Source organism: Intestinimonas sp. HCP28S3_D6 (assembly GCF_052065695.1).
Lineage (GTDB): Bacteria > Bacillota > Clostridia > Oscillospirales > Oscillospiraceae > Intestinimonas.
In genome coordinates this window covers 1-43,908 of sequence record NZ_JBQHTM010000030.1, presented here as the reverse complement: position 1 = coordinate 43,908, position 43,908 = coordinate 1, and the positions used below count along the sequence as shown (strand labels likewise).

The 43,908-nt window shown below is 61.7% G+C and carries 38 protein-coding genes, 1 riboswitch and 1 other annotated feature; of the genes, 6 read left to right on the top strand and 32 right to left on the bottom strand.

Annotated features, from left to right (window positions below):
• Positions 1-94: 94 nt before the first annotated feature.
• The 5 genes from ACTNBK_RS10940 to ACTNBK_RS10920 form a co-directional block, all read right to left on the bottom strand.
• A complete protein-coding gene (locus tag ACTNBK_RS10940) occupies positions 95-637 on the bottom strand; it encodes a hypothetical protein (RefSeq protein ID WP_441146047.1) in 543 nt (180 codons plus the stop codon).
• Positions 630-1,121, bottom strand: coding sequence for a sigma-70 family RNA polymerase sigma factor (locus ACTNBK_RS10935; RefSeq protein ID WP_441146045.1), 492 nt, complete (start codon positions 1,119-1,121; stop codon positions 630-632). The genes ACTNBK_RS10940 and ACTNBK_RS10935 overlap by 8 nt, the downstream gene beginning before the upstream one ends.
• 107 nt (positions 1,122-1,228) lie before the next feature.
• Positions 1,229-2,527 (bottom strand): nickel-dependent lactate racemase, encoded by a 1,299-nt coding sequence (gene larA, locus ACTNBK_RS10930; RefSeq protein WP_441146043.1) that lies wholly within the window; start codon positions 2,525-2,527, stop codon positions 1,229-1,231.
• Between the two features lie 82 nt (positions 2,528-2,609).
• Complete coding sequence (locus ACTNBK_RS10925; protein WP_441146041.1) at positions 2,610-3,023, bottom strand: GtrA family protein; 414 nt, start codon at positions 3,021-3,023, stop codon at positions 2,610-2,612.
• Complete coding sequence (locus tag ACTNBK_RS10920) at positions 3,007-3,972, bottom strand: glycosyltransferase family 2 protein (RefSeq protein WP_441146039.1); 966 nt, start codon at positions 3,970-3,972, stop codon at positions 3,007-3,009. Before ACTNBK_RS10920 ends, ACTNBK_RS10925 begins: the two co-directional genes overlap by 17 nt.
• 163 nt (positions 3,973-4,135) lie before the next feature.
• Between ACTNBK_RS10920 and ACTNBK_RS10915 the strand changes: the two genes are divergently transcribed.
• The gene (locus ACTNBK_RS10915; protein ID WP_441146037.1) at positions 4,136-4,408 is read left to right on the top strand and encodes a hypothetical protein; all 273 of its coding nucleotides are present in this window, start codon (positions 4,136-4,138) and stop codon (positions 4,406-4,408) included.
• Between the two features lie 487 nt (positions 4,409-4,895).
• On the opposite strand, the gene ACTNBK_RS10910 is transcribed toward ACTNBK_RS10915, so the two are convergent.
• From ACTNBK_RS10910 to gcvT, 14 genes are all read right to left on the bottom strand, one after another.
• The gene (locus tag ACTNBK_RS10910) at positions 4,896-5,606 is read right to left on the bottom strand and encodes a sigma-70 family RNA polymerase sigma factor (protein ID WP_294513645.1); all 711 of its coding nucleotides are present in this window, start codon (positions 5,604-5,606) and stop codon (positions 4,896-4,898) included.
• Entirely contained in the window at positions 5,603-6,043 is a 441-nt protein-coding gene (spoIIAB, locus tag ACTNBK_RS10905; protein WP_441146034.1) for an anti-sigma F factor, read from the bottom strand. The genes ACTNBK_RS10910 and spoIIAB overlap by 4 nt, the downstream gene beginning before the upstream one ends.
• Positions 6,044-6,088: 45 nt before the next feature.
• Complete coding sequence (locus ACTNBK_RS10900; RefSeq protein WP_441146032.1) at positions 6,089-6,394, bottom strand: anti-sigma factor antagonist; 306 nt, start codon at positions 6,392-6,394, stop codon at positions 6,089-6,091.
• 128 nt (positions 6,395-6,522) lie between these two features.
• On the bottom strand, positions 6,523-7,479 hold the full coding sequence (locus ACTNBK_RS10895) for a diguanylate cyclase (RefSeq protein WP_441146030.1): 957 nt from the start codon (positions 7,477-7,479) through the stop codon (positions 6,523-6,525).
• 38 nt (positions 7,480-7,517) lie between these two features.
• Entirely contained in the window at positions 7,518-10,163 is a 2,646-nt protein-coding gene (locus ACTNBK_RS10890) for a valine--tRNA ligase (protein ID WP_441146028.1), read from the bottom strand.
• A gap of 62 nt (positions 10,164-10,225) precedes the next feature.
• Complete coding sequence (locus ACTNBK_RS10885) at positions 10,226-10,834, bottom strand: hypothetical protein (protein WP_441146026.1); 609 nt, start codon at positions 10,832-10,834, stop codon at positions 10,226-10,228.
• A gap of 55 nt (positions 10,835-10,889) precedes the next feature.
• Positions 10,890-11,115, bottom strand: a binding site (T-box leader).
• A gap of 240 nt (positions 11,116-11,355) precedes the next feature.
• The gene (locus ACTNBK_RS10880; protein WP_441146024.1) at positions 11,356-13,017 is read right to left on the bottom strand and encodes a Na+/H+ antiporter NhaC family protein; all 1,662 of its coding nucleotides are present in this window, start codon (positions 13,015-13,017) and stop codon (positions 11,356-11,358) included.
• A 309-nt stretch (positions 13,018-13,326) separates the two neighbouring features.
• Positions 13,327-14,982: a Na+/H+ antiporter NhaC family protein gene (locus tag ACTNBK_RS10875; protein WP_441146022.1), complete on the bottom strand. Its 1,656-nt coding sequence runs from the start codon at positions 14,980-14,982 to the stop codon at positions 13,327-13,329.
• Between the two features lie 227 nt (positions 14,983-15,209).
• Positions 15,210-16,130: a tRNA glutamyl-Q(34) synthetase GluQRS gene (gene gluQRS / locus ACTNBK_RS10870; RefSeq protein WP_441146020.1), complete on the bottom strand. Its 921-nt coding sequence runs from the start codon at positions 16,128-16,130 to the stop codon at positions 15,210-15,212.
• Between the two features lie 213 nt (positions 16,131-16,343).
• The gene (lpdA, locus tag ACTNBK_RS10865; protein ID WP_441146019.1) at positions 16,344-17,726 is read right to left on the bottom strand and encodes a dihydrolipoyl dehydrogenase; all 1,383 of its coding nucleotides are present in this window, start codon (positions 17,724-17,726) and stop codon (positions 16,344-16,346) included.
• A complete protein-coding gene (gene gcvPB, locus ACTNBK_RS10860) occupies positions 17,723-19,165 on the bottom strand; it encodes an aminomethyl-transferring glycine dehydrogenase subunit GcvPB (protein ID WP_441146017.1) in 1,443 nt (480 codons plus the stop codon). Before gcvPB ends, lpdA begins: the two co-directional genes overlap by 4 nt.
• Positions 19,166-20,479, bottom strand: coding sequence for an aminomethyl-transferring glycine dehydrogenase subunit GcvPA (gcvPA, locus tag ACTNBK_RS10855; protein WP_441146015.1), 1,314 nt, complete (start codon positions 20,477-20,479; stop codon positions 19,166-19,168). It abuts the gene before it with no gap.
• A gap of 39 nt (positions 20,480-20,518) precedes the next feature.
• Complete coding sequence (gene gcvH / locus ACTNBK_RS10850) at positions 20,519-20,899, bottom strand: glycine cleavage system protein GcvH (protein WP_441146013.1); 381 nt, start codon at positions 20,897-20,899, stop codon at positions 20,519-20,521.
• A 43-nt stretch (positions 20,900-20,942) separates the two neighbouring features.
• Positions 20,943-22,025: a glycine cleavage system aminomethyltransferase GcvT gene (gene gcvT / locus ACTNBK_RS10845; protein ID WP_441146011.1), complete on the bottom strand. Its 1,083-nt coding sequence runs from the start codon at positions 22,023-22,025 to the stop codon at positions 20,943-20,945.
• A gap of 165 nt (positions 22,026-22,190) precedes the next feature.
• Positions 22,191-22,274: riboswitch (glycine riboswitch) on the bottom strand.
• A 363-nt stretch (positions 22,275-22,637) separates the two neighbouring features.
• Between gcvT and ACTNBK_RS10840 the strand changes: the two genes are divergently transcribed.
• The 3 genes from ACTNBK_RS10840 to ACTNBK_RS10830 all read left to right on the top strand — a co-directional run bounded on the left by ACTNBK_RS10840 (position 22,638) and on the right by ACTNBK_RS10830 (position 25,715).
• Positions 22,638-24,122 (top strand): aldehyde dehydrogenase family protein, encoded by a 1,485-nt coding sequence (locus tag ACTNBK_RS10840; RefSeq protein WP_441146009.1) that lies wholly within the window; start codon positions 22,638-22,640, stop codon positions 24,120-24,122.
• 116 nt (positions 24,123-24,238) lie between these two features.
• Positions 24,239-24,721 (top strand): RNA polymerase sigma factor, encoded by a 483-nt coding sequence (locus ACTNBK_RS10835; RefSeq protein WP_441146007.1) that lies wholly within the window; start codon positions 24,239-24,241, stop codon positions 24,719-24,721.
• Positions 24,714-25,715, top strand: coding sequence for a hypothetical protein (locus ACTNBK_RS10830; RefSeq protein WP_441146005.1), 1,002 nt, complete (start codon positions 24,714-24,716; stop codon positions 25,713-25,715). The genes ACTNBK_RS10835 and ACTNBK_RS10830 overlap by 8 nt, the downstream gene beginning before the upstream one ends.
• Before the next feature lie 54 nt (positions 25,716-25,769).
• On the opposite strand, the gene ACTNBK_RS10825 is transcribed toward ACTNBK_RS10830, so the two are convergent.
• Positions 25,770-26,390: a thiamine diphosphokinase gene (locus tag ACTNBK_RS10825; protein WP_441146003.1), complete on the bottom strand. Its 621-nt coding sequence runs from the start codon at positions 26,388-26,390 to the stop codon at positions 25,770-25,772.
• A gap of 157 nt (positions 26,391-26,547) precedes the next feature.
• On the opposite strand from ACTNBK_RS10825, the gene ACTNBK_RS10820 reads away from it, so the two are divergent.
• Entirely contained in the window at positions 26,548-27,048 is a 501-nt protein-coding gene (locus ACTNBK_RS10820) for a pyridoxamine 5'-phosphate oxidase family protein (RefSeq protein WP_441146001.1), read from the top strand.
• 47 nt (positions 27,049-27,095) lie between these two features.
• On the opposite strand, the gene ACTNBK_RS10815 is transcribed toward ACTNBK_RS10820, so the two are convergent.
• Together ACTNBK_RS10815 and feoB are read right to left on the bottom strand one after the other, a co-directional pair.
• The gene (locus tag ACTNBK_RS10815; protein WP_441145999.1) at positions 27,096-27,260 is read right to left on the bottom strand and encodes a hypothetical protein; all 165 of its coding nucleotides are present in this window, start codon (positions 27,258-27,260) and stop codon (positions 27,096-27,098) included.
• Between the two features lie 11 nt (positions 27,261-27,271).
• Positions 27,272-29,722, bottom strand: coding sequence for a ferrous iron transport protein B (feoB, locus tag ACTNBK_RS10810; protein ID WP_441145997.1), 2,451 nt, complete (start codon positions 29,720-29,722; stop codon positions 27,272-27,274).
• A 263-nt stretch (positions 29,723-29,985) separates the two neighbouring features.
• Here feoB and ACTNBK_RS10805 point away from each other — a divergent pair, with 263 nt between their 5' ends.
• A complete protein-coding gene (locus ACTNBK_RS10805; protein WP_441145996.1) occupies positions 29,986-31,512 on the top strand; it encodes an N-acetylmuramoyl-L-alanine amidase in 1,527 nt (508 codons plus the stop codon).
• A 62-nt stretch (positions 31,513-31,574) separates the two neighbouring features.
• Here the strand turns inward: ACTNBK_RS10805 and ACTNBK_RS10800 are convergent, their stop codons facing one another.
• The 10 genes from ACTNBK_RS10800 to ACTNBK_RS10755 form a co-directional block, all read right to left on the bottom strand.
• Positions 31,575-32,675, bottom strand: coding sequence for an SLC13 family permease (locus ACTNBK_RS10800; protein ID WP_441145994.1), 1,101 nt, complete (start codon positions 32,673-32,675; stop codon positions 31,575-31,577).
• A 15-nt stretch (positions 32,676-32,690) separates the two neighbouring features.
• Positions 32,691-34,358 carry a formate--tetrahydrofolate ligase gene (locus ACTNBK_RS10795; protein ID WP_441145992.1) on the bottom strand — a complete coding sequence of 556 codons (1,668 nt, stop codon included), beginning with the start codon at positions 34,356-34,358 and terminating at the stop codon, positions 32,691-32,693.
• A gap of 30 nt (positions 34,359-34,388) precedes the next feature.
• Positions 34,389-35,693 carry a hexokinase family protein gene (locus tag ACTNBK_RS10790; protein WP_441145990.1) on the bottom strand — a complete coding sequence of 435 codons (1,305 nt, stop codon included), beginning with the start codon at positions 35,691-35,693 and terminating at the stop codon, positions 34,389-34,391.
• Between the two features lie 137 nt (positions 35,694-35,830).
• The gene (locus ACTNBK_RS10785) at positions 35,831-36,880 is read right to left on the bottom strand and encodes a galactose/methyl galactoside ABC transporter permease MglC (RefSeq protein WP_294512638.1); all 1,050 of its coding nucleotides are present in this window, start codon (positions 36,878-36,880) and stop codon (positions 35,831-35,833) included.
• 17 nt (positions 36,881-36,897) lie between these two features.
• Complete coding sequence (locus ACTNBK_RS10780) at positions 36,898-38,397, bottom strand: sugar ABC transporter ATP-binding protein (RefSeq protein WP_294512640.1); 1,500 nt, start codon at positions 38,395-38,397, stop codon at positions 36,898-36,900.
• 200 nt (positions 38,398-38,597) lie between these two features.
• Positions 38,598-39,755, bottom strand: a complete 1,158-nt coding sequence (locus tag ACTNBK_RS10775) for a galactose ABC transporter substrate-binding protein (RefSeq protein WP_441145987.1) — start codon at positions 39,753-39,755, stop codon at positions 38,598-38,600.
• Between the two features lie 191 nt (positions 39,756-39,946).
• On the bottom strand, positions 39,947-40,939 hold the full coding sequence (locus ACTNBK_RS10770) for a galactose ABC transporter substrate-binding protein (RefSeq protein WP_441145985.1): 993 nt from the start codon (positions 40,937-40,939) through the stop codon (positions 39,947-39,949).
• Positions 40,940-40,958: 19 nt separating this feature from the next.
• The gene (locus ACTNBK_RS10765; RefSeq protein WP_441145983.1) at positions 40,959-41,864 is read right to left on the bottom strand and encodes a sugar ABC transporter substrate-binding protein; all 906 of its coding nucleotides are present in this window, start codon (positions 41,862-41,864) and stop codon (positions 40,959-40,961) included.
• A complete protein-coding gene (locus ACTNBK_RS10760; RefSeq protein WP_441146051.1) occupies positions 41,864-43,654 on the bottom strand; it encodes a sensor histidine kinase in 1,791 nt (596 codons plus the stop codon). The genes ACTNBK_RS10765 and ACTNBK_RS10760 overlap by 1 nt, the downstream gene beginning before the upstream one ends.
• 116 nt (positions 43,655-43,770) lie before the next feature.
• Positions 43,771-43,887 carry an AraC family transcriptional regulator gene (locus ACTNBK_RS10755; protein WP_441146049.1) on the bottom strand — a complete coding sequence of 39 codons (117 nt, stop codon included), beginning with the start codon at positions 43,885-43,887 and terminating at the stop codon, positions 43,771-43,773.
• Between the last annotated feature and the right edge of the window lie 21 nt (positions 43,888-43,908).

Below are 43,908 nucleotides of genomic sequence, written 5' to 3'. Positions count from 1 at the left end.
TAAATGTTTCCTGTTTCTTCATCCCCATACACCACCATTGCGTTGATAGTGTTATTATCCCACATCCGGAGCCTTTATGGTAGTGCGGATTAAATCAGAGATTCCCTAGGGTGCCGCCAGTGGAGGGGGCGCCATCGGTATGGAAGTCGAACTGCGCCAGGCCGGTCCCGGTCTCGGAGTCATAAGTGACCGGGAGGATGCCGCTCATGGTACTGGTCTGATAGTCGCTCCCTGGACGCTCTGCCATGATCATCCTCAGCTGTGTGCCTGCTCCCAGCCGGTCCCCGGTCTGGTCCCGGACCTCCAGATACACCCGGACGGTGTTGCCGTCCGAGAGGGCGGAAACCGCCCGGATCTCGATGCCCTCCTCCGTAGCGGACACTCCCTCCACCTCCTGGGCGTAGGGGGCGAAGCTGCCCAGAGCGTTCAGCAGGGCCGCCCGCAGGCCGGGGGAGGCCGCCATGGCAGTGACCAGCAGGACGGCACACACCGCCGCCGCCACCGCCAGCCGTGCAACGATCCGTCCGGGCCTCCGGACCGGCCGGCGCTCCTGTTCTTCCAGGGCCGCCAGGGTGCGGGCGGTCCAGTCCTCCGTGGCCTTTACCTTGTCCATTGCGTCAAAATATCCCTCAGCCATGGCACATTCCCTCCTCCAGCAATAACCTGAGCTTCTTTCTGGCCCGGCCCAGACGGGCGCTCACCGTATTGGGGTTCTCCCCCAGCAGCTCCGCCATCTCGGCGATGGTGTAGCCTTCATAGTAGTGGAGATAGATCACATCCCGGTCCCTGGGCTTCAGGGACCACAGCTCCTCCAGGCAGGCCGTCTCTTCCGGGGTAAAGGCAGCCCAGGCCGTCCGCTCCTCCAGCGGGACCGTCCGCCGCCGCCAGGCGGACCGGCGCAGGTCCTCGCACCTGTGGAGGGTCACCCGGACCAGCCACCGCTTCAGATGGTCCTCATCCTGAAAGACACGCTCCCTCAGCAGGGCGAGAAAGACCTCCTGGCCTACATCCTCGGCATCGGCCTGGCTTTTGAGCCGCTGGAAGGCCAGCCGCAGCACCATGGAGCCGTACTGCTCCACCGCCCGGGCCACCAGGGTCCGGCCCACGGTCAGTTGTTCCACCGCTCCACCTCCTTTCTACTGATATAACGACGGAGCAGGGGGGGGTTCGTGCGTTGGGCAAAAAAAAATGGCCGCGGACCGCGGCCATTTTTTCTGTGTTCAACTCATTACGCCTGGGGCAGGGGGACGGTACTGCCGCCGTGAGGCATGAGGGTGGTCTCCACCCCTGCCAGACTGCCGCCGTTGCACCGGGCGGCCAGCTCCAGGGCTTTATCCAGGGTCCGGGCCACCTGGATCTTGGTGCGCCCGAATCGCTCGGCTGGGAGATCGGTGACCAGGATCAGGTGGTAGTGCTCCGCCGTCTCGGCGAAGAGGAAGCCAATGAAGCCGCCGATGGAGAAGTCGGCCCGGAGGGCCTTTTCCCGCTCCTCCATAGTGTCATAGTTGCAGATCTGGGCCTCACAGTCCGGGTCGCCGAAGCCCTCCCGGCACTGGGAGAGCAGGATCATGGTGCCGCCCGGGGCGGCGGCGGCCAGGGCGTTGGCCAGAGTCTTGGAGGTCTGGTAGAGGTTGATGTCCTTGGGATAGCCCCCCGCGCTGGAGATGACCAGAGGAGTGCGGTGGGGGATGGACACGCCGTCCAGCTGTTCCACCACCTTGGCCGCCTCCCTGTGGGCCTCCCGCCAGTCACCGGCGAAGGCACCCACGATCTGGTAATCGTCATCCACGATGACGTTGAGCAGGTAGGCGGGCTTGGCAAAAGCGGCACACTCCATGAGGTCGGTGTGGAAGGGGTTGTCCTCCCCCATGTTGCCGTTGCAGACCCGGGGGTTAGAGCCACTGCCCAGGCCGGGATTCAGGGCGTTGTTGTGGTTGGTGTTGATGGTCTCCCGGCCGGCGATGCCGGGGACGATGGATTTCCGGCCGCCGCCGAAGCCGGCCAGGAAGTGATAGACCACGCCGCCGGTGAGGATGAGCTTGTCGCAGGCCATGGCATAGCTGTCCAGCCACACCGGCGTACCCCGGCTGGTGGTGCCCATATAGGTAAGGTGCTCCTTGTCGTCGCACTGGTGGTCGATGAACCGAATGCGGCGGTAGAGGTCCTCCCCCGCCAGGGAGATGTGCTCCTCCTCGGTCTGCCGCCGGTGGGTACCGGTGGCGCAGAGGATGAGGATGTCCTTGTCGGGAATGCCGGCCCGGTTGAGCCGTTCCACCAGGATGGGTAGGTAGGTGCTGGGCTGCTGCCAGCGCCGGGTCACGTCGGAGATGATGATGCACACCTTGTCCCCGGCCTGCACAGCCTCCTCGATGGGGCCGGCGCCGATGGGGTGGTCCAGGGCGTACTCGATGTGCTCCCGCACCGTCCGCTTGGGGAGATCCACCGCGTTGGCATGGAGCTCCGCCACCACCTGGCCGGGGTCCAGATGTATGGGAAACGCGGTGTCGCTATATTTCATGGTTTCCATATCTTTTTCGCCTTCTGTCTCTGTGATTCGCGTCAAAAGACGCCAACATCTTTTACGATGGTAGCACTTTACCCAGGGAAAGTCAAGTGGTACTACCTCTTCGGCGGAAGGCGAAAAAGCGCTGTCCAAAGTAGTTGAAGACGGTGTAGAGCCCCATGCCCACCAGCTTGGAGAGCCGCTCCCACCACACCTCCGGCAGAGGGCTGAAGGGGGCCAGGGCGTCCATGATGAGCCAGGCCAGGCCATAGCCTACCACATAGCACACCGCCACGTTGACGGCGAATTTCACCGCCGCTCTCCACAGCACCTCGTCACTGTGGAAGGTGAAGTGCTTGTTGAGGAAAAAGCTCATGACCGCCCCTGCCACATAGGCGATAGCGGTGGAGGGCCAGAAGCCCAGGTCCTCCAGGGCGAACATGAGTACCGTGGAGAGGAGGGTGTTCCCCACCCCCACCAGGAGGAATTTGAGCATGCTCACATCAAAGAGCTTCTTCATCCCGCTCCTCCAATACTTCCCGGATCAGGAACCGGGGCCGGGCCTTGGTCTCCAGGTAGATTTTGCCGATATACTCGCCGATGACCCCCAAAGACAGCAGGATGAGCCCACCGATGGCCCACACCGAGCAGATGACGCTGGCCCAGCCAATCACGGTGGCGCCGTTGGCCCAGCGGACGATGGAATAGATGAGCATGGCGATGCTCACCAGAAAGACCAGAAAGCCCAGCAGGGTGATGTACCGGATGGGCTTGGTGGAGAGGCTGGTGATTCCTTCCAGGGCAAAGGAGAGCATTTTTTTGAGGGGATACTTGCTCTCCCCGGCGAAGCGCTCCCCCCGCTCATAGGAGACATAGCCGGTGGTATAGCCGATCATGGGCACGATACCCCGCAGGAAGAGATTGACCTCCTTGAACTGCGCCAGGCCCTCCAGGGCACGGCGGGACATGAGGCGGTAGTCGGCGTGGTTGAACACCGTCTCCGCCCCCAGGAAGCTCATGAACCGGTAAAAGCCCTCGGCGGTGACGCGCTTGAAGAAGGTGTCCTTCTCCCGGGCGGAGCGCACTCCGTAGACGATGTCGCAGCCCTCATAATACTTGTCCACCATGGCGTCCACGGCGTCGATGTCGTCCTGGAGGTCGGCGTCCATGGAGATGACCATGTCTGCCCGGTCCTTGGCCGTCATGAGCCCCGCCAGCAGGGCGTTCTGATGGCCCCGGTTCCGGCTCAGGTCCACCCCGGAGAACCGTGGATCGCTTTGGTGCAGGCCGGTGATAATGGACCAGGTGCCGTCCTTGGAACCGTCGTTCACAAAGAGGACCCGGCTCTCCGCCGAGATCTTTCCCGACGCCGTCAGGCTTGTCAGCTTCTCCCCCAGCCGCTTGGCGGTCTCCGGCAGCACGGCCTCCTCATTATAACAGGGGACGACAATATAGAGGGTATCACTCATGATAACTGCCCTCCCAGAAAATTTTCTGCAAATGGTGTCATGCAGTTAAATTATTATAGCGCAAGGCCATATAAGTTACAATTGTGCACTTTGACATATTGCTAAAAGCTATCATTGACAAGTGGTATATTTTTTGTTTATTGTAGAAACAGAGGTGATGATAATGGACCATGCCCTGCGTTTTTTGACCGATACCTCCCTGAGTCATATGCGGGAGGGGCTTTCCGCCGACCCAGACTACCGCCAGTGCCAGGCGGAGGGGGAGACCCTCTGGGCACAGCTCCGGCGGCGTTACCGGGGTGAGCTGGGACATGCCCTGCTGGCCGCCGCGGACGCGGAAAACGCGCTTTCCGGCTTTGAGACGGAGCGAGCCTTTCTCATCGGCCTCCAGCTGGGCATCTCCATGGGCCGGCTGGACCTGCTGCCCGAGAAATGAAAAGCCTTCCCCTGTGAGGGGAAGGTCTTATGAAGGATGCTTTACCTTCCCCCTTGAAGGGGGTCTGACTGTCCGGTGGACAGTCAGAAGAAATGACTTCTTCCTTAACCCGTGGTGGCGGCGTAGCCGCCGGATGAGGGTAGGTTTCATAGGGGGGTAGTGCGTCTGGGAAGCCACGCTCCACAATAGAAGGAATACCAGTCAGCGGTGCCACGCCCCGACGCCCACCCACGCAGGCGGCGAAAAAATGTTGGATAGGACCACGGCTTGTCCCTGTTCCGCCGGCGGAGTCCCCTGTGGACGGTGCTGGTGCACAATGGGGGCGTAAAGACGGGCCGCCGGATTCCTATTTGGGACCACTCAACCCTTTTGGGAGCCCCTTTTTCTTTGGATTCCAAAAACCGTTCTTTTTCCAGCAGGGAAAAAGAACGGGGTTTTGAGCCGTCTCTCCCGTCCCCAGATGCTCCCTTATATCAAAAGTGCGCCGCTACTCCAGCTCCTTGCGCAGGTGCTCCATGGCCTTGCGCTCGATGCGGGAGATCTGCACCTGGCTCACCCCCAGAACCTTGGCGGTCTTATCCTGAGTCAGGTTCTTGTAATACCGCAGGAAGATCACCTGCCGCTCCCGCTCGGGCAGGGCGTCGATGGCCCCTCGGAGGGCCAGCCGCTCCACCACCCCCTCCTCCATGCCGTCGGTTCCCAGCATGCTCTCCAGGGTGAAGCCGTCCTCCCCCGCCTCCATCTGCAAGGAGGCCACCGGCAGGTTGGCCTCCTCGGCGGCGGCGATGTCCTCCGGCTCCAGCCCCGTTTCCGCCGACAGCTCCGACAGAGTGGGCTCCCGGCCCAGGGTATGGCTCAGCCGGTCCCGGGCCTGACGGATGGCGCCCGCCCGCTCCTTCACCCCCCGGCTCACCTTCACCGCCCCGTCGTCCCGGAGATACCGCCGGATCTCTCCGGCGATCTTAGGCACGGCGTAGGTGGAAAACTGACAGCCGAAGGCGGGGTCAAAGCCCCGGACCGCCTTCAGAAAGCCCAGACAGCCCAGCTGATAGAGGTCCTCCGGGTCGGTGCCCCGGCCGTAATACCGCCGCACCACACTCCAGATAAGGCCCGCGTTTTCCTCCATCATCTGCTCACAGGCATCGTTGTCGCCCCCCCGGGCGGCCTCCAGCAGGGCGTCGGCCTCGGCCGCCTTCATCGGCTCCCCAGCCGACGGGCCAACCGCCGGCTCATGACCACCGTGGTTCCCTTCCCCGGCCTGGAGCGGACCTTCAACGTGTCCATGAAGCTCTCCATAATGGTAAAGCCCATACCGGACCGCTCCTCGTTTCCGGTGGTGAAGAGAGGTGTTCGGGCCTGCTCCACGTCGGCGATGCCCACTCCCCAGTCCTGGACGGCGATCTCCAGCCGCCCATCCTCAAAGAGCTTCAGCCGCAGCCGCACCTTTCCCAGCTCCTCCGGGTAGGCATGGACGATGGCGTTGGTCACCGCCTCGCTGACGGCGGTCTTGATGTCGTTGATCTCATCCAGAGTGGGGTCCAGCTGGGCGGCAAAACAGGCCGTCACCGTCCGGGCAAAGCCCTCGTTGGACGAACGGCTCAAAAACTCGATGGTTGCGGTATTGACAGGTTTCATCCTATGTATCCCTCCCCGGCCGGGCGACATCGCCCGGCCTTTCCTTTATTCAAAACGCAGGAGCCGCTCCAAACCAGCGGCCCGGAGCACCTTGACCGCCTGCTCCGGCACATTCCGCACCACTACTGTGCCTCCCAGCTCCGCCGTCCGCTTGTAGGCCCGCAGCAGCACCGCGATGCCAGAGCTATCCATGAAGGTTACGTCCCCCAGGTCCAGGACCAGATGTCTGGGCAGGCGAGTCCCCACCTCCCGGTCGATGCTCTCCATCAGTTCCCGGGCCCGGTGGTGATCCACCTCTCCTGCCAGGGAAATGCACAGCTCCCGGTCCTCCCCCGTGCAGCTCAGTTCCACAGCTTGTCCCCCCTCCCGGCATAAAAAATCGCAGTATACCAAATTTTGGTATACTGCGATTATAACCCTGTTTCTGTGATGAACCCGTCGAAAGTCAGGGGCTGGGATAAAGATCTCGTAGTTTTTGGTCAATCCACCCGTTCGATGGAGAATCCGTTTTTGTCGTTCTGCTTCACCTGATAGAGCGCCTTGTCAGCACGGTGGAAGGTATCTCGTAAATCCTCAGCGTCATAGACACGGGCGATGCCGATGGACAGGCCCGGACATATGAAATCGAAATTCGTTTCCTTGGCCACCATGGACAAAATTCTGCGGGCCACCGCGGCAATTTCATCTTCCCCTCGGGGGCCAGAGCACAGGATGGCAAACTCGTCTCCGCCTACGCGCCCCACCAGGTCCTGACCACGGACACTGGAGCGCAGAACCGTCGCTACCCTTCTGAGCACCTCATCTCCCGCCAGGTGACCGTGGTTATCGTTCACCTGCTTGAAATCGTCCAGATCCAACACAAAGCACCAGAAGGTTCCACCCTGCTTCACATATCGCGCTCCCTCTTCAAAGAAGGCCCGGTGGTTTAGTAGTCCGGTGAGAGAATCCTCCCGCGCCAGGCGGCGCATATGCTCCGCCAGACTCTGGGCCTCCCGGAGCTGCTTGGTAATGGTCTTGGGATAGTACTCCCCATCCTGCTGCTCCAAGTTAGGCATGGACTGGTGGAGGTGAACCACCCGCCAGTCCTCCCCAAATTTCTGATAGACCATACTGAACCGGGTGTCCATATCAGCACAGATTTCCCCGGTCTGGACAACACTCAGGTGCAGCCCACCGTATACCAGGCAGACCTCAGACCCCAGCTCCCGCTGCGCGTACCACTCGTCCACAATCTCCGGGTGAGCCACCTTCCGCTCCATGATTTCTTTTCCCAGAGCCTCAATGAGCTGCTGGCGGGTGGTGTAGTATTCATGCCGACCGGTGCCGATCACCACACAGTCTGGATCAATCCACTCCAGTACCTGGGATAGGGCTTCTGTCTCTTCCGCTATCAGATAGGCATGCCATAACTGCTGTGTGCGCTTGCATAGTTCCATCGTGTCTTCCTCCTGTGTGAAGGGGCCATTGTCCTGATTCACATGCCAGCCAGCTGCTCTTCCAGTTTCGCGATCACAGCAGTCAGCTTCTCCGCCCGCTCCCGCTCGGCTTCCACCACGTTGGCGGGGGCTTTGTTCACAAAGCCGGGGTTGTTCAGCTTGGTGCTGAGCTTGTCCAGCTCTGCCTTGTCCTTGCCCAGCTGCTTCTCCAGCCGTGCCTTCTCCTTTTCCATATCCACCAGCTCTGCCATGGGCATGGAGATGCGGGCGGCATGGGTGATAACGGTGACCATGCCCTTTGCGTTCTCCTCGCCGTCAGAACCCGCTCCGGACATGCCGGTGATGGTGACATCGCTGGCATAAGCCAAGCGCTTGAGGAAGGGAATGCCTGCCTCAAAGATCTCCCGCTCCAGGGTCGCCACAGTGAGGTGGGCCTTCTTGCTGGGGGGCACGTTCATCTCGGAGCGGCGGGTGCGCACGGCTCCGATGGCGTCCATAATCAGCTCCATCGCCTTCTCCTCCTGGGGGAAGTCCAGCTCCACATGGTGCTCAGGCCACTTCTGGAGCATGAGGAAGTCGCCCTCATGGGGCAGCGCCTGCCAGATCTCCTCGGTGAGGAAGGGCATGAAGGGGTGGAGAAGCTTAAGGATATCGGTGAGGACATAGCACAGCACCTTCTGGGCGTTCTCCTTGGCCTGCTGGTCCTCGCCCTGGAGCCGGGACTTGGTGAGCTCGATATACCAGTCGCAGTAGTCGTCCCAGATGAAGTCGTACACCTTCTGTGCCGCCACGCCCAGTTCGTACTTGTCCATGTTTTCGGTGACCTCGGGGATGACACGATTGAGCTTGGAGAGGATCCACTTGTCCTCCATCTCCAGGTGCTCGGGCAGCTCACACTTCTCGATGGTCAGGTTCATCATCAGGAAGCGGCTGGCGTTCCAGATCTTGTTGGCAAAGTTGCGCATAGCCTCACACCGCTCGGTGTAGAAGCGCATGTCGTTTCCGGGGGAGTTGCCGGTGACCAGGTTGAAGCGCAGGGCGTCGGCGCCGTACTGGTTGGCGATCTCCAGGGGATCGATGCCGTTGCCCAGGCTCTTGGACATCTTCCGTCCCTTGTCATCCCGGACCAGGCCGTGGATGAACACGGTGTGGAAGGGGGGCTTTCCGGTGTGCTCACAGCCGGAGAAGATCATCCGGGCCACCCAGAAGAAGATGATGTCGTAGCCGGTGACCAGCACGTCGGTGGGGTAGAAATACTTGAAGTCCTCGGTCTCCTCGGGCCAGCCCAGGGTGGAGAAGGGCCACAGGGCGGAGGAGAACCAGGTGTCCAGCACGTCCTCCTCCTGGACGATGTTCTTGGAGTGACAGCGCTCACACTCGGTGGGGTCCTCCTCGGACACGGTGATGTGGCCGCAGTCCTGGCAGGTCCAGGCGGGGATCTGATGGCCCCACCAGAGCTGACGGGAGATGCACCAGTCGTGGACGTTCTCCATCCAGTTGGTGTAGGTCTTGGAGAAGCGGTCGGGGACAAACTTGACCTCGCCGTCGTTGACCACCCGCAGGGCCTCCTTGGCCAGAGGCTCCATCTTCACGAACCACTGGGCGGAGATGAGTGGCTCCACGTCGCTGTGGCAGCGGTAGCAGGTGCCCACGTTGTGCTGGTGGGGCTCCACCTTCACCAGGTAGCCCTGCTCCTCCAGGTCGGCCACGATGGCCTTCCGGGCCTCGTAGCGGTCCATGCCGGAGTACTTGCCATAGCCCTCCACGATTTTTCCGTTGTCGTCAAGCACCCGAATGGTCTCCAGGTTCTGGCGCAGGCCCACCTCGTAGTCGTTGGGGTCGTGGGCGGGGGTCATCTTCACGCAGCCGGTACCGAACTCCATATCCACATACTCGTCGGCCACGATGGGCATCTCCCGGCCCACCAGGGGCAGGATGCACTTCTTGCCCACGATGTCCTTATACCGCTCATCGTCGGGGTGGACGGCCACACCGGTATCGCCCAGCATAGTCTCGGGCCGGGTGGTGGCCACGATCACATAGCGGCCCTCCTCGCCCTGGATGGGGTAACGGATGTGCCAGAAGTTGCCGGGCTTGTCCTGGTACTCCACCTCGGCATCGGAGAGGGCGGTGACGCAGTGGGGGCACCAGTTGATGATGCGGCTTCCCTTATAGATGAGGCCCTTCTTGTAGAGGGAGACAAAGACGTGGCGCACGGCCTTGGAGAGGCCCTCGTCCATGGTGAACCGGGAGCGCTCCCAGTCACAGGAGGCGCCCAGCTTCTTCTGCTGCTCCACGATGCGGTTGCCGTACTTGTTCTTCCAGTCCCACACCCGCTCCAGGAACTTCTCCCGGCCCAGGTCATAGCGGGTGAGGCCCTCGTTCTTCCGGAGCTCCTCCTCCACCTTGATCTGGGTGGCGATACCGGCGTGGTCAGTGCCGGGCACCCACAGAGCGGCGTAGCCCTCCATCCGCTTGAAGCGGATGAGGATATCCTGAAGGGTGGAATCCATGGCATGGCCCATATGGAGCTGGCCTGTCACGTTCGGGGGCGGCATAACGATGGTGAAGGGCTTCTTATCGGGGTCCCGGTGACCGGCAAAGCAGCCGTTCTTCTCCCACATCTCATAGATGCGCCCCTCCACCTCCTGGGGCTCATAGACCTTTGGCAATTCCTTGTTCATTGGTGTTTCACATCCTATATCTTATTCTATTTCGATTTCAGCGTTGGACCAGCCACACTGCATCACCGAAGGAGCGCCTGGAATTTTTCGGTCTCCAGTTCATAGCGCGCAGCCTTCCGGCCACACTGCTCCTCCAGAAATGCCGTCAGCTCTTCCGGCGTCCCGCCGGTCAGTCCGACCAGTGGAAAACAGATGCTGGCTGCCTTGTCGCAAGCGACCAGGCAGTAAGACTCGGAGCGGTAAAGACCGGTCACCTGATTGTAGTAAAACAGATCCCGTTCCTCCACATCCTGACCAGGCAGGGTGCTCCCTAGTGCCCGAAGGGTGCAGCCCTCCTCGTCGAAGGACACCACCAGCTCCTTTTCCGCCTCCTCCGGCGGCAAGGTCTGGGTCCTGGCCTTTTTGATATAATTGCGGGTGTCACTCCCTTGCACCTTGCTCACAGCTCTCCAGATCAGCAGCACCGCCGCAAATAGGAAGAAGAGTCGTGTGCCCAGCCCGTTCTGCTGGGTCACCGCCAATATCAGCGCCACCACAGCTACGACCAGCTCTGCCAACACCACGATCTTGAAGCTGCCGCCGGCGATCTCCCGGGCGCGTCTGAACAGGATATACTGCTCGGTGCATGCGTTAAAGGTCTTCCCAGTCATCCTGACCTCAAATCGGGCCATTCCCTTTCTACCGCCTTTCTGTCCCAGATACGAAAAACGCCCTGAAGCCTTTGGGCTTCAGGGCGGATCGCTCCGCGGTACCACCTGAATTCGGGCGCCTGGGCGTCCGCACTCTTTTATCCGTAACGTGGATGTACGCCGCGGCTTACCAGAATACCCGTGTATTCATTGGGCCGCAGAGCTCCAGGACCACCTTCCGCCCGCTCCGGAGAGCCTTGCACCGACCGGCCCCTCTCTGCATCCTGGAAACGAAACGTACTCTTTCCCCTCATCGCCTTTTAATCTGAGCGCAAAGCTACCCTCGCGGCCGGAACCGGCCCAGGCGCAGCCTTGCTCAGTAGACAATATTATAGGCAGGCATAGGCAAAAAGTCAAGTCATCATGCTTAAAACGTGGAATTTTCTCCCTTTCCCGCATTTAAAACTCCACAACACCGCGGTTTCGGTATAAAAAGGCCGGCGCGCGCCGCTCTGCGACGCGCTCCGGCCTTAAGTCAGAGAGAGATAGAAGGGGAAATACCGTTATTTGGCTGCGGTCCGGGCAGCCACCTTGTCCTTGCCAATAGTGGCACGCAGGATCATCAGTACTGCAAACATGGTGGCAAACGCGAGAATGAGGTTGATGACCACGTTCTGGATCAGGCCGGCCAGGATGTAGTTCACGAAAGAGACAGCGGCCACAGTCAGCGCGTAGGGCAGCTGGGTCTTCACGTGGTTGAGGTGGTAACACTGAGCGCCGGTGGAGGCCAGGATGGTGGTATCGGAGATGGGGGAGCAGTGATCGCCGCACACGGCGCCGGCCAAGCAGGCGCCCAGACCGATGGTGAGGATGGTGCCGGCGTCCACGCCGAAGGTGGCCACCACGATGGGGATCAGGATGCCGAAGGTGCCCCAGGAGGTGCCGGTGGCGAAGGCCAGGAACACGGACACCAGGAAGATGACGGCCGGCAGGAAGTTGGCCAGGGACTCGGCATAAGCCTGCATGAAGTGCTCCACAAAGTACTTGGCGCCCAGCAGGTCGTTGGTCACGCCGCTGATGGTCCAGGCGAAGGTCAGGATCAGGATGGCGGGCACCATGACCTTGAAGCCCTCGGCGATACAGTCGGTAACCTGAACAAAGCTCATGCTCCGGCGGAGCAGCAGGAAATAGATGAAGCAGAAGATGACCACAATGAAGGAGCCGTACATCAGGCCGTCAGCTGCGGTGCAGTTGGCGAAGGCGTCCAGCACATTCATGTAGGTACCGCTGTCGGGGGTGAAGAAGCCGCCGGTGAACAGCAGGCCGCTGACGCAGGAGACGATGAGCACGATGACAGGGATGATCAGATCGATGACCTTGCCGTTGGTGGAGTTCTTGCTCTCATCATCAGCACCCTCAAAGGGCCGCTCGGGGGTAGTGTAGATGTCGCCCCGCTTGGCGTTGTCCTCGTGGACCTTCATAGGACCAAAGTCCTCGTCAAAGACGGCCAGAGTGATCAGGGTGAAGATGGTCAGGATGGCGTAGTAGTTCCAGGGGATGGCGCTGATGAACAGCTGCAGGCCAGAAACACCTTCCATAGACTCAGCCACGCCGGACACCGCCGCCGCCCAGGAAGAGATGGGCATCATGATACAAACGGGAGCCGCGGTGGAGTCGATCATGTAGGCCAGCTTGGCACGGGAGATCTGGTGGCCGTCGGTCACCGGACGCATCACGTTACCGGTGGTCAGGTTGTTGAAGTAGTCGTCAACACCCAGCACCAAAGCCAGGATCATGGTGGCCAGCAGAGCGCCCCGACGGGTCTTGATGACCTTCTTGGCCCAGTTGCCGTAGGCCTTGGATCCGCCGGAGCGGTTCATCAGCACCACGATAAAGCCCAGGGACACCAGGAAGACCACGATGCCCATGTTGTCGCCCACTTTGGAGGCGATGGTGTCATACACACTGGTGACAGCCAACACAGGGTTAAAGTTGGCGTACAGGAAGCCACCCACCAGGCAGCCCAGGAACAGAGACGTATAAACTTCTTTGGTAATCAGGGCCAGCACAATGGCCAGCACGGGGGGCAGAAGCGACAGGGGCTGCGCGAAGAAATTGCTGACGTACTCGGTATCGCCCTCGGCGAAAGCGGTGGTCATCAGGAGCCCTGCCAGAGCTGCCACGACCAAAAGAAGGGGAATCAAATTCCTCTTGGTTCTACTCATGTTGTTCCTCCCTTTATCAACATATGCAGTTTTCAAGGTGTGGATTTAAATGCGTGAGTGTTGCTGTGCTGAGGTAACCAAACCAATTCCCACAGATAGGATAACACAAATTTTTGCAAATGACAAGCAATTTTCATAATAGCTTCTTTTTATAACATGTTCATTTTGTATTATATGACTATACTTGTCTGTTTTATTGCAAGATTTTGCATTTCTTTTTCGGTTTAAATTGCGAAGTCCTCTTGTGCAAAACATAAAAAGAGAGACGGGTTTCTACCCGTCTCTCTTGTATACAAATGGAATAAGTTCTTACTTACTAGCCATAGGAGCCGTATTCTTGGAAGTCACAGCGCGAATAATCATCAACACCGCAAACATGGAAACCAGCGCGATGATGAGATTGATGACTACGTTCTGGATGAGGCCGGCCAGGATGTGGTTGACGAAGGCCACCGCGGCCACGGTCACGGCGTAGGGGATCTGGGTCTTTACGTGGTTGAGGTGGTAGCACTGAGCGCCGGTGGAGGCCAGGATGGTGGTATCGGAGATGGGGGAGCAGTGGTCGCCCATGACCGCGCCGCCCAGGCAGGCGCCCAGACCCACGGTGAGGATGGTGCCGGCATCCACGCCGAAGGTGGCCACCACGATGGGGATCAGGATGCCGAAGGTGCCCCAGGAGGTGCCGGTGGCGAAGGCCAGGCCGCAGGCCACCAGGAAGATGACGCCGGGCAGGAAGTTGGCCAGGGACTCGGCAGAGCTCTTCATGGCCGCCTCGACGAAGAACTTGGCGCCCAGCAGATCGTTGGTCACGCCGCTGATGGCCCAGGCGAAGGTCAGGATCAGGATGGCGGGCACCATGATCTTGAAGCCCTCGGCGATACAGTCGGTGACCTGAACGAAGCTCATGCTCCGGCGAAGCACCAGGAAATAGATGAAGCAGAAGATGACCACGATGAAGGAACCGTACATCAGACCGCTGGCGGCAGAGCAGTTGGCAAAGGCGTCCATGACGTTCATGTAGGTACCGCTGTCGGGGGTGAAGAAGCCGCCGGTAAACAGCAGACCGCTGACGCAGGAGACGATGAGCACAATGACAGGGATGATCAGATCGATAACCTTGCCGTTGGTGGAGTTCTTGCTCTCATCATCAGCATCGGCATAGGGTCGCTCGGGGGTAGTGTAGATATCGCCCCGCTTGGCGTTGTCCTCGTGGACCTTCATGGGGCCAAAATCGATGTCGAAGACGGCCAGAATGATCAGGGTGAAGATGGTCAGGATGGCGTAGTAGTTCCAGGGGATGGCGCTGATGAACAGCTGCAGACCGGAAACACCCTCCATAGACTCAGCCACGCCGGACACCGCCGCCGCCCAGGAAGAGATGGGCATCATGATACAAACGGGAGCCGCGGTGGAGTCGATCATGTAGGCCAGCTTAGCGCGGGAGATCTTGTGACCGTCGGTCACCGGACGCATCACGTTACCGGTGGTCAGGTTGTTGAAGTAGTCGTCAACGCCCAGCACCAAAGCCAAGATCATGGTGGCCAGCAGAGCGCCCCGACGGGTCTTGATGACCTTCTTGGCCCAGTCGCCGTAGGCCTTGGAGCCGCCGGAGCGGTTCATCAGCACCACGATAAAGCCCAGGGACACCAGGAAGACCACGATGCCCATGTTGTCACCCACTTTGGAGGCGATCATATCATACACGCTGGTGACAGCCAACACAGGGTTGAAGTTGGCATACAGGAAACCGCCTACCAGGCAGCCCAGGAACAGAGACGTATAAACTTCCTTGGTAATCAGGGCCAACGCAATGGCCAGCACGGGGGGCAGAAGGGACAGGGGCTGCGCAAAGAAATTACTGACGTATTCCGCTTCGCCTTCAGCGAAGGCCGTGGTCATCAAAAGTCCGGTGATTGCCGCTAAAACCAGAATAAAGGGGATGAGCCTCCTCTTTGTGCCTTGCATGGTGAACCTCCCTTTCAAATGATGCGGTGATTGGAGACATTCTGCGCCGTGGACAGGATTCACGCTGTTTCCCAAACCGATCGCGAGTACAGGTGCCATACGAAGGTATTTGTGCAAAACCAAACCAATTCCCGTCTCTAACCCTACCAGCTTTTGTGCGAAATTACAAGTGTTGCCGTGTCAAATTTGAGTATAGTTTTTGTAAAGAACTTGTAAAATTTTTAAATTTATTCCAAAATTTCTATATAGATATCTTCTTTTCCAACTTTATCAATGGAAAAATCTTGTCCCTCTACCCTATGGTCTGACAAAGGCAGCAGATTCCAGAGCAGTTGGTGCAGAGATCCCGGTGAGAACCGTTCCCGCAGAGCGCCCATATCCAGATCCCGCTCCCGTTTGGACAGGCGTCGGCCGTCCGGAGCCAGCAGCAGTGGCACGTGGGCATAGACCGGCGCATGGTATCCCAACTGCTCCATGAGCCAGATCTGCCGGGCGGCAGAGTCCAGCAGGTCCCGCCCCCGCACCACCCGGGTCACTCCCATGAGGGCGTCGTCTACCGTCACCGCCAGCTGGTAACCATACACTCCATCGGCCCGGCGGATCACGAAGTCGCCGCAGTCTCGGGCCAGGTCAAAGGCTTGTTCGCCCTGGATGAGGTCCCGGAACCGGACGGCCTCGTGGGGAAGGGCAACCTTCCAGGCCGGCGCTTTCACCATGGCCCTTGCCTCCCGCTCCGCCCGGGAGAGGTCCCGGCAGGGGCAGTGGCCCAGATCCCGCTCCTCTCCGGGGTGGGGCGCCGAGGCGGCCAGCCGCTGGGCCCGGCTGCACCAACAGGGGTAGACCGCTTCCTGTGCCCGCAGCTGCTCAAAGGCTGCGTCATAAAGGGCGGTGCGCTCCCGCTGGCAATAGGGCCCGTCGGGTCCCCCTACACCGTAGCCCTCGTTCCAATCCAGACCCAGCCACCGCAGGTCCTCTACAATATGACCAATCCACCGTTCTCCTGTGCGGTCCGGGTCCAGGTCCTCCATCCGCAGGACCACCTTCCCCCCTACCGACCGGGCGTCCAACCAGGCCACATAGAAGGAAAACAGATTTCCCAGGTGCATCCGCCCGCTGGGGCTGGGGGCAAACCTTCCCTTTTCCGCCATATGCTCCACGCTCCTCTGCTTGTTCTCTCGATCCCATTGAGTGTACCACGGCCTGCCGTTTTTACAAGACCCTGTTTCTGCTTTTCCCTCTGCCCCGCTGCCCGCTTCCTCCCGACTTACGTATCCCTGCCCCCACGGCAGACCAGTCTTTCACCCCAAACTGACATAAAAAGGACCATTCGGCACACCGAATGGTCCTTTTTATGGTTCTTCTTACCGGTTGAGCTGGTGGATGCTCAGGCCCAGTCCGGCCTCCGCCGCCTCGCCCACAGCCTCGGCAAAGGTGGGGTGGGCATGGATCACCCGGGCCATGTCCTCCAGGGTCTCCCCTCTGGAGATGGCGGAGGTGAACTCCCCCACAAGGTCGGTGGCCCGCTCACACAGGAGCTGGGCCCCCAGGATCACGCCGGTTTCCCCGTCATAAACCACCTTGATAAAGCCCCGGCCGGCATCGGTGATGACGCTGCGGCTGTTGCTGCCGGTAAGATATTTGGCCGTTTTGACGGGGATACCCGCCTCCTTGCACTGGGCCTCGGTGCGGCCCACGGAGGCCATCTCCGGCCGGACGTAGACGCAGGAGGGCACCACGGAGAGGTCCATGGGCGGCTCCCGCCCCGCCAGCATGCTCACGGCGTTGATGCTCTGGGCGGCGGCGGCGTGGGCCAGCTGGATGCTCCCCTTCACCGCGTCGCCGATGGCGTAGATGCCGGGAACACAGGTCTGGAAGCGGTCGTCCACGGGGATGGCCCCCCGGTCCAGGCCCAGGTCCACCTCCGGGATACACAGCCCGTCGGTGTTTGCCCGGCGGCCGGTGGCCACCAGCACGGCGTCGGCGGTGACGGTCTCCGTTTTGTCCTTCACGGTGTAGGTGCAGATGAGGCCGTCCGGGCCTTGCTCCACCTGCTCCACCCGGGCCCCGGCGCACAGCTTCACGCCCTTCTTTTTCATGAGCATGCTCAGGCTCTGGGAGAGCTCCCGGTCCAGGGTGGGCAGGATGCGGTCCATGGCCTCCAGCACGGTGACCTCCGCTCCCAATGCTTGGTACAGCCCGGCGAACTCCATGCCGATGACACCTCCGCCGATGATGGCCAGGCGCCGGTAGAAGGTATCGCCGGTGAGGAGATCGTCGCTAGTGAGGACCCCGGGCAGGTCTAGCCCGGGCACCGGCGGCAGGGCGGGCCGGGAACCGGTGGCGATGAGGATGTTGGTCCCCTCCAGCACCTCCTCCCCCACCCGGACCCGGCCGGGTCCCAGGATGCAGGCGGTGCCGGTGATGCGGTCCACCTTGTTGCCCTTCAGCAGCCGCTCCACGCCGTCCCGGAGCTGGCCCACCACCTGATCCCGGCGCTTGCACATGGCGGGGTAGTCGAAGGAGACACCCTCCGCCCGCAGGCCGAAGGTCTCGCACGCCTTCATCTCCTCATACCGCTCGGCGGCGTGGATGAGGGCTTTCGTCGGGATGCACCCCCGGTTGAGGCAGGTGCCGCCCACGGCATCCCGCTCCACCAGGACAGTGCGTAGCCCCAGCTGGGCAGCCCGGATGGCGGCAGTGTAGCCGCCGGGGCCACCCCCGATGACAATGAGGTCCCAGCTCATGCCTCGCCCTCCGGCGGCGCATACCGCAGCACCGGGTGGCGAGCAGCCTTGACCTCGTCGGGCCGTCCGATGGGGGTGGTGTGGGGGGCGGTGTGGAGGGCCTCCGGGTCGGCGTCGGCCTGGATATCCCTGAGCACCGCTGCCGCTTCATCCAGAGTCTCCCGGGACTCGGTCTCGGTTGGCTCAAACATAAGGGCTTCCTCCACAATGAGGGGGAAATACATGGTGGGCGGGTGGATGCCGTGGTCGATAAGGGCCTTGGCCACATCCATGGCGGAAACACCGGTCTGTTTCTTCAGATCGTGGAGGGTGAGCACGAACTCGTGCATGCAGGGACCGTCGCCGTAGGCGATGTCGTAGGTTCCCCGCAGCTGCTCCCGCAGATAGTTGGCGTTGAGCACAGCTCCCTTGGCGGCCTCGGGGATGCCCTGGGCACCCAGGGTGAGGATATAGGCCAGGGCCTTCACCACCACGGTGAAGTTGCCGTAAAAGCCTTTGACGCTGCCGATGCTCTTGGCCGGGTCCTTGAACTCCAGGCCGTCGGCCCCCTCCTCCACGTGGAACACTGGCAGGAAGTCCTGAAGGAATTTCTTGCAGCCCACGGGGCCGGAGCCGGGACCGCCGCCACCGTGGGGGGTGGAGAAGGTCTTGTGGAGATTCAGGTGGACCAGGTCGAAGCCCATGTCGCCAGGGCGGACCACGCCCATGACGGCGTTGAGGTTGGCGCCGTCGTAGTAGCACAGGCCGCCGGCGTCGTGGACGATCTGGGTGATCTCCAGGATGTTGGGGTCGAAGAGGCCCAGGGTGTTGGGGTTTGTAAGCATGAAGGCGGCAGTATCGGGGCCGGCGGCGGCCTTCAGGGCCTCCAGATCCACACCGCCTTCCGGGTTGGAGGGCACGTTGACCACGGTAAAGCCACACATGGCGGCAGAGGCCGGGTTGGTGCCGTGGGCGGAGTCGGGGACCAGGATCTTGGTCCGGGCGGTATCCCCCCGGTCCAGGTGGTATTTCTTCACCATCAGCAATGCGGTAAATTCCCCGTGGGCGCCGGCGGCGGGCTGGAAGGTCATGGCGTCCATGCCGGTGATCTCGCATAAGAGCTCCTCGGCCAGATAGAAGACCTCCAGGCAGCCCTGGGCGGTGTCGGCGCTCTGGGTGGGGTGGACCCCGGTAAAGCCGGGCAGGGCGGAGAGCTCTTCATTGATGCGGGGATTGTACTTCATGGTGCAGGAGCCCAGGGGGTAGAAGCCGTTGTTCACCCCGTGGGCCCGCCGCTCCAGAGCGGAGTAGTGCCGGGTCAGATCCACCTCGGAGAGCTCCGGCAGGTCCAGAGGTGTCTCCCGCTCCATGCCCGCCATCAGGTGGGCGGGGGGCACATCCAGAGGGGGCAGCAGGTCGCAGCGGCGGCCCTTCCGGCTCTTTTCAAACAGCAGTTCCACTCATACCACCTCCCGAATGGCCTGGTCCAGGCCGTCGATCTCGTCCCTGGTATTCATCTCTGTGGCGCACCACAGCAGGTTGCCGTCCTCCAGGGGGAGGGGGCCCAGGATGCCCCGTTTGGCCAGGCCGCTGAGCAGCTTTTCCGGCCTGCAGGGGCAGGTGGTGACAAACTCATGGAAGTAGGGGCCGGGGTAGACCATGTCGAAGCCGGGCACGTCGCACACCTTCTGGGCGGCGTACCGGGCATGGGCCATGCAGCTCTCGGCCACCTGCCGCAGACCGTTGGGGCCCATGGCGGCCAGGTAGACGGCGGCGGTCATGGCGCACAGGGCCTGGTTGGAGCACACGTTGGAGGAGGCCTTCTCCCGGCGGATGTGCTGCTCCCGGGCCTGGAGGGTGAGGACGTAGGCCCGGCGGCCGTCGTGATCGGTGGTCTCGCCCACAATGCGGCCGGGCAGTTTCCGGGTGAGGGCGGAGGTGGCCGCCATAAAGCCCAGATAGGGGCCACCGAAGCTCAGGGGCATACCCAGGGGCTGTCCTTCCCCCACGGCGATGTCGGCACCGCACTCGCCTGGGGTTTTCAGCACCGCCATGGCGATGGGGTTGACCCCCATGATGAATTTGGCACCGGCGGCGTGGACGGTCTCACCCAGCTCCTTGGCCGACTCGATGCGGCCAAAGTAGTTGGGCTGCTGCAGGTAGAAGCAGGCCACGGTGTCGTCCAGCAGATCCGCCAGGGCCTGGGCGTCGGTAAAGCCGTTCTTCACCGGGACGGTCTTTACCTCCATGCCGTTTCCGAAGCAGTAGGTCTCCACCGTCCGGCGGACCATGGGGTGGGCGGCGGCGGAGATCAGGACGGTGCTCTGCTTCCACTCCCGGCACATGGCCACCGCCTCGGCGGCGGCAGAAGCGCCGTCGTAGATGGAGGCATTGGAGGCGTCCATGCCGGTGAGGGCGCAGATCATGGTCTGGTACTCAAAAATGGACTGGAGCACTCCCTGGGAGAGCTCAGCCTGATAGGGGGTATAGGCGGTGAGGAAGGTCTCCTTGCTTGTGACGCTCTTGACGATGGCAGGAATATAGTGCTTGTAGGCGCCCGCCCCCCGGAGCACCGAGGGGAAGACCGTGTTCTTGCCGGCGATGCTCTCCAGGATGCGCCGGACCTCCAGCTCGCTCTTGCCGTCGGGCAGGTCCAGGTGGTCCAGACGCATCTCCGGCGGCACCTGGGCATAGAGGTCGTCCACGCTCTGACAGCCGATGGCCTCCAGCATGGCCTGACGCTCTGCCTGGGTGGATGGCTGATAGCTTCCCATGTCCTTGGATCAGCTCCTTTCCGTTTTCTCTGCTGTGGTTCAGTCCTCCTGGGCGCAGTGGGCCTCATAGGCGGCAGCGTCCAGCAGCTCCTCCTGGTCGGTGATGTTCTCCACCTCCACCAGCCAGGCGCCGTAGGGGTCGGAGTTGATGGCCTCTGGGGTGTCCAGCAGGTCCTCATTGACCGCCTTCACGGTGCCGGTAACGGGGCTGTATACGTCGGAGACGGCCTTCACTGACTCTACATCGCCCAGGGCCTCGCCGCAGGTCAGGGCGTCCCCCACCTGAGGCAGGTTCACAAAGACCAGGTCTCCCAGAGCGTCCTGGGCGTGGTCGGTGAGGCCCACCTTGGCGGTGCCGTCGTCAGCGAAGAGGATCCACTCGTGGGACTTGGTATAGCGGAGATGATCAGGGGTATTCATGGTAAATTCCTCCTTATAGTACATTATTTATCATGTGTTCGGTTCAGTGCTTATAGAAGGGCAGGGGCACCACCTTACAGGGCACCCGGCGGCCCCGGACGTCCACCTCCACCTGGGTGCCCACGGCGGCGTCCGCCGGGGCCAGATAGGCCATGGCGATGGCCTTGCCCAAGAAGGGGGCGTGGGTGCCGGAGGTGGTCTGCCCCGCCAGCCGGTCGCCGATGTAGACGTCCTGGTGCTCCCGAACGATGCCCCGACCGGTGACCTCCAGGCCCACCCGGGTCCTGGTGAGGGGCAGCCGGCCCTCCAGGCCCACCTTGCCGATGAAATCGTCCTTGTTCAGCTTGATGGCGAAGTCCAGACCCGCCTCCAGGGGGCCTATGTCGTCGGTGAGCTCATGCCCATAGAGGGGCATGGCGGCCTCCAGCCGCAGGGTGTCCCGGGCACCCAGGCCGCAGGGGACGAGCCCCAGGTCCTTCCCCGTCTCCAGCAGCAGGTCCCACAGGGCAGGCCCCTCCCCGGCGGCGCAGTAGAGCTCGTAGCCGAACTCACCGGTGTAGCCGGTGCGGGATATGAGGCACTGGATGCCGCCCACCGTGATCTGGGGGATAAAGCTGTAATACTTCTTGGGTAGGTCCTCCTCTCCCACCAGCTTCAGGAGGATTTCCTTGGACCTGGGCCCCTGGAGGGCCACTTGGGCCACAGTATCCGAAATGTCCTCCATTTTGCAGTCCCCAAAGAGGTGTTCCGCCATCCAGGCGGCATCCTTATCCTTGTTGGCGGCGTTGACCACCACCAGGTAGGCCCCCTCCCGGACCTTGTAGACGATGAGATCGTCCACGCAGCCACCGGCGTCGTTGCACATGGGGGAGTAGCGGACCTGGCCGTCGGTCATGTTGGTGAAGTCGTTGGTGAGCATATGGTTGAGGTTTTTGAGGGCGTCCGGGCCGGTGAATACCAGCTCCCCCATGTGGGAGACGTCGAAGAGCCCGGCGGCGGTGCGGACGGCCATGTGCTCGGCGATGACACCGGTGGGGTACTGGACCGGCAGCAGGTAACCCGCAAAGGGGACGATTTTCCCGCCCAGCGCCACATGGCGGTCGTAAAGCGGCGTCTTCTTTTCCATTGGCGATCCCTTCTTTCTCAAAATTGGTAGGACAAAAAATGCAAAGCGGAGGCGCGCCAAGCAAAGGCACGCCTCCGTCTTCTCACCTGAAAGATTCTTTGCCCCGGCAGAGCAAATTGCTTCTTCGGTCCGCCGGGGCACGCGCCCCTTTGGTCTTCGGAGTTTCGTCCGGCACCGGTACTTTTGCCTGAGAGTTTTTCTGCCAATCCCCTTCGGCGCCGCCTGAGCGGTCTCTCCCGATGCCATCATTCGAACGTATTCTGTTCATTCTCAGTATACCGGATGCATCCAATCTTTTCAAGGAGGAATTGCATCAGATCTGCCCATAACTTCACCTTGGCGCTTTTATTGGCAGGGCCAATTTATTTATTTCCTATATATTTGTTCCACATATCAGAACATATTCTATTTTAAATATTCCAAACTAATTATAGCTAAAACATGTTATTTTTTTATAATTATTAAGTTATATTAAAATAAAATAATTATTTATTTTTATTTCCCTCATTTTTCTATTGACTTATTTGTGTAAAATGATATACTTCAAACCGGGAACAACATCCGTAAACCGGGCCTTGGCCCGTTCATTTCCGCTGAGAAAGGAGCATCACCATGGAACGGATCACCCAGGAGAATTATGGACTTTACATCAACGGCAAGTGGGTCCCCGCCGGCGACGGCGCCACCTTTGAGACCCGCTGCCCCGCCAACGGCGAACATCTGGCTACCTGCGCCCAAGCCACCAAAGAGGATGTGGATACCGCTGTCACCGCGGCCTGGGAAGCCTTCAAGACCTGGAAGAACATCACCACCAATGAGCGGGCCGCCATTCTGAACAAGGTGGCCGACATCATCGAGCAGAACGCCGAACATCTGGCCATGGTGGAGTCTCTGGATAACGGCAAGCCCATCCGCGAGACCATGGCCATCGATATCCCCTATTCTGTCCGCCACTTCCGCTACTTCGCCGGCTGTATCATGGCCGAGGAGGGCTCCGCCAACATTCTGGAGGGAAGCACCCTCTCCCTGATCCTCCGAGAGCCCATCGGTGTGGTGGGGCAGATCGTGCCCTGGAACTTCCCCTTCCTGATGGCCGCCTGGAAACTGGCCCCTGTGTTGGCTGCCGGCTGCTGCACCGTCTTTAAGCCCTCCAGCGACACCCCCCTGAGCGTGCTGGAGCTGGCCCGTCTGACCCAGGACGTGATCCCCGCCGGCGTTTTCAACGTCATTACCGGCTCCGGCTCCAAGGCCGGACAGTACATTCTGGACCACCCCGGCTTCCGGAAGCTGGCCTTTACCGGCTCCACCGAGGTGGGTCGCAACGTGGCCCGGGCCGCCGCTGAGCGGCTCATCCCCTCCACCCTGGAGCTGGGCGGCAAGAGCGCCAACATCTACTTCGACGACTGCAAGTGGGACATGGTCATGGACGGCGTGCAGCTGGGCATCCTCTTCAACCAGGGCCAGGTCTGCTGTGCCGGCTCCCGCGTCTTTGTCCAGGACACCATCTATGATAAGTTCGTGGAGGAGGCCGCCCGCCGCTTCAACCAGGTCAAGGTTGGCATGCCCTGGGAAAAGGACACCCAGATGGGCGCCCAGATCAACGAGAACCAGGTCAAGAAGATCCTGAACTACATCGAGATCGGCAAGCAGGAGGGCGCCAAGGTGGCCTGCGGCGGTGAACGCGCCACCGAGGGCGATCTGGCCAAGGGCTGCTTCATGAAGCCCACCCTGCTGGTGGACGTGGACAACAAGATGCGGGTGGCCCAGGAGGAGATCTTTGGGCCGGTGGCCTGTGTCATCAAGTTCCACGACGAGGACGAGGTCATCGCCATGGCCAATGACAGCAGCTACGGCCTGGGCGGTGCCGTCTGGACCCGGGACATCAACCGGGCCATCCGGGTCTCCCGCGGCATCGAGACCGGCCGTATGTGGGTCAACACCTACAACGCCATCCCCGAGGGCGCCCCCTTCGGCGGTTACAAGGCCTCCGGCATCGGACGCGAGACCCACAAGGTCATCCTGGAGCACTACACCCAGATGAAGAACATCATGATCAACCTCTCCGAAGCCCCCTCTGGCTTCTATCCCGACAAGTAAGCAAAACTGCAAAAAGTCCGGCGCGGAACACCGCGCCGGACTTTTTTGTCCTCTTGTGAAACATTTTCCACCGGGATAGGATATTTAGAGTGAAATGCATTTCAAGGAGACGCGCTATGATGACAGACCAACAGTTCACGCTCCTGGCCCAGCGGTATATGGACACCATTTTCCGGCTGGCGTTCCACTACACCAAAAGCCGGACGGAGGCGGACGACATCACGCAGGAAGTGCTCCTCAAGCTCTATCGGACGGACAAGTCCTTTGAGAGTGAGGCTCACATCAAGCACTGGCTGCTCCGGGTGACCATCAACGCCTGCAAAAAGGCGCTCCTGTCTCCCTGGCGGCGGACAGAGCCTATTGGGGACCATATGTCATCTCTCCCCTTCCCCAGCCCGGAACACAGTGAGCTGATGGACGCAGTCCTGGCTCTACCCGCCAAGTACCGGGTCCCCATCTATCTGCACTACTACGAGGACTACTCCTGCGACGAGGTGGCCGCCCTCCTCCACATCCCCAGCGCAACGGTCCGCACCCGCCTGCGGCGGGCCCGGGCCCTGCTGAAAATCGATCTTCAGGAGGTGAAGGAGCATGTTTGACAAGAAAATCTATCGGGAGGCCGTGTCCTCCCTCCACGCCTCCGAGGAGATCCTTCAGGAGGTCCAAACCATGACACATCAGAAAAAAAAGCCCTTTCGGCTGTCCAGAGCCATCGCCCTGGCCGCCGTCATCACCGCGCTGTGCACCGTGGCCACCATGGCGGCGACGGGTTTCATCCGTTTCGAAAATCCCGGCGCCATGCTCCGAGCTTTCTTTGGAGAAAACGTGGATTCCAGCGAGGGCATCGTGGAATACGACGAAACCGGCAGGCTGATCACCAACATCCCGGCCTGGGAGCGGCTGCCCCTGGATGAGACCGTCGCCCGGGAGCTGGTGGCCCCCTATCTCTTCGCCGCCGGTGAGCAGGCGGTGTATGGGGACTATACCCTGACGGTGGAGGCCGGGCTGTACGACCCGGTCGTGAGGGCGGGCCTGCTCTACTGTCGGGTGGAACATCCCGGCGGGGTAAGCGGATACGAGGTATTTCCCGACGGGGAGCTGTGGTGGCCGGAGGATGCTCCAGTGTTCACCATGACCACCGCAGCCAGCAGGACCTATCTGGACACCGCCTTCACCACCGATGACACACTCTGGCTGTGCACCTACTTCATTACGGACGATCCCAGCCTCCAGGCATCCATCGGCGACGGCCAGAACCGTCTGGATATGTCCACAGTCACAGTGGCGCTGCCGGAGAGCGGCGGCCTGGCGGACGTGACGCTGGCGGAGGGCGCCGTCACCCTCTCCCCCATCGGCATCCGCATCGACGAAACGGCTCTGGGGCTGCCGCAGGACAGCGACATCGATCGGCTGATCCTCCACTACGCCGATGGCTCGGACTACACGGTGGAGGATGACGAGGCCTTTGTCTCCAACCGCACCTATGCTCTCATCGACCAGGGGAGCTCCATCTATACCTTCAACCGCATCGTGGATACCCAGGCGGTGGTCTCGGTGACCATCGACGACGTTCAGTATCCCATATCGGAATAGCAACCGTAAAAGGGCCCTGCCCCGGAAAACATTTTCCGGGGCAGGGCCCTTCACTCAATGGTACCAAATCACCAGCAAGGTCCCTTTCCGGACGGCCACCCGGCTCTCCACGCCGGTAAACTCATTGCTCACACCCAGTGGAAAATCACAGGTGAGGACGGCATCCTTCAGGGGATACTTGAGGCCCTCCAGGGTGACCCCCTCCGCCCGGTCCCCCTGGCAGAATACCGAGATCGTCCCCCGGTGGTCCGCCGAAAAGGCCATGGAGCCGTCGGTGACTGCGGCGGCGGTCCAGTTCTCCCCCACCAGGAAGCCCCGTCCACCCCGTGTGGAGAGCCACACCAGGGACTGGAGGTTGGCCAGGGTGTGGTCCACCCGTCCTCCGGTGCCGCCGTAGAGCCGGAAGGTACGGTAGCCCCGATCCCAGCCCAGCCGGATGGCGGCCATGGTATCGGTGTCGTCCTTCTCCACCGGCAGATCCACCACCTTGGGGTGGTCGGGCCGGAATCCCATGGAGTCGAAGTCCCCCACCACCAGGTCCATGTCGGTTCCGCGGGACGTGAGTGTCCCGTAGCCGCCGTCGGCGGCAATGACAAAGTCCTCCGCTCCCGGCGTAAAATCCCGGTCGTAAAAGGCCCCCGCCCCCACAATATAACATGTCCCGTCCTGATTCATAACGCTCCCGCCTCTCTCTGCTCGCCTGACTATCAATAGACATTATCATACTCCACAGGACCAGTCCTGTCCAGTGTCGGGCCTCCCGCCTTGCAAAATTCCATCTTCCGTGGTATAACTGGTCCACAAAGGAATACCGGAAAGGTGGTTTTTCCACATGTTTCGTGAGATGAGGCGAAAAAATCAAGTTCTTTCCCATGAGGAGTGCCTGGCCGTGCTGGACCGGGGCACCTCCGGGGTGTTGGCCGTCCAGGGCGACAACGGCTATCCCTATGCCGTTCCCCTGAGCTACGTCTACGAGAACGGTAAGCTCTGGTTCCACTGTGCCCGAGAGGGCCACAAGCTGGACGCCATCCTTCGGGACCCCAAGGTCTCCTTCTGCGTGGTGGACCGGGACCAGGTGGTCCCTCTGGAGTACACCACCTACTTCCGCAGCGTCGTTCTCTTCGGGAAGGCCAGGGTGCTGGAGGACCCGACGGAGATCCGTGCCGCCCTGGAGAAGCTGGCCCTCCGCTATGCTCCCGAGGACAGCGAGGCCCACCGGGAGGCGATTCTGGAAAAGGAGCTGCCCGCCGTGGTCATGGTGGAGGTCACCGTGGAGCACCTGTCCGGCAAGGAGGCCATCGAGCTGGTCCGCAGCCGCCACGCGCTGGAGTGAGATACAAAAGGAGGTCCCTGCCCACAACGGGCAGGGACCTCCTTTTGTTATTTCCGCTTTCCGCAGCTCTGGCCACAGGAGGCACAGTCTCCACCGCAGCCTCCGCCGCAGCAGCCGCACTCGCCCCGGAGCTGTCGCCGGATGTGGCGGACCAGGTAGACCGCCGCCCACAGGATGAGCAGGGCCACGGCGGCATAGATGACGTATTTCATAGTCTCTCCTTTCAGCCCACGATGAGGCTGCCGATCTGGTAGACCAGGAAGGAGCCAATCCAGGCGGCGCACAGCTGCCAGCCGATGGAGGCCAGGGTCCACTTCACAGAGTTCATCTCCTTGCGGATGGTGGATACTGCCGCCACGCAGGGGACATAGAGCAGCACGAACACCAGGAAGGAGTAGGCGGCCAGGGAGCTCTGGAAAGTGCCGCTCAGAGCGGCGGCAATGGTGGCGCCGCTGGCGGTCATGGAGAAGCCGTAGAACATGCTCATGGAGGACACCACCATCTCCTTGGCGATGAGGCCGGAGAGGAGGGCCACCGCCGCCTGCCAGGTACCAAAGCCCATGGGGGCGAAGACGGGCGCCAGGAAGGAGCCGATGTGGCCCAGGATGGAGTACTCCGCGTCGGACACCATGCAGAAGGCGCCGTTCTCCAAGCCGAAGGTCTGCAGGAACCACAGCAATACGCTCATAGCCAGGATCAGTGTGCCCGCCTTGATGAGGAAGCCCTTCACCTTCTCCCACACGTGGAGGCTGATGTTCTTCAGGGTGGGCAGCCGGTAGGGGGGCAGCTCCAGCACGAAGGCGGCGGGCTCACCCTTGAACACCAGCTTCTTGAGCAGGATGCCGGAGATGATGGCGAAGATCAGGCCCAGGAAATAGAGGGAAAACACCACCAGTCCGCCGTACTTGGGGAAGAAAGCGGCGGTGAGCAGGCCATACACCGGCAGCCGGGCGGAGCAGGACATAAAGGGCACCAGCATGATGGTCATGCGGCGGTCCTTCTCGTTCTCCATGGTGCGGGCTCCCATGACGGCGGGCACGGTGCAGCCGAAGCCCATGAGCATGGGGATGAAGGCCTTGCCCGAGAGGCCGAACCGGCGGAGCAGCCGGTCCATGATGAAGGCCGCCCGGGACATGTAGCCGGAGTCCTCCAGGAAGGACAGAAAGATAAACAGGATGGCAATCTGGGGCAGGAAGGTAAGTACGCCGCCTACGCCGGCGATGACGCCGTCCACCAGCAGGGCCTCCACCCAGGGGGCGGTACCGGCTACGGCCAGAACCCCGCGGACCCACTGGGCAAAGCAGTCGCTGATGAGGAAGTCCACCCCGTCGGACAGGATCTGTCCGGGTCCGAAGGTGAGGGCGAACATGGCCAGCATCATCAGTAGGAAGACGGGGATGGCCAGGAACTTGTGGGTGACGATGGAGTCGATCTTGTCGGAGAGGGTCAGGGCATCGTGGGGCTGGCCCTTCACCACCGCCGCGCTCACCACCTTCTGGATGAACTGATACCGGCTGTCGGCGATGAGGGTCTCCCGGTCGCCCAGGACATAGGCGCTCTCGTAGTCCCGGCAGATGGCCTCCAGCTTCTCCTTGGTCCTGCCATCCAGGCCCAGGGCCTTCTCCACCAGGGAATCTCCCTCGATGAGCTTGATGGAGGCCCAGTGGGCGGGCATGCCCACCTCATAGGCCTTGTCGTGGATGAGCTCACCCACCTGGTGGTGGATGCGGTGGGTGTAGTCGTCGTAGAGGTCGTCGGGCTCCACCGTCACGCCGATGTGCATCTGCCGGTGGGCCACCCGGAGCATCTCCTCCACGTTCTTCCCCGACCGGGCGGTGATGGGGATCACCGGCACCCCCAGCTGCTGGGAGAGCTTCTCGACGTCGATGCGGTCTCCGCGCTTCTCCACCTCGTCCATGAAGTTGAGGGCAATGACCATGGGGCGCTCCAGCTCCAGGAGCTGGGCGGTGAGATAGAGGTTGCGCTCGATGTTGGTGGCGTCGATGATGTCGATGATGGCGTCGGGGTGCTCCCCCACGATGAAGTCCCGGGCCACGATCTCCTCCATGGAGTAGGGGGAGAGGGAGTAGATGCCCGGCAGGTCCACGATGGTCACCGACTTGCCATCCACCGAAGCCTTACCCTCCTTCTTCTCCACCGTCACGCCGGGCCAGTTGCCCACGTACTGGTTGGAGCCCGTGAGGGCGTTGAAGAGGGTGGTCTTGCCGCAGTTGGGGTTGCCCACCAGGGCCAGCTTCATCTCACGGGTGTCGTGGCTGGCGTAGTCGGGCACACCGCCGTGGTGCTCCTTCTCGTGGGCGTGGTCGGCCTCCATTTTCTTCTGGGTGGCCGCGTCCGGCGCCTTCTGCACTGCCTGCCGCCGCCGGCTGCGCTCCTGCCGCCGGGCGTTGGCCTCCTCCTCGCTGGTGGTCACCTCGATCTGGGCCGCATCCTCCTTCCGGAGAGAGAGCTCGTAGCCCCGGATGTTCACCTCGATGGGGTCGCCGAAGGGCGCCACCTTCCGCACCGTCACCGTGGTGCCGGGGGTGAGCCCCATGTCCACCAGCCGGCGCTTTACCGGCCCCTTGTCACTGCCTACCTTGAGGATGACTGCGCTGTGGCCCGGTTCCAGGTCCATCAGCGTGCCCCTCTTGTTCACCGTCTCTGCCGCCATCTCTAACTCCTTGCCTCCACTGTCCATCGGGGCTAATATTTCGTCCGCGAAGGATTAGTCTTGTCAAACTTCTTCTGTTCTTTAATACTACTACGTCCCCCAGGGGAAGGCAAGTCTAAATATCGCCCTCTAAAATGGTAGGTTTTGTTCACTTGGCACAACTTTCTACCAAAATTTATGTTAACTAATCTCGCCCTCCTTTCTTGACGAAAGGGGGCGGGTTGGATAAAATAGAACAGAAATCTATCCCAAGGAGGGACGCCATGAGCATGAGAAAAAAGCTCACCACACTGCTGACGGTCCTGGCTCTGCTGTACGCCCTGACCCTCACCGCCTTTGCCGCCGGTCCCAACGGGACCCTCTCCGTACAGCTCTACAGCTGGAACCAGCGCACCTACACACCGGCCTCCGCAGAAGTGGTGAAGCTCACCCTCAACGGCGACCCCCTGACCGGCGACGTCCCAGCCATGATCCGGGACGGCCGGACCCTAGTCCCCATCCGCCTGGTGGGTGAGGCCCTCCAGGCCCAGGTCCTCTGGGTCCAGCAGACGGGACAGGTCATTCTCACCAAGGGCGAGGATGTTATCGTCCTCACCCTGGACAGCGCCACCGCCATTGTCAACGGCGTGTCCACCCCCCTGCCCGACGGCGTCCCCGCGCAGGTGGTGACCTACGACGGCGCCGACCGCACCATGATTCCTCTGCGCTTTGTCTCCGAGGAGCTGGGCGCCCAGGTGGAGTGGGACCAGGCCACCTATACCGCCCATCTGACGGCCCAGCTCACCGAGACCACCCCCGAGCCCCCCACCCAGGAGCCTGAGACGCCGGTCCAGGATCCCCAGGAGCCGGAGGGCCCCATTCCCGGTGAGGACATCGCCCGGATCACCGGTATGAGCTGGAGTGCCGGCACCCTCACCATCACCACCGACCAGGCACCCAACTGCAAGGTCACCGATCTGGGCAGCCGGGTGGCCATTGACTTTCTCGACACCACCCTGTCAGAAGACTTTACCGACTGTGAGGTAGTTGACCCCTATCTTGCCGATGTACGCTATGCCCAGCATGGAGCTGAATTCTACCCCGGCAGCGAATACACCGTGCGTTTTGTTCTGGATCTGACCTCCGGGACCACTGCCACCGGCAACCTGACCATCACCACCACCCTCACCGGCGTCAGCATCACCACCCACGGCGCTCCCCAGGTCACCCCCACCGTCTCCATCGTCCCCCGGGACTACACCATTGTCATCGACCCCGGCCACGGCGGGGACCGGCCCGGCGCCTGTTATGAGGACATCATGGAGAAGGACATCGACCTGGCCGTCTCGCTGAAGCTGGTCTCCATCCTTCAGAACCAGGGCTTTCAGGTCATCATGACCCGCTCCACCGATGTGGAGATCGGTCTGTATGAGCGGGCCGACCTGGCCAACGCCGCCGGCGCCGACGTCTTTGTCTCCCTTCACTCCAACGCTGCGGAGAACCGCCCTGACTACCAGGGCATCTATACATATTACCACCCTTCCAGCAACCGGGGCGCCCGGCTGGCTCAAGCCATCCAGACTCCCCTGTGTCAGATCACCGGCGGCATCGACCGGGGCATCAAGGACGCCGACTTCGTGGTGCTGCGGGAGACCGATATGTGCGCAGTGCTGGTGGAGATGGGTTTTATGACCAACCATGAGGAGCTCATGAACCTGACCAGTGACAGCTACCAGCAGCTTCTAGCCCAGGGCATCGCCCAAGGCATCGTGGACTATCTGACCGCGGAGGCCCAGACGGCGAACGCCTGACGTTTCCCGGATAAATGAAACAAGCGTGGACGCTCGGCGTCCACGCTTGTTTTTTGTTTGCGTCAGGGCAGGAGCCAAACTACTACGCCCAGCACTACCAGGCCGATCACATTGGCCAGGGTGAAGATCCCCAGGTAGCGCATGGGCTTTGCCCCCTCGGTGCGGATATAGAGCTTGAAGGAGATGAGGCTGGCCAGGGAGGCGATAAGGGTGCCCAGGCCACCCACGTTGGTACCCACCAGCAGGCCCTTCCAGTCCTCGGTAAAGGTGGAGAGCAGCACGGCGGCGGGCACATTGCTGATGACCTGGCTGGCCAGGGCGGAGGTGACCACTGTGTTCCAGTCCATGAGGCCGGTGAGGAAGGTCCGCACCGCCCCGATCCGGCCCAGGTTGCCGGAGAAGACGAAGAAGCACACGAAGGTACACAGCAGGGCGTAGTCCACCCGGGGGAAGAGGTGCCGGGCGAAGAGGGCCGCCGCCACGATGACCACCGCCAGCAGGGCGGGCCAGGGCAGCACATGAAAGACAGAGAGGAGACACAGTACAAAGAGGAGGAGCATCAGCTTGAGCTGCCCCGGTTTGCCGATGCCACCGGCGTCCATGAAGTCCACCCGGATAATGTCCCCACTGGTGGTGCCAGCAGCCAGCACCAGGCCCACCAGGCTCACCGCCGTCAAAGGCAGGACGGCGGCGAAGAAGGCGCCCATGGGGATGCCGAACCGGGAGCAGAGGAAGAGGTTCTGGGGGTTGCCCACCGGCATGGCCATGCTGCCCAGATTGGCGGCCACAGTCTGAAGGGTGACGATGTAGGGGAGCTGGGCCTGCCGTCCGGTGAGCTCCAGCACCAGCACGGCAAAGGGTACGAAGGTGATGAGGGAGACGTCGTTGGTGATGAGCATGGAGCTGAAAAAGGGCAGCAGCACCAGGGCCAGGGCCAGGAAGCGGAACCGCTTCTCCCCCGCCAGGAGCCGCCGGGCCATCAGGTCAAAGAGCCCGCAGTCCTGGAGCCCGGCCACCACCAGCATGAGACAGAAGAGAAGCGCCAGCACCCGGTAGTCCACATAGTCGGCATAGCCGCCGTCAGGGGGCACCAGGAACATGGAGACCACCGCACACAGGAAGGCGATGCACAGCACCGCCTCCTTTTTGACGAATGCTTTCACTTGGTCTCTGCCCCCTTAGAAGAGACCGGTGATGACGCCGTTTTCGTCCACGTCGATGTTCTCGGCGGCGGGGACCTTGGGCAGGCCGGGCATGGTCATGATATCACCGGTGAGCACCACCACGAAGCCGGCGCCGGCGGAGACCTTCACCTTCTGCACCTTGATCCGGAATCCGGTGGGGGCGCCCAGCTTGCCGGCGTCGTCGGAGAGGGAGTACTGGGTCTTGGCCATGCACACGGGGAGGCCGCCGTAGCCCAGCTCGGTGAGGCGCTGTAGCTCCTTGGCGGCGGCGGGGGCGTAGTCCACCCCGTCGGCGCCGTAGACCTTCTTGGCCACGGCCTCGATCTTGCCGGTGAGGGGGGCGTCGCTCTCATAGGCGAAGCGGAAGCTGGGCTTCTCCTCATCGATGATGCGCAGGACCTCCCGGGCCAGCTCCTCGCCGCCGGCGCCGCCCTTGCCCCACACCTGGCTCAGGGCCACCCGGACGCCGTATTTCTCACAGGCCGTGCGGATCATGGCGATCTCGGCCTCGGTGTCGCTGTCGAACTGGTTGATGGCCACCACGGCGGGCAGGCCGTACACCTTGGTGATGTTCTCCACGTGCTTGAGGAGGTTGGGTAGTCCCTTTTCCAGAGCGGAGAGGTTCTCCTTGGCCAGGTCGGCCTTGGGGCAGCCACCGTGGTGCTTCAGGGCCCGGACGGTGGCCACGATGACCACTGCGTCGGGGGTGAGCCCCGCCGCCCGGCACTTGATGTCCAAAAACTTCTCCGCGCCCAGATCGGCGCCGAAACCGGCCTCTGTGACCACATAGTCCCCCAGCTTCAGGGCGGTGTCGGTGGCGGACACGGAGTTGCAGCCGTGGGCGATGTTGGCGAAGGGGCCGCCGTGGATGAAGGCGGGGGTGTGCTCCAGGGTCTGGACCAGGTTGGGCCGGATGGCGTCCTTCAGCAGGGCGGTCATGGCACCCTGGGCCTTCAGGTCGGAGCAGTACACCGGGTCGCCGGCGCGGTTGTAGGCCACCACCATGCGGCCCAGCCGGGCCTTCAGGTCCATGAGGTCGGAAGCCAGGCAGAGGACTGCCATGATCTCGCTGGCCACCGTGATGTCGAAGCCATCCTCCCGGGGGACGCCGTTGACCTTGCCCCCCAGGCCGCAGACGATGTTGCGCAGCTGCCGGTCGTTCATGTCCACACACCGCTTCCAGGTGATGCGGCGGACGTCAATGTCCAGGGCGTTGCCCTGCTGGATGTGGTTGTCCAGCATGGCGGCCAGCAGATTGTTGGCGGCCCCGATGGCGTGGAAGTCGCCGGTGAAGTGGAGGTTGATGTCCTCCATGGGCACCACTTGGGCATAGCCGCCGCCGGCGGCGCCGCCCTTGATGCCGAAAACCGGCCCCAGGGAGGGCTCCCGCAGGGCCAGGATGGCCTTCTTCCCCAGCCGGTGGAGGGCGTCACCCAGGCCCACGCTGGTGGTGGTCTTGCCCTCGCCCGCCGGGGTCGGGTTGATGGCGGTCACCAGGATGAGCTTGCCCTTCCGGGGGACATTCCGCAAGGCCAGGGTGTCCACCTTGGCCTTGTACTTGCCATAGAACTCCAGCTTGTCCTCGTCCAGGCCCACCTGCTGGGCGATCTGAGCGATGGGCAGCATCTCCGCCGCCTGAGCGATCTCAATATCCGTTTTCATACTTCCGACCCCTTTCTCTCTTCTCCTCATTTATGGATTCAGCAGGGCCGCCGCCGCGGTCCCCACCAGATTGGCGTCCTCGATCTGACGGAACACCATGTGCCGGCCCAGGGCGCCGGTGATGTAGCTGCCGCACAGCCGTTCCAGCTTGCCCCGGAACAGGTGTCCTTTATAGAAGGTAGAGCCCTCCGCCACCACGCAGGCGGGGCGGTGGATGTGCTGCCCGGCGCCGGTCTGGAGGAGGATGCCAGCCAGGTTGGCGCACACCAGCCGGGCGGAGCGTTCCACAATGCGGTCAATGATGGTATAGACCGCCTCCCGGTCGTCCTCGCCGTCACAGGCGGCGGCCAGGAGATTGTCTCCGTAGGGCCGGGCGGTGAAGGTATCGGTCTGGACCATGGTGAGGCCCTCCAGGCCGGTCAGGAAGGCGTTGAGCTTGTCGGAAAAGAGGCCGTCGGCCGCGCCCTGCCGCAGAGCCCGCCACACCAGCTCACCCTGATAGCGGCCGGAGACCATCTTCTCATAATGACACAGGCCGGGGTCCACGCTGTTCTCATCCAGCGCCTTGTCAAAGGCGCTCAGAGGCGCACCGTCAAACCGGGCCGACTCCATATTGATGAGCATGGTGTCCTGGTCCCAGGGGGTGGTCACCTTGCCCAGGTGCTCCCGCTTTTCCACATAGCAGGTGTTGACGCCGGTGCCGTAGATGAGGCCGATGTATCCGTCAAAGCGCTCCTCTCTGAGAGCGGCCACACCTCCCAGCAGAGCGGCCACCGTATCGTTGAGGACCACGAAGGTGACCCCCTCGGCCCCTTTGGCAGCCAGGGCGGCGGAGATATCACGGCCCAGCTCCTTGTCCTTGGAGCCGGAGATCTGGACCTGCTTGGAGATGTTGAGGACCTTGCCGTCCCGGTTGGGCAGGATCTCGGCGGCGTAGGAGAAGCACAGCCCCACCCGGCGGCTGCGGTTGGTTAGGGGGAGGACAGCGTCGGAGACCTCATCCACAAAGGTCTCCCAGGTAATGGGGGCCTGGGAACCAGGCATGGGGAAGACCCGCAGGTCCTCCACCACCGGCCCCTGAGCCGTGATGGTGACCAGGCCGATGCGGAAATTGGTACCGCCGGCGTCGATGACGATGGTTGGAGTATCCTTGGGGATATCCCCGTCCAGGGACAGATAGGTGGGGAGCATCATCATCCAGGCCTCCGGGTCCCCCCGGAGCCCCTTTTCCATGTCGGCCTGAAAGGCCCTGGCACAGGCATCCACGTCCACTAGCGCCGGGTCCAGGCCGTATTTGCGCAGAAATGCCTCCGTTTTGCCGACGATATCGGCCATATGGCTCACCTCTCTCTATGATTTGGCGGGTCGACCCGCCCTTGTGATAAAAAGAGACAGGGCAGGCTTTCTCTTCCTGCCCTGTCCCTTATTGTACCATAATCCCGTGCCGCTGCACAGTCCTTTGGTAAAAGTCCTTACTTCTTGGCCAGATACTTACGCATATCCAGAGCGCAGGCGAAGAGGATGATAGCGCCCTTGATGAGATACTGGAGGTTGGGGTCCACCTTCATCATGGTCAGGCCGATGAAGATGAGGCGGAGCATCAGCACGCCGATAACAATGCCGCGGATCTTACCGATGCCGCCGACGAAGGAGACGCCGCCGATGACGCAGGCCGCGATGGCATCCAGCTCGTAGTTGAGGCCGGTGTTGGCGGTGTTGGAGCCGATGCGGGCGCCCTCGATGAAGCCGGTGAAGCCGTACATGGCGCCGGCCAGGGCGAATACCATCATAGTGGTGAGGAATACGTTGACACCGGAGACCCGGGCGGCCTCTTCATTGGCGCCCAGAGCGAACATGTTCTTACCAAAGGTGGTCTTGTTCCAGATGAACCACATGATGGCGGTGAGAATAATGGCAAACCACACGTAGTTGGGGATAGCGGTACCGCCGATGCTCAGGATGGAGCCCTTGACGAAATCGGTGTAGGAGGCATCCAGGTTGGAGATGGCCATGCCCTTGTTGTTACCGGCCTGGACATACAGCAGCAGGATCGTGTAGACGATGAGCTGGGTGCCCAGGGTGACAATGAAGGGGTGGAGCTTGAACTTGGCCACGAAGAAGCCGTTGAAGCAGCCAAAGGCGGCGCCGATGATCATAGCGATGGGGATGACGGCCCAGATGGGCAGGGTTCCCATGTCAGGCCACATCTTGTTGGCCAGGTTGGCGGTGCTCTGGAGCAGGGAGGCCGAGACGCAGGCGGTCAGGCCTACGATACGGCCGGCGCTCAGGTCGGTGCCGGTCAGGACGATACATCCGGCGATACCCAGGGCGGCGGGCAGATAGGCAGCCGTCTGGGAGATGATATTGATGATGGAAGTGGCCTTGAGGAAATTCTCGTTGGAAATGGCGATGTAAATGACGGCCAGCAGCATCAGGATGATGAGGGCGTTGTTGAGGATCAGATCCCCGATCCGCTTGGCATCCCAAGTCTGCTTTTCCAGGGTCTTGGTCTGGTTACTCATTGCTCGGTTCCTCCCCTTTACACATATTTCGCGGCCAGGGTCAGGATCTCCTCCTGGCTGGTGTTCTTGGCGTCTACCTCGCCGGCCAGCTGGCCGCCGGACATGACCAGAATACGGTCACACACGCCCAGCAGCTCCGGCATCTCGGAGGAGACCATGATGACTCCCTTGCCCTGGTTGGCCAGGTCGATGATCAGCTCGTAGATCTCATACTTGGCGCCCACATCGATGCCGCGGGTGGGCTCGTCCAGCAGCAGCACCTCCGGCTTGGTGAGGAGCCACCGGCCGATGATGACCTTCTGCTGGTTGCCGCCGGAGAGGGACCGGATCTGGGTGGACTGGCTGGGGGTCTTGATGTGCATGGCCTGGATGGCCCAGTCGGTGTCCTCCCGCATCTTTTTGTCGCTCAGGCAGATGCCGCCCATGAGGTAGCTCTTCAGATTGGAGATGACGGTGTTCTCCTTGATGTCCCGGATGCCGAAGATACCGGTGGCCCGGCGCTCCTCGGTGAGGAGGGCAAAGCCGTTTTTGATGGACTCCCGGGGCGTGCGGTTCTTGATCTCCTTGCCATGGAGCTTGATGGTGCCACTGCCCTTGGTCATGGCCCCGAAGAGGTTCTCCAGTACCTCGGTGCGGCCAGAGCCGTCCAGACCGGCGATGCCAAGAATCTCGCCCTTCCGCAGCTGGAAGGAGGCGTCCTTCAGGCGGGTGTACTTGCCGGAGAGGTGCTGCACGTCCAGGATGACCTCGCCGGGCTCGTTGGTCTTGGGCGGGAAGCGGTTGGTGAGCTCACGGCCCACCATGAGCCTGATGATCTCATTCATGGTGAGCTCCTTGGCCGGCCGGGTGGCCACCCAGGTACCGTCACGCATGATGGTGACATCGTCGCTGATACGGAGGATCTCCTCCATCTTATGAGAGATATAGATGATACCGCAGCCCTTGTCCCGCAGCATGTTGATGATGCGGAACAGGTGCTCCACCTCAGTCTCCGTCAGGGACGAGGTGGGCTCATCGAACACAATGATCTTGGAGTCGTAGGACACCGCTTTGGCGATCTCCACCATCTGCCGCTGAGAGACGGGCATGGTGGACATGATGGTCTTGGGGTCCACGTTCACTTCCAGCTGCTCAAAGATTTCCTTGGTACGCTTGGCCATGGCCCGTTCGCTGACCATGATGCCGCCCACCTTGGGATAGCGGCCCAGCCACAGGTTGTCCATGACGCTGCGAGTCAGGGCCTGGTTGAGCTCCTGGTGCACCATGGCTACACCGTTCTCCAGGGCCTCTTTGGAGCTTTTGAAGTTGACCTCCTTACCATCCAGGATGATGGTGCCGCTGTCTCTGGAGTAGATGCCGAAGAGACACTTCATTAGGGTGGATTTGCCTGCGCCGTTCTCGCCCATGAGGGCGTGGACGGTGCCGGGCCGGACCGTCAGGTGAACGTTGTCCAGTGCCTTGACGCCGGGAAAGGATTTGCTGATATCGCGCATTTCCAGCAGTACCGGCTGATCCATATGCTTCCTCCTCCTTTTCCGATTCTCTCCTCAGAGCTTCTGCTTCAAGCGCACCCTCCCACGGCCGGACCGCGTAGAGGAGGCGTCTCAAGCAGGCGCTCCGGAGTGAGCAGAAACGGGGGGGGCCGCCCCCCGCGCCCCCCCCCCCCCCCCCGCTCGTCTTTCTTGTTTCTTGGGGCCGATCGAGCGTGCGCTTCGATTTACTCGGCAGTGTAGAGGCCGTAAGGCACGCGGATCTTGGCCACGTCGGTGTCCACGATGTAGCCGCCGGCATCGTCAATACCATCCATCAGAGCGCCACCGTTCTGGATGTTGCCCACCAGAGCGGTGATGGTGCTAGCCATGCCCTCGGCGTCCTGCATCACGGTACCGGTCATCTTGCCCTCGTCGATGGCCTGCTTAGCGGAGTCAATGGCATCCACGCCGAAGACGGGGATGGTGGTGGAAGCGCCGTCGCCCAGGTTGTAGCCGGCGGTCTGCAGGGAGGAGATGGCGCCCATGGCCATGTCGTCGTTGTTGGCGATGACCAGCTCGATCATGTTGCCGTTGGCCTCGGAGTACTCAGCCAGGATGGTGTCCATGTAAGCCACAGCAGCGGCAGAGGACCAGGTGCCGTTCTGGTCAACCAGGTACTTGGTAGCCACGTCGTCACCGCCGTAGTAGGAGAGAGGCTCCTTGCCAGCCTCGGTCAGGATGGCGTCGGCGTCCTCAACAGCATACTGGGTGCGGTACTCGGCCTCGGCGTTGCCCTCCTGGCCCTTGAACATGACGTAGGAGATCTTGCCGTCGCCGTTGAGGTCCACGGTGTCGAAGTTGGCAACCAGGTAGTCACCAATCATCTTGCCCTGCATGTGGCCGGCCTCGGGGGCATCAGTGCCCACGAAGGCGCAGTTCTCGTAGCTATTCACCACAGCGCTGTCAACCTCGCGGTTGAAGAAGATGATGGGGATACCGGCGGCCTTGGCGGCGTCCACGGCGTTCTGAGCGGCGTCGGGGGAGGAGGTCTCCACGATGTTGACGATCAGCAGGTTGGCGCCGTTGGCGATAGCGGTGTTGATCTGGTCGGTCTGCTGGGACTGGTTGCCAGCGCCGTCGTAGTTATCGGGAGTGATGCCCATGGCTTCCAGCATGGTGTCCATGTTGTTGCGGACGCTGGAGATGTACACATCGGAGTAGTTGTAGTAGAAGACGGCTACGTTCAGATCGGAGGCGGCCACGCTGCTGGTCTCAGCGGGAGTGGTCTCGGTGGATCCGGTCTCAGCGGGAGCAGGGGTGCTGCTGGTGCCGCCGGAGCAAGCGGCGATGCTCACACACATAGCGCCAGCCAGGAGCAGAGCAGACAGCTTTTTCATTTTCATGTAAAAATCCTCCTTGATTTTTGTTTGGCAGCTCTTTTGGAGCTTTACCACGATCATCATACCATGAAATCCCGGAAAAGGCCATATCAAAAATCACCTCTTTCCATAAATAATCTATTTTTTGCTTTTTGAGCTTTGGCACTTTTATGCAAAATACTCAATAGGTTTCTGGTAGAAAAGCCGAAAGGGCCTTACCAGGCCTTTTGGATGTACATCGGGATTCGTATGGTGTTATTTTCCATATCTTCCATATCGGATGGCTCCTCTCCAACGCCCAGGGTCCGGGCCAGCTGGAAGATGGCCGCCCCGTGGGCAGAGTAGTCCATAACCACGGTGCCCAGCAGCCTTCCACCCTCTACCGCCTCCAGACCCTGGGGCGTGCCGTCGATGCCCACGATATTGTGGAAGTCCAACCCCAGACGGTCCACCGCGTCGGCGGCCCCCAGGGCCATGTCGTCGTTGTTGCAGAGGATGAGCTCCAGATCCACCCCCTCCAGCAGCCAGGACTCGGTGAGGGCATCGGCCTGGCTACGTTCCCAGTTGGCGATACCGCTCTCCACCCGCTCCAGCGGGACACCGGCATCCCGCAGAGTCTGGACCGACACCTCGGTACGGATCATTGCGTCCTGGTGGCGGCTCTCCCCCTCCAGCATGGCGTACTGGAGGATGCCGTCTCCGTTTTTGTCCAGGGCGGCGGGGTCGCTCTCCCACAGCTCCAGCACGATCTGGGCCTGAAGCTGGGCGGACTGCCGGGCGTCAGAGCCCACGTAGTAGACCTTCTCCCAGCTCTCCAGGTCCTCCCGGACCGGTTCCCGGTTAAAAAAGACTACCGGCACATCGGCTTCCCGGGCCTTGCCGATGACCCGGGCGGCATCGGTGCGGTCCACAAGATTGACGCATAACACATCATAGCCCAGGGAGAGAAAGCGGTCGATCTGCTCATTCTGGGTATTTTGGTTCTCCTGAGCGTCGGATACCGTGAGCTGGACCCGTTCACCGCTCTCCTCGCTCCAGGCCTGGGCCGCGGCCTCCATGGCCTGGGTCATGTTGGTAATATAGGTGTCCGTGCCCTTGTAGACCGCCACACCAATACGCAGGGTCTCCTCCTCTCCGCTCCCCCTGTGAGCGCAGGCGGTCAGACACAGCAGCACCGCCGCCAGCAGCGCGCATACTCGTCTTTTCACAGTGCGTCCTCCTTCCGCTTTACGCCACCGGGAACAGGATCTGATCCATAGGATCGGTGAACATATTCTCTGCGGTGACGGTGTAGCAGTCCAGGTTCTGGTCCTCCGGCTGCGCCCCGTCCAGAGCCTCCAGAACGCTGAGGAGGCTCAGATAGCCAGCGTCGTAATCGCTCTGGACCACCAGCGCCGCCGCCGTACCCTCCTCTAAGCTGCTCAGGATGCTGTTGGAGGTGCCGAAGCCGTACACCGGCCCGCCCCAGGCACAGAGGGCCTCGGTGGTCCCGGGCTCCAGGGCCACCACGGGCTGGCCGTTGGGCTCGGGCAGCATCTCCACGGACGATGCCATCACCGTTCGCCACACCACACCCCGTTCCTGGAGCCGTTCCTCCAGACCGCGGCACCGGCGCAGAGCGGTCTCTCCCTCCTGGCCGGTCAGGATCACCGCGCAGGAGGAGGTACCGCTGTCGGCCACGGCGTCAGCCAGCCGCCGGCCCATCTCCTCTGGGGAGGCTGAGATCGTGCATGTCCCATCCACATTGGGCAGGTCGGGCCCCACCACGGTCACCGCCAATCCCTTCGGCGCCTCCTGAAGGGCTCCCGCCAGGGCTTCCCCGTCCACTGGGACCAAAATCACACCGTCCAGCTCCCCTTCCCACTCCCGGCGCAGCTGCTCCGCCTGCGCTGTCCCGGCTGGGCCGTCATACCGGAAAACATAGCGCACATCCACATTGTGCTCCCGGGCCGCCTTGTCCACACCCAGGCGGAAGTTCTGCCAATAGGACTCCCCCTCGCCGTCCAGCAGCACGGACACCCGCCGGATCTCCGGCTGTCCGCTCCCGAGGACGTCCTGGATGAGCATCACGGCCAGAGCTGCCACCAGCACCAGCAGCACTCCAATAAACACATGGCGCTCATTTTTTCTCATCATGTGTCCTCCATTTCCCCGTAGGGCACGGCCGGCAGGTGCAGTGTGACTACGGTCCCCTCGTCAGGCTCCGACTGGATGGTGACGCCGTAGTCCGCCCCAAAGTAGAGCCGGATGCGCTCCTGAACATTCCTGAGCCCGATGCCAGAGCCCCGTTTGCTGCCCGTCTGGGCTCCAGGCTGGGGAGATGCCGTGAGCAACCGCTCCACCACGTCGGGGGGCATCCCCAGACCGTTGTCCGAGACGGTGATGGTCAGGTCTTTCCCGTCGGTTTCCGCCCGGATGTCGATGAGGCCGTCCCCGTCCATGAAGTCCATGGAGTGGTAGATGGCGTTCTCCACGATGGGCTGCACTACCAGCTTGATGGTGGTGAGGTTGGCCGCCTCCTCCGGGCACGTGATCTGATAGTGGAACTTGTTCTTGTAACGCATCTCCTGGATGAGGAGGTAGTTGCGCACATGTTCCAGCTCGTCCCGGACGGGGATGATGTTGCGTCCCTTGGAGAGGCTGATGCGGAAGAACCGTGCCAGAGCAGTGACCACCCGGATGGCGTCCTCCCGCTGTCCGTTCTCGATCATCCACACGATGATATCCAGGGTATTGTAGAGGAAGTGGGGGTTGATCTGGGCCTGGAGGGCGTTGAGCTCACTCTTCTGCTTGGCCTCATGCTCCCGGACCATGTCAGCAGTGAGCTGGCGCAGTCGCTCCACCATGTTCTGGATGGCCGTCCCCAGCTCCCGGGTCTCGGCGGTGCCGCCCACATAGATGGTGGGGTGCTCCGCCCCCTCTTCTACTTCACCCACCGACTCCCGCAGCCGCCGCAGAGGCTCAGTAATCTTCCGGGAGAGAAGCACATTCATAAGGATAAGCAGCTCCACATAGGCGCAGATGATGACCACCAGGAAGGGGAGCGTCTGCTGGAGGCTCATGGTAAAGCCGGGGCGCTCCACCACACCCACCACCTTCCAGCCGGTGTAACCCACGCTCTGAACGATGACGGAGCGGCGGCTACCCTCCCACTCCTCAACATAGATGCCGTCCGCCCGGGCGGCGGCCTGGATGCTGTTTTCCCGCACCCGGCCTGTGGCAATGAGGGTGCGCTCCGGGTGGTAGATCAGGTTGCCCGCGCCGTCCACCAGATAGACATAGCCGCTGCCGGAGAGCTTCACGCTCTGGAAGAGGGCGGTGAGGGCACTGTACTTCAGATCGATGAGAAGAACACCCAGCTGGGTGCCGCCCCCTCGGGTGAGCTCCACAGCGCAGGAAAGGGAAATCACCCACTTATAGTTGCCCGCCCCGTCGGCAAAGAGGGTCTGGATGGCCGGCACCCCGAAGTGGAGATTTTCCGTCTGGGACATGGCTGCGGTGAACCACGCCTCTCCTGTCACATCCACGTCCTCCTTCACCTTGGCCGCCGGTGCGGTGGCCACCAGCTCCCCGTTTCCGGTAAAAAGAGCCACATTCTCCACATAGTCGCTGTATGTGTCGTAGAGGAGCCGGATCTTATCTCCCACCCCTTCCCGCTCCAGGTCGGTATTTTTCACCACATTATAACAGATGGAGTCGGAAAGGCGGATCATATCTCTCAAATAGGTGCTCAGTGACTGGTTGACCTGGCTGACCAAAATCTGGTTTTCCTCCTGGATGGCATCATCCATCTGCCGGGAGAACCGGGCATACAGGGTCAGGCAGGTGAGCAGCACCGCCACCAGAGCGCTGACGGTAAAAGAGGCGAACATCACATACCGGATGCTGCCCCTGGAAAACCGGAGCTGGAGCCGTTTTGTCATCTCTCCCACGCCATTGCCTCCTTTTGTCGTCCGCACCGCCCGTTGTGGAAAAGGGCGGCCGCCATCCCGGCGGCTCACCGCGCCGGCAACAGGCGACCGCCCCTTCGGAGCATCTCTTACTTGCGGAATTGCGACGGTGACACGCCGAACCGCTTCTTGAACACGTAGCTGAAATAGTTGGGCTCGTCGTAGCCCGCCCCAAAAACGGCTCCGCCGTTTCCGGGGAACCCCACTTCTTCTCTTCCTCGGCGGAA

Excerpts from the sequence above, each read along its gene's own strand:
- ACTNBK_RS10940 (WP_441146047.1), bottom strand. The coding sequence starts at position 637 with ATGGCTGAGGGATATTTTGACGCAATGGACAAGGTAAAGGCCACGGAG.
- larA (WP_441146043.1), bottom strand. The coding sequence starts at position 2,527 with ATGGAAACCATGAAATATAGCGACACCGCGTTTCCCATACATCTGGAC.
- ACTNBK_RS10925 (WP_441146041.1), bottom strand. The coding sequence starts at position 3,023 with ATGAAGAAGCTCTTTGATGTGAGCATGCTCAAATTCCTCCTGGTGGGG.
- ACTNBK_RS10920 (WP_441146039.1), bottom strand. The coding sequence starts at position 3,972 with ATGAGTGATACCCTCTATATTGTCGTCCCCTGTTATAATGAGGAGGCC.
- ACTNBK_RS10915 (WP_441146037.1), top strand. The coding sequence starts at position 4,136 with ATGGACCATGCCCTGCGTTTTTTGACCGATACCTCCCTGAGTCATATG.
- ACTNBK_RS10910 (WP_294513645.1), bottom strand. The coding sequence starts at position 5,606 with ATGAAGGCGGCCGAGGCCGACGCCCTGCTGGAGGCCGCCCGGGGGGGC.
- spoIIAB (WP_441146034.1), bottom strand. The coding sequence starts at position 6,043 with ATGAAACCTGTCAATACCGCAACCATCGAGTTTTTGAGCCGTTCGTCC.
- ACTNBK_RS10895 (WP_441146030.1), bottom strand. The coding sequence starts at position 7,479 with ATGGAACTATGCAAGCGCACACAGCAGTTATGGCATGCCTATCTGATA.
- ACTNBK_RS10890 (WP_441146028.1), bottom strand. The coding sequence starts at position 10,163 with ATGAACAAGGAATTGCCAAAGGTCTATGAGCCCCAGGAGGTGGAGGGG.
- ACTNBK_RS10885 (WP_441146026.1), bottom strand. The coding sequence starts at position 10,834 with ATGGCCCGATTTGAGGTCAGGATGACTGGGAAGACCTTTAACGCATGC.
- ACTNBK_RS10880 (WP_441146024.1), bottom strand. The coding sequence starts at position 13,017 with ATGAGTAGAACCAAGAGGAATTTGATTCCCCTTCTTTTGGTCGTGGCA.
- ACTNBK_RS10875 (WP_441146022.1), bottom strand. The coding sequence starts at position 14,982 with ATGCAAGGCACAAAGAGGAGGCTCATCCCCTTTATTCTGGTTTTAGCG.
- gluQRS (WP_441146020.1), bottom strand. The coding sequence starts at position 16,130 with ATGGCGGAAAAGGGAAGGTTTGCCCCCAGCCCCAGCGGGCGGATGCAC.
- lpdA (WP_441146019.1), bottom strand. The coding sequence starts at position 17,726 with ATGAGCTGGGACCTCATTGTCATCGGGGGTGGCCCCGGCGGCTACACT.
- gcvPA (WP_441146015.1), bottom strand. The coding sequence starts at position 20,479 with ATGGGAAGCTATCAGCCATCCACCCAGGCAGAGCGTCAGGCCATGCTG.
- gcvH (WP_441146013.1), bottom strand. The coding sequence starts at position 20,899 with ATGAATACCCCTGATCATCTCCGCTATACCAAGTCCCACGAGTGGATC.
- gcvT (WP_441146011.1), bottom strand. The coding sequence starts at position 22,025 with ATGGAAAAGAAGACGCCGCTTTACGACCGCCATGTGGCGCTGGGCGGG.
- ACTNBK_RS10840 (WP_441146009.1), top strand. The coding sequence starts at position 22,638 with ATGGAACGGATCACCCAGGAGAATTATGGACTTTACATCAACGGCAAG.
- ACTNBK_RS10835 (WP_441146007.1), top strand. The coding sequence starts at position 24,239 with ATGATGACAGACCAACAGTTCACGCTCCTGGCCCAGCGGTATATGGAC.
- ACTNBK_RS10830 (WP_441146005.1), top strand. The coding sequence starts at position 24,714 with ATGTTTGACAAGAAAATCTATCGGGAGGCCGTGTCCTCCCTCCACGCC.
- ACTNBK_RS10825 (WP_441146003.1), bottom strand. The coding sequence starts at position 26,390 with ATGAATCAGGACGGGACATGTTATATTGTGGGGGCGGGGGCCTTTTAC.
- ACTNBK_RS10820 (WP_441146001.1), top strand. The coding sequence starts at position 26,548 with ATGTTTCGTGAGATGAGGCGAAAAAATCAAGTTCTTTCCCATGAGGAG.
- ACTNBK_RS10815 (WP_441145999.1), bottom strand. The coding sequence starts at position 27,260 with ATGAAATACGTCATCTATGCCGCCGTGGCCCTGCTCATCCTGTGGGCG.
- feoB (WP_441145997.1), bottom strand. The coding sequence starts at position 29,722 with ATGGCGGCAGAGACGGTGAACAAGAGGGGCACGCTGATGGACCTGGAA.
- ACTNBK_RS10805 (WP_441145996.1), top strand. The coding sequence starts at position 29,986 with ATGAGCATGAGAAAAAAGCTCACCACACTGCTGACGGTCCTGGCTCTG.
- ACTNBK_RS10795 (WP_441145992.1), bottom strand. The coding sequence starts at position 34,358 with ATGAAAACGGATATTGAGATCGCTCAGGCGGCGGAGATGCTGCCCATC.
- ACTNBK_RS10790 (WP_441145990.1), bottom strand. The coding sequence starts at position 35,693 with ATGGCCGATATCGTCGGCAAAACGGAGGCATTTCTGCGCAAATACGGC.
- ACTNBK_RS10785 (WP_294512638.1), bottom strand. The coding sequence starts at position 36,880 with ATGAGTAACCAGACCAAGACCCTGGAAAAGCAGACTTGGGATGCCAAG.
- ACTNBK_RS10780 (WP_294512640.1), bottom strand. The coding sequence starts at position 38,397 with ATGGATCAGCCGGTACTGCTGGAAATGCGCGATATCAGCAAATCCTTT.
- ACTNBK_RS10775 (WP_441145987.1), bottom strand. The coding sequence starts at position 39,755 with ATGAAAATGAAAAAGCTGTCTGCTCTGCTCCTGGCTGGCGCTATGTGT.
- ACTNBK_RS10765 (WP_441145983.1), bottom strand. The coding sequence starts at position 41,864 with ATGAGAAAAAATGAGCGCCATGTGTTTATTGGAGTGCTGCTGGTGCTG.
- ACTNBK_RS10760 (WP_441146051.1), bottom strand. The coding sequence starts at position 43,654 with ATGACAAAACGGCTCCAGCTCCGGTTTTCCAGGGGCAGCATCCGGTAT.